Origin of the sequence: Tessaracoccus sp. ZS01 (genome assembly GCF_022342445.1) — a bacterium.
Classification (GTDB): domain Bacteria; phylum Actinomycetota; class Actinomycetes; order Propionibacteriales; family Propionibacteriaceae; genus Arachnia.
In genome coordinates this window covers 1-55,681 of record NZ_PQFE01000007.1, presented here as the reverse complement: position 1 = coordinate 55,681, position 55,681 = coordinate 1, and the positions used below count along the sequence as shown (strand labels likewise).

At 67.9% G+C, this 55,681-nt stretch carries 58 protein-coding genes, 1 tRNA gene and 1 pseudogene (1 of these 60 cut by a window edge); 33 read left to right on the top strand and 27 right to left on the bottom strand.

The window, feature by feature from the left end:
- Together C3E87_RS08685 and C3E87_RS08680 are read left to right on the top strand one after the other, a co-directional pair.
- Positions 1-722, top strand: the 3' portion of a protein-coding gene (locus C3E87_RS08685) for a cation-translocating P-type ATPase (protein ID WP_076061721.1). Its footprint begins 1,261 nt before the window's first position; the window shows 722 of its 1,983 coding nt (coding positions 1,262-1,983); its start codon lies beyond the left edge, outside the window; its stop codon occupies positions 720-722.
- Positions 719-1,633, top strand: a complete 915-nt coding sequence (locus C3E87_RS08680) for a cation diffusion facilitator family transporter (protein ID WP_076061719.1) — start codon at positions 719-721, stop codon at positions 1,631-1,633. Before C3E87_RS08685 ends, C3E87_RS08680 begins: the two co-directional genes overlap by 4 nt.
- Before the next feature lie 178 nt (positions 1,634-1,811).
- Here C3E87_RS08680 and C3E87_RS08675 read toward each other — a convergent pair whose 3' ends face one another.
- The 3 genes from C3E87_RS08675 to C3E87_RS08665 form a co-directional block, all read right to left on the bottom strand.
- Positions 1,812-2,432 carry a DUF305 domain-containing protein gene (locus tag C3E87_RS08675; RefSeq protein ID WP_076061717.1) on the bottom strand — a complete coding sequence of 207 codons (621 nt, stop codon included), beginning with the start codon at positions 2,430-2,432 and terminating at the stop codon, positions 1,812-1,814.
- Positions 2,433-2,526: 94 nt separating this feature from the next.
- Positions 2,527-3,654, bottom strand: a complete 1,128-nt coding sequence (locus C3E87_RS08670; RefSeq protein WP_076061715.1) for a cell wall metabolism sensor histidine kinase WalK — start codon at positions 3,652-3,654, stop codon at positions 2,527-2,529.
- Positions 3,654-4,358, bottom strand: coding sequence for a response regulator transcription factor (locus tag C3E87_RS08665; protein WP_076061713.1), 705 nt, complete (start codon positions 4,356-4,358; stop codon positions 3,654-3,656). Before C3E87_RS08665 ends, C3E87_RS08670 begins: the two co-directional genes overlap by 1 nt.
- Before the next feature lie 121 nt (positions 4,359-4,479).
- On the opposite strand from C3E87_RS08665, the gene C3E87_RS08660 reads away from it, so the two are divergent.
- Genes C3E87_RS08660 through C3E87_RS08650 form a run of 3 tightly spaced genes read left to right on the top strand, consistent with a single transcriptional unit; the run spans position 4,480 to position 6,399 of the window.
- Positions 4,480-4,785, top strand: a complete 306-nt coding sequence (locus C3E87_RS08660) for a glutaredoxin (protein WP_198928259.1) — start codon at positions 4,480-4,482, stop codon at positions 4,783-4,785.
- Position 4,786: 1 nt separating this feature from the next.
- Positions 4,787-5,764: a cytochrome c biogenesis CcdA family protein gene (locus C3E87_RS08655; protein WP_076061711.1), complete on the top strand. Its 978-nt coding sequence runs from the start codon at positions 4,787-4,789 to the stop codon at positions 5,762-5,764.
- Positions 5,761-6,399: a peroxiredoxin gene (locus tag C3E87_RS08650; protein WP_076061709.1), complete on the top strand. Its 639-nt coding sequence runs from the start codon at positions 5,761-5,763 to the stop codon at positions 6,397-6,399. Before C3E87_RS08655 ends, C3E87_RS08650 begins: the two co-directional genes overlap by 4 nt.
- Before the next feature lie 156 nt (positions 6,400-6,555).
- Here the strand turns inward: C3E87_RS08650 and C3E87_RS08645 are convergent, their stop codons facing one another.
- The 7 genes from C3E87_RS08645 to C3E87_RS08615 form a co-directional block, all read right to left on the bottom strand.
- Positions 6,556-7,155, bottom strand: a complete 600-nt coding sequence (locus C3E87_RS08645) for a DUF305 domain-containing protein (protein WP_076061707.1) — start codon at positions 7,153-7,155, stop codon at positions 6,556-6,558.
- A 201-nt stretch (positions 7,156-7,356) separates the two neighbouring features.
- Complete coding sequence (locus C3E87_RS08640) at positions 7,357-7,617, bottom strand: hypothetical protein (RefSeq protein ID WP_076061705.1); 261 nt, start codon at positions 7,615-7,617, stop codon at positions 7,357-7,359.
- A 726-nt stretch (positions 7,618-8,343) separates the two neighbouring features.
- Positions 8,344-9,267: a DMT family transporter gene (locus C3E87_RS08635; RefSeq protein WP_233120765.1), complete on the bottom strand. Its 924-nt coding sequence runs from the start codon at positions 9,265-9,267 to the stop codon at positions 8,344-8,346.
- A 10-nt stretch (positions 9,268-9,277) separates the two neighbouring features.
- Complete coding sequence (locus C3E87_RS08630) at positions 9,278-11,746, bottom strand: cation-translocating P-type ATPase (RefSeq protein WP_076061700.1); 2,469 nt, start codon at positions 11,744-11,746, stop codon at positions 9,278-9,280.
- Positions 11,743-12,852: a type II glyceraldehyde-3-phosphate dehydrogenase gene (locus C3E87_RS08625; protein ID WP_076061697.1), complete on the bottom strand. Its 1,110-nt coding sequence runs from the start codon at positions 12,850-12,852 to the stop codon at positions 11,743-11,745. The genes C3E87_RS08630 and C3E87_RS08625 overlap by 4 nt, the downstream gene beginning before the upstream one ends.
- 150 nt (positions 12,853-13,002) lie before the next feature.
- Positions 13,003-13,299 carry a metal-sensitive transcriptional regulator gene (locus C3E87_RS08620; RefSeq protein WP_233120764.1) on the bottom strand — a complete coding sequence of 99 codons (297 nt, stop codon included), beginning with the start codon at positions 13,297-13,299 and terminating at the stop codon, positions 13,003-13,005.
- Positions 13,300-13,321: 22 nt separating this feature from the next.
- A complete protein-coding gene (locus tag C3E87_RS08615) occupies positions 13,322-16,111 on the bottom strand; it encodes a heavy metal translocating P-type ATPase (RefSeq protein WP_076061692.1) in 2,790 nt (929 codons plus the stop codon).
- A 212-nt stretch (positions 16,112-16,323) separates the two neighbouring features.
- Between C3E87_RS08615 and C3E87_RS08610 the strand changes: the two genes are divergently transcribed.
- The 3 genes from C3E87_RS08610 (at position 16,324) to C3E87_RS08600 (ending at position 17,943) form a co-directional block, all read left to right on the top strand.
- Positions 16,324-17,175: a prolipoprotein diacylglyceryl transferase gene (locus tag C3E87_RS08610; protein ID WP_198928258.1), complete on the top strand. Its 852-nt coding sequence runs from the start codon at positions 16,324-16,326 to the stop codon at positions 17,173-17,175.
- Positions 17,176-17,289: 114 nt separating this feature from the next.
- Complete coding sequence (locus tag C3E87_RS08605; protein WP_076061689.1) at positions 17,290-17,502, top strand: hypothetical protein; 213 nt, start codon at positions 17,290-17,292, stop codon at positions 17,500-17,502.
- Positions 17,503-17,511: 9 nt separating this feature from the next.
- The gene (locus tag C3E87_RS08600; protein WP_076061686.1) at positions 17,512-17,943 is read left to right on the top strand and encodes a hypothetical protein; all 432 of its coding nucleotides are present in this window, start codon (positions 17,512-17,514) and stop codon (positions 17,941-17,943) included.
- A 99-nt stretch (positions 17,944-18,042) separates the two neighbouring features.
- Here the strand turns inward: C3E87_RS08600 and C3E87_RS08595 are convergent, their stop codons facing one another.
- Together C3E87_RS08595 and C3E87_RS08590 are read right to left on the bottom strand one after the other, a co-directional pair.
- The gene (locus C3E87_RS08595; protein WP_198928257.1) at positions 18,043-18,339 is read right to left on the bottom strand and encodes a YncE family protein; all 297 of its coding nucleotides are present in this window, start codon (positions 18,337-18,339) and stop codon (positions 18,043-18,045) included.
- Complete coding sequence (locus tag C3E87_RS08590) at positions 18,336-19,235, bottom strand: beta-propeller fold lactonase family protein (protein WP_198928256.1); 900 nt, start codon at positions 19,233-19,235, stop codon at positions 18,336-18,338. The genes C3E87_RS08595 and C3E87_RS08590 overlap by 4 nt, the downstream gene beginning before the upstream one ends.
- A 181-nt stretch (positions 19,236-19,416) precedes the next feature.
- Here C3E87_RS08590 and C3E87_RS08585 point away from each other — a divergent pair, with 181 nt between their 5' ends.
- Positions 19,417-20,904 carry a multicopper oxidase family protein gene (locus tag C3E87_RS08585; protein ID WP_076061683.1) on the top strand — a complete coding sequence of 496 codons (1,488 nt, stop codon included), beginning with the start codon at positions 19,417-19,419 and terminating at the stop codon, positions 20,902-20,904.
- 88 nt (positions 20,905-20,992) lie between these two features.
- Here C3E87_RS08585 and xerC read toward each other — a convergent pair whose 3' ends face one another.
- The 3 genes from xerC to C3E87_RS08570 all read right to left on the bottom strand — a co-directional run bounded on the left by xerC (position 20,993) and on the right by C3E87_RS08570 (position 24,354).
- A complete protein-coding gene (gene xerC, locus C3E87_RS08580) occupies positions 20,993-22,162 on the bottom strand; it encodes a tyrosine recombinase XerC (protein WP_076061681.1) in 1,170 nt (389 codons plus the stop codon).
- Positions 22,163-22,368: 206 nt separating this feature from the next.
- Positions 22,369-22,441, bottom strand: a tRNA-Ala gene (locus C3E87_RS08575).
- A 203-nt stretch (positions 22,442-22,644) separates the two neighbouring features.
- Positions 22,645-24,354, bottom strand: coding sequence for a glycerol-3-phosphate dehydrogenase/oxidase (locus tag C3E87_RS08570; protein ID WP_076061679.1), 1,710 nt, complete (start codon positions 24,352-24,354; stop codon positions 22,645-22,647).
- 142 nt (positions 24,355-24,496) lie between these two features.
- Between C3E87_RS08570 and C3E87_RS08565 the strand changes: the two genes are divergently transcribed.
- Both C3E87_RS08565 and C3E87_RS08560 read left to right on the top strand, forming a co-directional pair.
- Complete coding sequence (locus C3E87_RS08565) at positions 24,497-25,471, top strand: sugar-binding transcriptional regulator (protein WP_076061677.1); 975 nt, start codon at positions 24,497-24,499, stop codon at positions 25,469-25,471.
- A gap of 69 nt (positions 25,472-25,540) precedes the next feature.
- Positions 25,541-26,476, top strand: coding sequence for an enoyl-CoA hydratase/isomerase family protein (locus C3E87_RS08560; protein WP_076061675.1), 936 nt, complete (start codon positions 25,541-25,543; stop codon positions 26,474-26,476).
- Between the two features lie 57 nt (positions 26,477-26,533).
- Here the strand turns inward: C3E87_RS08560 and C3E87_RS08555 are convergent, their stop codons facing one another.
- Positions 26,534-26,875 carry a hypothetical protein gene (locus tag C3E87_RS08555; RefSeq protein ID WP_076061672.1) on the bottom strand — a complete coding sequence of 114 codons (342 nt, stop codon included), beginning with the start codon at positions 26,873-26,875 and terminating at the stop codon, positions 26,534-26,536.
- 156 nt (positions 26,876-27,031) lie between these two features.
- Here C3E87_RS08555 and trxB point away from each other — a divergent pair, with 156 nt between their 5' ends.
- The 6 genes from trxB to C3E87_RS08525 all read left to right on the top strand — a co-directional run bounded on the left by trxB (position 27,032) and on the right by C3E87_RS08525 (position 31,899).
- Entirely contained in the window at positions 27,032-27,976 is a 945-nt protein-coding gene (gene trxB / locus C3E87_RS08550; RefSeq protein WP_076061670.1) for a thioredoxin-disulfide reductase, read from the top strand.
- Positions 27,977-28,066: 90 nt separating this feature from the next.
- Positions 28,067-28,384, top strand: coding sequence for a thioredoxin (trxA, locus tag C3E87_RS08545; RefSeq protein WP_076061668.1), 318 nt, complete (start codon positions 28,067-28,069; stop codon positions 28,382-28,384).
- Between the two features lie 80 nt (positions 28,385-28,464).
- Positions 28,465-28,971 (top strand): hypothetical protein, encoded by a 507-nt coding sequence (locus tag C3E87_RS08540; RefSeq protein ID WP_076061666.1) that lies wholly within the window; start codon positions 28,465-28,467, stop codon positions 28,969-28,971.
- Complete coding sequence (locus C3E87_RS08535; RefSeq protein ID WP_076061664.1) at positions 28,968-30,272, top strand: PLP-dependent aminotransferase family protein; 1,305 nt, start codon at positions 28,968-28,970, stop codon at positions 30,270-30,272. The genes C3E87_RS08540 and C3E87_RS08535 overlap by 4 nt, the downstream gene beginning before the upstream one ends.
- 14 nt (positions 30,273-30,286) lie before the next feature.
- Positions 30,287-31,219 carry a D-alanine--D-alanine ligase gene (locus C3E87_RS08530; protein WP_198928255.1) on the top strand — a complete coding sequence of 311 codons (933 nt, stop codon included), beginning with the start codon at positions 30,287-30,289 and terminating at the stop codon, positions 31,217-31,219.
- The gene (locus C3E87_RS08525; RefSeq protein WP_076061662.1) at positions 31,216-31,899 is read left to right on the top strand and encodes an SURF1 family protein; all 684 of its coding nucleotides are present in this window, start codon (positions 31,216-31,218) and stop codon (positions 31,897-31,899) included. Before C3E87_RS08530 ends, C3E87_RS08525 begins: the two co-directional genes overlap by 4 nt.
- A gap of 19 nt (positions 31,900-31,918) precedes the next feature.
- Here the strand turns inward: C3E87_RS08525 and C3E87_RS08520 are convergent, their stop codons facing one another.
- From C3E87_RS08520 to rpmH, 9 genes and pseudogenes are all read right to left on the bottom strand, one after another.
- The gene (locus tag C3E87_RS08520) at positions 31,919-32,308 is read right to left on the bottom strand and encodes a DUF3817 domain-containing protein (protein ID WP_076061660.1); all 390 of its coding nucleotides are present in this window, start codon (positions 32,306-32,308) and stop codon (positions 31,919-31,921) included.
- Between the two features lie 54 nt (positions 32,309-32,362).
- Entirely contained in the window at positions 32,363-33,250 is an 888-nt protein-coding gene (locus C3E87_RS08515; RefSeq protein ID WP_076061658.1) for a ParB/RepB/Spo0J family partition protein, read from the bottom strand.
- Positions 33,250-34,233, bottom strand: coding sequence for a ParA family protein (locus C3E87_RS08510; RefSeq protein WP_076061656.1), 984 nt, complete (start codon positions 34,231-34,233; stop codon positions 33,250-33,252). The genes C3E87_RS08515 and C3E87_RS08510 overlap by 1 nt, the downstream gene beginning before the upstream one ends.
- 156 nt (positions 34,234-34,389) lie before the next feature.
- A complete protein-coding gene (rsmG, locus tag C3E87_RS08505) occupies positions 34,390-35,034 on the bottom strand; it encodes a 16S rRNA (guanine(527)-N(7))-methyltransferase RsmG (RefSeq protein ID WP_076061816.1) in 645 nt (214 codons plus the stop codon).
- 92 nt (positions 35,035-35,126) lie between these two features.
- Entirely contained in the window at positions 35,127-35,600 is a 474-nt protein-coding gene (locus C3E87_RS08500; RefSeq protein ID WP_076061654.1) for a R3H domain-containing nucleic acid-binding protein, read from the bottom strand.
- Positions 35,601-35,673: 73 nt separating this feature from the next.
- Positions 35,674-36,783, bottom strand: a complete 1,110-nt coding sequence (yidC, locus tag C3E87_RS08495) for a membrane protein insertase YidC (protein WP_076061652.1) — start codon at positions 36,781-36,783, stop codon at positions 35,674-35,676.
- 41 nt (positions 36,784-36,824) lie between these two features.
- Positions 36,825-37,067: pseudogene (gene yidD, locus C3E87_RS08490) on the bottom strand (membrane protein insertion efficiency factor YidD); the annotation flags it as partial.
- Positions 37,068-37,072: 5 nt separating this feature from the next.
- Positions 37,073-37,420: a ribonuclease P protein component gene (gene rnpA, locus C3E87_RS08485; RefSeq protein WP_076061648.1), complete on the bottom strand. Its 348-nt coding sequence runs from the start codon at positions 37,418-37,420 to the stop codon at positions 37,073-37,075.
- A 4-nt stretch (positions 37,421-37,424) separates the two neighbouring features.
- Positions 37,425-37,562, bottom strand: coding sequence for a 50S ribosomal protein L34 (gene rpmH / locus C3E87_RS08480; protein WP_076061646.1), 138 nt, complete (start codon positions 37,560-37,562; stop codon positions 37,425-37,427).
- 354 nt (positions 37,563-37,916) lie between these two features.
- Between rpmH and dnaA the strand changes: the two genes are divergently transcribed.
- Both dnaA and C3E87_RS08470 read left to right on the top strand, forming a co-directional pair.
- The gene (gene dnaA, locus C3E87_RS08475) at positions 37,917-39,272 is read left to right on the top strand and encodes a chromosomal replication initiator protein DnaA (protein ID WP_369819261.1); all 1,356 of its coding nucleotides are present in this window, start codon (positions 37,917-37,919) and stop codon (positions 39,270-39,272) included.
- Between the two features lie 56 nt (positions 39,273-39,328).
- Positions 39,329-39,586, top strand: coding sequence for a metal-sensitive transcriptional regulator (locus C3E87_RS08470; RefSeq protein ID WP_076061641.1), 258 nt, complete (start codon positions 39,329-39,331; stop codon positions 39,584-39,586).
- A 60-nt stretch (positions 39,587-39,646) separates the two neighbouring features.
- Here C3E87_RS08470 and C3E87_RS08465 read toward each other — a convergent pair whose 3' ends face one another.
- A complete protein-coding gene (locus C3E87_RS08465) occupies positions 39,647-41,266 on the bottom strand; it encodes an FAD-dependent oxidoreductase (protein ID WP_076061813.1) in 1,620 nt (539 codons plus the stop codon).
- Positions 41,267-41,380: 114 nt separating this feature from the next.
- Here C3E87_RS08465 and C3E87_RS08460 point away from each other — a divergent pair, with 114 nt between their 5' ends.
- From C3E87_RS08460 to C3E87_RS08405, 12 genes are all read left to right on the top strand, one after another.
- Positions 41,381-41,545, top strand: coding sequence for a hypothetical protein (locus C3E87_RS08460; protein WP_182763093.1), 165 nt, complete (start codon positions 41,381-41,383; stop codon positions 41,543-41,545).
- A gap of 329 nt (positions 41,546-41,874) precedes the next feature.
- Entirely contained in the window at positions 41,875-42,225 is a 351-nt protein-coding gene (locus C3E87_RS08455; protein ID WP_076061639.1) for a hypothetical protein, read from the top strand.
- A complete protein-coding gene (locus C3E87_RS08450; protein ID WP_076061636.1) occupies positions 42,222-43,388 on the top strand; it encodes a glycosyltransferase family 4 protein in 1,167 nt (388 codons plus the stop codon). The genes C3E87_RS08455 and C3E87_RS08450 overlap by 4 nt, the downstream gene beginning before the upstream one ends.
- Positions 43,385-44,458 carry a hypothetical protein gene (locus C3E87_RS08445; protein ID WP_076061634.1) on the top strand — a complete coding sequence of 358 codons (1,074 nt, stop codon included), beginning with the start codon at positions 43,385-43,387 and terminating at the stop codon, positions 44,456-44,458. The genes C3E87_RS08450 and C3E87_RS08445 overlap by 4 nt, the downstream gene beginning before the upstream one ends.
- A gap of 6 nt (positions 44,459-44,464) precedes the next feature.
- Positions 44,465-45,331, top strand: coding sequence for an ABC transporter ATP-binding protein (locus C3E87_RS08440; RefSeq protein ID WP_083665506.1), 867 nt, complete (start codon positions 44,465-44,467; stop codon positions 45,329-45,331).
- A 3-nt stretch (positions 45,332-45,334) separates the two neighbouring features.
- The gene (locus tag C3E87_RS08435; RefSeq protein ID WP_076061631.1) at positions 45,335-47,899 is read left to right on the top strand and encodes an ABC transporter permease; all 2,565 of its coding nucleotides are present in this window, start codon (positions 45,335-45,337) and stop codon (positions 47,897-47,899) included.
- A gap of 73 nt (positions 47,900-47,972) precedes the next feature.
- Entirely contained in the window at positions 47,973-49,133 is a 1,161-nt protein-coding gene (gene dnaN / locus C3E87_RS08430; RefSeq protein ID WP_076061629.1) for a DNA polymerase III subunit beta, read from the top strand.
- Position 49,134: 1 nt separating this feature from the next.
- Positions 49,135-50,328 (top strand): DNA replication/repair protein RecF, encoded by a 1,194-nt coding sequence (gene recF / locus C3E87_RS08425; RefSeq protein ID WP_076061627.1) that lies wholly within the window; start codon positions 49,135-49,137, stop codon positions 50,326-50,328.
- Between the two features lie 63 nt (positions 50,329-50,391).
- Positions 50,392-50,844: a YhcH/YjgK/YiaL family protein gene (locus C3E87_RS08420; RefSeq protein WP_076061624.1), complete on the top strand. Its 453-nt coding sequence runs from the start codon at positions 50,392-50,394 to the stop codon at positions 50,842-50,844.
- Between the two features lie 60 nt (positions 50,845-50,904).
- Positions 50,905-51,156, top strand: coding sequence for a hypothetical protein (locus C3E87_RS08415; RefSeq protein WP_143570953.1), 252 nt, complete (start codon positions 50,905-50,907; stop codon positions 51,154-51,156).
- 31 nt (positions 51,157-51,187) lie between these two features.
- The gene (locus C3E87_RS08410; RefSeq protein ID WP_076061622.1) at positions 51,188-52,588 is read left to right on the top strand and encodes a serine hydrolase; all 1,401 of its coding nucleotides are present in this window, start codon (positions 51,188-51,190) and stop codon (positions 52,586-52,588) included.
- Between the two features lie 41 nt (positions 52,589-52,629).
- The gene (locus tag C3E87_RS08405) at positions 52,630-53,154 is read left to right on the top strand and encodes a DUF721 domain-containing protein (RefSeq protein WP_076061619.1); all 525 of its coding nucleotides are present in this window, start codon (positions 52,630-52,632) and stop codon (positions 53,152-53,154) included.
- On the opposite strand, the gene C3E87_RS08400 is transcribed toward C3E87_RS08405, so the two are convergent.
- Positions 53,145-53,672, bottom strand: a complete 528-nt coding sequence (locus C3E87_RS08400; RefSeq protein ID WP_076061617.1) for a metallophosphoesterase — start codon at positions 53,670-53,672, stop codon at positions 53,145-53,147. The two genes, C3E87_RS08405 and C3E87_RS08400, sit on opposite strands and share 10 nt — an antisense overlap.
- Positions 53,673-53,718: 46 nt before the next feature.
- On the opposite strand from C3E87_RS08400, the gene C3E87_RS08395 reads away from it, so the two are divergent.
- Entirely contained in the window at positions 53,719-54,342 is a 624-nt protein-coding gene (locus C3E87_RS08395; RefSeq protein WP_076061614.1) for an SIMPL domain-containing protein, read from the top strand.
- A 160-nt stretch (positions 54,343-54,502) separates the two neighbouring features.
- Positions 54,503-55,681: M23 family metallopeptidase (locus C3E87_RS08390; RefSeq protein ID WP_076061612.1), on the top strand; the 1,179-nt coding region annotated here is incomplete at its 3' end.

The following is a 55,681-nucleotide window of genomic DNA, read 5'->3' as shown; positions in this document are numbered from 1 at the left end:
TGCGCTTGGGTCGCCCCGGTTGGATTGATCCCGAGCCGGTGGCCGAGGACGTGGCGCGGATGCAGCAGGCGGGAGCGACGGCCGTACTGGTCGAGGTGGAGGGACGCGTGGTGGGGGCGATCGCCGTGCGTGATGAGTTGCGACCTGAGGCGCCCGAGGTGGTGACGCAGTTGCGATCCGCTGGATACACGGTTGTGATGCTCACCGGTGACAACGAACTCACCGCCCGTGCGCTGGCCCACGAGGCGGGAATCGGGCTGGTGCATGCCGAGCTGCGGCCCGAGGACAAGTCGGCCGCCATCGAGCGTCTCCGCCGCTCGGGTCAGGCCACAGCAATGGTCGGCGATGGCGTCAACGACGCCCCCGCGTTGGCCACGGCCGATCTCGGGGTGGCGATGGGAGCGATGGGCACCGACGTGGCCATCGAGACCGCGGACGTCGCCCTCATGGGCGATGACCTGCGGCTCCTCCCGCAAGCCTTCGATCACGCTCGTCGAACCCGCCAGATCATGCTGCAAAACGTCATCCTGTCGATCGCGCTGATCACCATCCTCATCCCCTTCGCATTGTTCGGGGTCCTCGGTCTGGCGGCCGTCGTCCTCGTCCACGAACTGGCGGAGGTCATCGTCATCGGCAACGGCATGCGCGCCAGCCGCGGCACCGCTTTCCCACCGCTCGCAGCCCCACGCCGAACTCCTGCGACAGAGTCGGTTTCGGTATGAGCGGGAACCATGACCACAGCCATAACCTCGGACCGGATCACAGGAAGCCACTGGCCGTAGTCCTCGGGATCACTGTCACGGTGATGCTGGTGGAAGTCGTCGGGGCGGCCGTCACGGGGAGCTTGGCCCTGCTCGCCGATGCCGGCCACATGCTGACCGACGTGGCCGGGCTCACGATGGCGCTGGTGGCGGCAGCCCTGAGCCGTCGCCCACCCACGCCGAGCCGAACGTGGGGGTTTCTGCGGGTGGAGATTCTCAGCGCGGCAGCCCAAGCCTTGCTGCTATTCGGCGTGGGGATATTCATCCTCATCGAGGCGGTACGTCGCCTGCTCGAACCTCCGGGAGTGGCGACGACCGGAATGATCGTCTTCGGGTTGATCGGACTCGGCGGCAACATCATCGGGATGCTGATCCTGTACCGATCGCGGCAGACGAACCTGAATATGCGAGCCGCCTTCCTCGAGGTCGTCAACGATGCACTCGGATCCGTTGCCGTCCTGGCAGCCGCGGTCGTGATAGCCGCGACAGGCTTCGAGCGCGCTGACGCCATCGCCTCGCTGATCGTGGTTGCGCTGATCGTTCCCCGGACCGTCCGCATCGGCCGCGATGCACTCCATGTGCTGCTGGAATCGACCCCGCCAGGGGTGGACCTGGCTGCGGTACGAACCAGCATCCAAGGCCTGGCCCACGTGCATGACGTGCACGACCTGCACGCCACCCAGATCGCCACAGGGGTTCCCGTGCTCACCGCGCACGTGGTAGTCGACGACTCCTGCTTCCACGACGGCCACCTCATGCAGATGCTCGACCAAGTCCAAACCGAACTTCGAGAAGCCTTCGCCATCGAGCACACCACCATCCAATTCGAGGCCGTGACCCACTCCGCGCACGAGTACGCAACCCACGGCTGACGCCACTATCGCGCCGCGAACCCAGGGGGGTCTGCTGCGCACGCAGGTGACAGCCGAATGTATGGACCGTTTGTTCCCGTTGGAAGTTACGGGCGGGGTCGACTTGGATTGCGGGACCTCTTTAGTGCGGTCCTTCGAAGTCTCGCGTTCGTAGAGACCAGCCCCTCTGGCGGGACCGTCAGCCGGCGAGCATCTCCTTCATCTCGGTGATCTCGGCCTCCTGATCGGAGATGATCTTCTCGGCGAGGGCGAGAGCTTCGGGATTCTCACCGTCGGCGAGTTCGGCCTCGGCCATCTCCACCGCGCCTTGGTGGTGGGCGATCATGCCCTCGAGGAAGGCGGCGTCGAACTCCTCGCCGGAAAGGCCCTCGAGATGCGTCATCATCTCCTCCTGGCTCATGCCGTTCATGTCCATGCCATCCATGTCCATGCCACCGTGATCCATCGGTTCAACGTCCTCGCCCCACACCTCCAGCCAGGCGGTCATCTTCTCGATCTCGGGGCCCTGCGCCTGCGCGATCCGCTCGGCGAGCTCGACGACGTCGGGGTTCTCGGCCTTGTCGATGGCCAGTTCGGCCATTTCGATGGCGCCCTCGTGGTGAACGATCATCATCTGGGCGAAGGTGGTGTCGGCGTCGTTGTGGGCCTCGGAGGCTTGCGCATCGGTGGTGGCGGGCGCCGTGGCCGCCGGGGTCGCCGACGCGGTGGTGGGTTCGGTCTCCGATTCCGCGCAGCCTGCGAGGGAAGCGGCCGCGAGCAGCGCGCCGAGCGTCGTGGCGAGGAGCTTTTTGCGTGACATGGTCGATCTCCGTTTCCGCGGGGCTGGGAAACCCGCGATGTCCAAGGTAGGAAGGTGCGGGCGAAGGAACCGTTCAGAAATGGTCAAGAAACGGTCAAGACAGCGGCCGGTCCGGTCCGGCCGTGGCGGGCAGGACGAGCGTGAATGTGGTTCCTCCTCCGGGCCCGGGGCTTGTGACGGTGAGCGAACCCCGGTGCGCTCGGGCCAGGCTGCGGGAGATGGTGAGGCCGATGCCGGAGCCGCCGGCGTCCCAGGCTCGGGACGTGTCGGTGCGGTAGAACCTGTCGAATACCTGGTCGCGTTGATCGGCCGTCAGTCCGTCCCCCGTGTCCGTGACCGTGATCCGGGTCTCGGCGCGCACCGTCTGCGCGTCGACCGCGACGCGCCCCCCGGCGGGGGTATGTCGCAGCGCGTTCTCGAGGAGGTTGCCGAGTATCTGGCCAACGCGTTGGGTGTCGGCGACGACGATGCCGCCGTCGGCCGTGCCCGCGAGTTCCACATCCTTCGCCGTGTAGCGGGGCCGGAACGTGGCGACCGCCTGCTCGACGAGCAGCGCTACGGGCACGGGATGCCGGTCGAGCTCGAACCGGCCTTCCTCGGCGCGGGAGACGTCGTTGAGGTCGTTGGCGATCCGCTGCAGCCGTGCCGCTTGTTGGGCCAACAGTTCGTGGCCCTCGCGGTCCCAGGGGACGAGTCCGTCACCGATGGCCTCGAGTTCGGCGGTCAGGGTCGACAGTGGTGTGCGCAGTTCGTGGGCGACGTCGGACAGCAGTCTTCTTCGGCTCTCTTCGGTTGCGTCGAGCCGCTGCGCCATGCCGTTGAAGGCTTCCGCGACGGCGTCGAATTCGGGACTTCCCGTGCCCACCGGCACCCTCGCGACGTAATCGCCGGACTCCAGACGTCTGGCTGCCGAGTTCAGTTCGTCGAGGGGCCGCCGGAGCCGTCGTGTCTCCCACCAGGCGAGCAGCGTCGCCAGACCGAGCGCGACGACGAGTCCCGCGCCCAGCGAGCGGACGCCCGCATCGAGGAACGCCTGTTCGACGTGCGCCATCTCGGCCGAGCCGCCGGTATGGCCGAGTTCCAGCAGGTGCTCGTGGAAGAGCGGCGGGCCGACGACGAGCGCGACGATCCCCGCAGACAGCACACTGGCGGCGACGACCAGCGCGAACGCTAGGAAGGTTCGCGTTCCCCACGCGATGCCGCGACGCTCCGCGGCGGCCATCAGCCCTGTCCCATCCGGTAGCCCACACCACGCACGGTGAGGATGAAGCGCGGCTCGGCCGGGGGATCGTCGAGCTTCTTGCGGAGGTTGGCGACGTGGACATCGACGACGTGCTCGTCGCCCACCCAGCCCGGTCCCCACACCTCGTCGATGATCTGGCGACGGCTGAGCGCGAGGTTGGGGCTGGCGGACAGCGCGTCGAGGATGTCGAACTCTGTGCGCGTGAGGACGACCGGTTCGTCGCCCAGCCACGCATCACGGCCGCCGGCGTCGATGCGCAGCAGCCCGACCTCGCGCGCGGCGTGCACCGCGGGGGGATGCGTCCGGCGACGGGGACGGCGCAACATCGCCTGCACCCGCGCGACCAGTTCCCGCGGGCTGAAGGGTTTGGTGATGTAGTCGTCGGCGCCAACGGACAGGCCGATCACTTTGTCCATCTCATCCACGCGCGCGGTCAGCATAATGATGTAGCAGTCGGAGAAGGTCCTGATCCGGCGACAGACCTCGACGCCGTCCATGCCGGGCAGCCCGAGGTCGAGGATCACCACCTCCGGGTCCAGTTCCTCGGCGAGGCGCACCCCGTCGGGCCCGGCGTAGGCCTCGGCCGTCTGGAACTGCGCCTGTCGGAGGTAGGACGCGACGATGCCCGCCAGGGGGCGTTCGTCGTCGATGATCAGGGCCTTCGCCGGTGCGGTGTCTGTCATGCGGCCAGTATTGCCGCACGTCGTAGTCGTACCGGACACTGGTGGTGCGGTAGCGGAATTCTTGGCCGAATCTTGACCGGTGTTGGATCTCGTCTGAACACAAGGGCGAGAGTCTGGCAACGTGAACGAGACCCTCCAGACTGCCCTCGTCGGCAGCCCGACGACGACCCGACCACGGATGACCCTGGTCACCGCGCCCGCCTGCCACTTCTGTGAGGACGCCCACGAACGACTCGGCGTACTTGAGAGCCGCGGCCTCCTCACCCTCACGCTCGTCGCGGCGGAGTCCTCCGACGGGCAGGCGCTCATCGGGAAACACCGCCCTGGCATGTTCCCCCTCATGATTTTGGACGGCAACTACTTCCACGACGGGCGGCTGCCGCGCGGCAAGCTGGCCCGACTCGTCCAGCAGTTGGAAGCCTCCTGATATGGGTGCCGACCTGCTGAGCGCCGGTGGCGTGCTCGCGGCTTTCCTCGCTGGCGGCGTGGCGTTGTTCGCGCCGTGCTGCATCGTGTTCCTTGCCCCCAGCTACCTTGCGGCCGCCGCCAAGAACCGTCGCTGGCGGCTGCTGCCGCTGACGTTCGTGTTTGCCGCGGGTCTCGCGCTCGTCCTCGTCCCGATCACGATGGGCGTGAGCTTGATCGCCGGCGCGATCGCGAAGTACCACGTCGTTCTCTACTGGGCCGGCGGACTTCTGATGATCGGGCTCGGGCTGCTGGCGCTGTCGGGGGCGATGTGGTCCATGCCGTCGTTCCTCAGGGCGCCGGACACCGCGCGTAACGACACCGCAACGTTCTTCAGCCTCGGCGTGTTCTCGGGTATCGCGTCGAGTTGCTGCGCGCCGGTGCTCGTCGGCGTGATGACGCTGTCCGCGCTCTCCGGCTCCGCGATCGGCGGTCTCGTCCTCGGCCTCGCCTACGTCTTCGGCATGGTCATCCCGCTGTTCGTGATGGCGCTGCTGTGGGACAAGCGGCCCGAGGGGATGCGCGGAGCCCTCCGGGCCAGACCCGTCCGGTTCCGACTTGGCCGCTTCACCCTCGCGACGAACACCGTCAACCTGCTCGTCGCCGTCGGCTTCGTCATCATGGGCATCGCGGTCATCGCGCAGGCCGGCGCGACCGAGATGACCGGTGCCGACGCCCCGCTCGTCGGCATGGGCGCCTGGCTGGGCGAGGTCTTCGCCTGGCTGCTCGTCGTTACTGCCCCGATCCCCGAATTCGTACTCGGCATCGCCCTGCTCGCCATGGTCGCGGTCTTCGTCCTGGTGACGCTCCGGGACAAGACTCCTGGCCCCAAGGCGGTCACTTCCACTGGTGAAGGTGGCAACGAATGCTGCAGCACCGACTCCGATGGCCACCACACCGAGGTGCCCGCCGGCACCGCGACCCCGAAAGAACCGAAATGACGCAGACGAAACATCGCCCAGATGGCCTCTCCGCACGGGCGCGCGTGCGCGCTGAGCAGCAACAGGACCAGGTGCGGGCCAAACGCAACCGGACGATCCGACGCGCCCTTGGCGCACTGGTGCTCGTGGTGATCCTCGGTGTCACCGGCTATGGACTCTGGTCCGCGCGACCCGTGGAAAACGCCACCGACGTGGTGGCACCGGACTTCACCCTCCCAACAACCGACGGCCAAACCGTCAGCCTGAGCGCATTGCGGGGTGGGCCGGTCATCCTCTACTTCAACGAAGGCGCCGGCTGCGCGTCGTGCACCGCGCAGATGCGGGAAATCGAGAAGTTTGCCGGGATCGAAGAGGCCGGCATCACGGTGCTGCCGATCGTCATGAATACCGCCGAACAGATCCGCCCGGATCTGGAGTACTTCGGCGTCACCACACCGTATCTGCTCGACGACGGCACCGTCTCGGCTGCCTATGACGTGCTCGGTAAGGGCATGCACGAGGGTCTACCGGGACACGGGTTCGTCCTCATCGATCCGGAAGGAGTGCAGCGTTGGTCGGGCGATTATCCGTCGATGTGGCTCGAGCCGAGTGCGCTCCTGGATGAGGCGGAGCGGCGTCTCAACCTCCTCAAATGAAGACACCTATCGTTGCACGGAGACCGCCAGCAAAGCGTCGAGAGGCCGGTCCCGCCTCAACCTCGCCCTGGTCTCGCGCTCACAGACGCACCAGAGGCCCTGTGCGGCCACCGACAGGAGAATCATTGGGGCAGCGACGCGGTCAGGCCGCCGCGCTCAGCCCTCTGGACATCTCCGTTGTGCTGGCTCCTCGTACCCCGGCACGGGGCGAGCGGCGGCCTCCTCGACGGTGGCGGCGATGCCGTTCTCCTCGATGTCCTTGATCAGCCAGTCCATCTCGAAGATCTCGCGACGTTGCGCCTCGCTGATCTCGACGGCGAGCTCGCAGACCCGGGCATCTTCGATCCCGGCCCGCTCCGACCGTGTGATCGCGAGCGAGTGGTGGGGAATCATGCCGCGCATGAAGGCCTGGTCGTCGACTGTCATCTGACTGCGGTCGAGGATGGCACCGCCTCCGAGCAGCAGCAGGCTCACCACCACGATGATGATGTTCGCCTTGGCGTTCTTGTACATGTTGAGCATCCAGGCGAGCATGACCAACCCCATCGCGCCGCCCATGGTGAGTGCCATGAAGATGCGGCTCTGGCTGAACCTGATGTGGCTCCACTCCCACGAGCCGACGAACATGGTGAAGTACATCACCACCATGCCGGTCAGGATCATGGCCCCGAACCGGAGATACATCTTCTTCTCGTGGTGGGATTTCGAATCGTGGTTGACGTCGTTGTTCTGTCGTTCGTCGCGTTTGGGGGACATGCTGAGCGATCCTTCCCGTCGTCTCGCTCAGCACTCTAGACCTGGAAAGGTTCGGTCGGGATCCTGCCGCTAAGTGGCGGCCCGGTGGGGGAGCATCCCAGTTGCTAGTCCGTCGAACTGAGGGGGGAGGCCAAGGCGTCCGGGCGATGTGTCAGGGGTGCTCTCGGAGCGGTGATTGCTGAACCCCTTCCGTTTGACGGTTCAGTGGCGGTGGCGGGAGCCGGGCATGCGATGCATGAACAGCATCATGCCCATGCAGACCAGGCCCACGATCAGGGTGCCGCCGCCCGCACCGCGGGTCAGTGACCACAGGCCCAGTGCCACCAAGGGGAGGCACATCAGGAGCATGTGCCAGTGGTGCCCGCGGTGGCGCGATGGGGATTGGCCGGGCTCGGCGTCGCTGCCGGTCGGATGAGGATGCTGACCGGCGGTGTCGGTGTGCGGGTAGCCATGGTGTGTCATGGGGTGGGTCCTTTCATGGAAGGTTCAGGGGTAGAATCGCAGTTGCGCTCCGGTGCGCACTCGAGGACTTCGTCGGGCGGGAGGGGGCTGCGCAGGGTGCCTCATTGTGAGTTCGAAGCCCACGTTCCCCAGCCGCGCGCGCAGCTCTGAACCGGTCGCGGCGTCAGCCGGCGTGACGGTAAGGAGTGATTCGCCGGATGGGATGAGACTCATCTTGACGCGCCGGATGCCGGGCAAGGCCCGGACGGCCTCGAGCGCACTTACCAGGCAGCGGTTGCAGGTGAGTCCGCGTACCCCGTAGGTGGTCTGGTTCCTGTTCGTCATGTCCACACTCCAACTCGTCTGCTAGTTCCCATGATCAACCGGCGGTGTTGAGACTTGGTATGGCTGGGATCAAGTTCGCGACAAGACTGGCGCTCGCTGCGCCTGCTGGCTCGTTCTCCCTTCCCGCCGCGCCTGCCCACTTGGCGGGTCGGCCGCGTTGTGCCCCTCCGTTGGGGGTGAGCCGGTGCCGTCGGCAGCCGGTGCAGCGTTCGGGCACGGCGGGACGGGCGATACGGGGTGTTCCGGGAGTGTTGTTACCGCGTCACAGCGACGAGACGCGGCCGGCCGTCCTCCCTAACATCGGTCGACGTGGTGGAGTCGGTCACCACCCAGTCCATGGTTGAAGGATCCGCTTCGGCGCGGACCGCCGTGGTGGTGGGGGTTCCGGGAGGCGAGGCGCCTTCAGAGGGCGCTGTGCGGCTCGGTGGTGGTGGGGTGTGGTGGTCGTAGGGTGATCCACATCGCCGCCAGCACGGCGAGGAGCCCGAGCGCGGTCCACCCGCGCGGGCGTTCACCGAGCAGGGCGGCGGCCAGGACGATGCCCAGGATGGGGGTGAGGAAGGTCCAAGTGGTCAGGGTGTCCAGGCGGCTGTGGCGGGCCTCGGCGAACCACGCCACCGTGGTCGCCGCGGTGCCCACCAGCGCGAGGAACGCCAGCGACAGGACGAAGCGGGGGGTCCAGGCGATCACCGGTGCGCCCTCCGCGGCCGCTGCCAACACCACCAGCCCGGCTCCGCCGATCAGTAGGTGCCACGCGGTTGCCGTGACCAGGTCCAGCCCGGCCAGGCGGCGGGACAGCAGGGTGCCGGCGGTCACGGCCGCCGCCGAGAGCAGCGATAAGGTCGCGCCGCTACCCCCGCCGCCGGGTACCGCGACCAGGACGAGTCCGGCGAAGCCGACGACGAGGGCGGCCGTCGTCCGGGTGGAGAGCCGCTCGCCGTAGAGCCGCCAGGCCGGTAGGAGGATCAGGAGGGGCTGGGCGTTGGCGAGCACCGCGGCGGTGCCGGTCGCGCCACCAGCGACCCCGGCGAACATGGTGGCGAAGGCGAGGGTGACGTTGACCAGCCCGAGGACCGTGACCAGGCCCCAGGCACGTGCGCCGCGCGGGGGCCGGCGGTGCTGGATGGAGCCCAGGGCCAGCAGGGCGAGGCCGGCCACGAGGGCACGCAGTGCGGCGTACCACAGCAGCGGGGCGTCGCGCAGCCCCCATTCGATCACGACGAAGCACGCCCCCCAGGCGGCGGTGATCCACAGCATCCGCAACGGCTTCGGTCCCCGGGCCACCGCTCCGGCCGGCGCAGCGGTGGTGCCAACAGGGACGTCCACGCCAACCCCGTCAGCGGGTCCCGGCCGGGACCGGTATGATCGGCTCTTGGACCGCGCGCTGGGGCGCGCCCGGGGTTTGTTGCGCGGGCAACCTGAGCCGCTTGAGCAGCAGGGCGTTGAGCGTGACTATGACCGTGGAACCCGACATCGTCAGGGCCGCGATCTCCGGACGCAGCATTAGGCCGAAGGCGGGGTAGAACACCCCTGCAGCGATGGGCAGCGCGATGGCGTTGTACCCGATCGCCCAGGCCAGGTTCTGGCGTTCCTTCCGTACGGTGCCCTTGCCGATGCGCAGCGCGATGGGGACGTCCAAAGGATCGGAGCGCATCAGGACGAGGTCGGCGGTCTCGATCGCCACATCCGTGCCGGCTCCGATCGCGATGCCGATGTCGGCCTTGGCCAGCGCCGGGGCATCGTTGACGCCGTCACCCACCATCGCCACCGACTTCCCTGCCTGCTGGAGCTCGGCGATCTTGTCGGCCTTGTCCCCGGGCAGGACCTCAGCGATGACGGTGTCGATGCCGAGCTGCTCGGCGATGCGCAGTGCGGTGGCCTCGTTGTCGCCGGTGAGCATGACGACTTCGATCCCGGTCTCGTGCAGGGCCGCGACGGCCGCGGCGGCTGTGTCTCGAGCCGCGTCGGCCAGCGCGATGACACCCACCGCGCGCCCGCCCACCGCCGCCAGCACCGCGGTGCGCCCGGACGCGGCCAACTCGTTCCGCCGCTCGGCCAGGTGCCCCAGGTCGACGTTCTCCGCGATCATGAGGCGCAGGTTTCCCACCAGGACTCGGCGCCCGTCAACCGTGGCCGTGGCACCGTGGCCCGGGACGTTGAGAAACTCGCTTGCGGCCAGTTCGGGCACGCCGCGCTCGGCGGCGTAGTTGTCGATCGCACGGGCGAGTGGGTGTTCAGACTCGCGTTCGACGGCGGCGACGAGGGCCAGCATCTCCTGCTCGCTCATGCCGGCGGTGATGATTTCGGTGACCTCCGGCTCGCCCTTGGTCAGGGTGCCGGTCTTGTCCATCACCACCGTGTCGATCCTCGCCGTGCCCTCCAGCGCGGTGGCGTTCTTGAACAGCACCCCCCGCTTGGCGCCGAGCCCTGTGCCGACCATGATCGCCATCGGTGTGGCCAGCCCCAGCGCGTCGGGGCAGGTGACCACCACGACGGTGATCGCGAACAGCATCGCGACAGGGACCCCGGCCCCGGCGAGCATCCACACGGTGAAGGTCACGGTGCCGCCGATGAGGGCGACGAACACCAACCAGAACGCGGCCCGGTCGGCGAGGCGTTGCCCGGGGGCCTTGGAGTTCTGTGCCTCTTGGACCATCTTCACGATCTGCGCTAGCGCAGTGTCCGCGCCGACCTTCGTGGCCCGTGCCCGCAAGGTGCCTGTGGTGTTGATCGAGGCGCCGATCACCTCCGCTCCGGGCGCCTTCTCGACCGGCATGGACTCTCCGGTCACCATCGACTCATCGACCTCGGACTCGCCCTCCTCCACGACTGCGTCGGTGGGGATCTTCGAGCCTGGCCGTACCAGCAGCAGATCGCCGACGACGACCTCGGCGGTGGGGACCTCCACGGGTTGGCCGTCACGAATCACCACGGCTTGGGAGGGGGCCAGCTGCAGCAGCGTGCGCACTGCGTCGTTCGCGCCGCCCCGGGCTCGCATCTCCAGCCAGTGCCCCAGCAGCACGAACGTCGTCAACACGGTGGCCGCCTCGTAGAAGACCTCACCACCGCCAGTGAGGGTGACCACCAGGCTGTAGAGCCAACCGGCCCCCACGGCGACCGCTACCAGGACCATCATGTCCAACGTCCTGGCCCGTAGCGCCCGGAAGGCGCCGTCGAAGAAGATCCACGCCGAGTAGAACACCACCGGCAGCGACAGGATCAAGGTGAAGACGTCGTCGCGCAGCCCGAACGCCAGCGGCGGGTTCAACCCCAGCACGTCACGCCCGAGCGGGGACCAGATAGTGATGGGGATCGCCAGGATCAAGGCAACCAAGAACCGGTTGCGCATGTCCCTGGCCATGTCCTCCATCGAGCCGCCACCATGGTGCCCGCCGTGGCCCATCACCGCCTGCGCGGAGCGGTCAACCTCATCCGCACCGCCACCGGGACCGGTGTGGCGGGCGTGGTCGTCATCATGCCCCGGCGGGCCTGGATGCGTGTCGGCCTGCCGTGCGTGGGCACCGTGCCCGGCGTGGCCGTCGGTCGGGGCGGGTTCGGCCATCGGGTGGCACATGTGCTCGGGCACCGACTGCCCAGTGCAGTGGTAGCCGCAGTCGTTGACCCAGCCGACCAGCTGGGCCACCGAGGTCGCGTCCGGGTCGTAGGTGACGGTCGCTGTCTGGGAGGCGGCGCTGGCCTCGACGGCCAGCACGCCGGGCAGTCCGCGTAACGCCTTCTCGATCACCGATTCGGAGGTGGCCCAGTGCAGGCCGCCGACCTCCAGGACCGTGGTCTGATTCTTCATGATCGGTCTTCCGTTCCAGTTTCGTGGCCAATAGTCGTGCGTCGACGGGTCGGCGATGCCTGCTCCCAGACTGGGGCGGGAAGGAACTCCCGGCGCATCCCCAGTGCGTCGTCTGTCATTTCGATCGAGGTGGCGCCCTCGGTAACGGTGCCGGCCAGCGCGCGGATGGCGTCGATGGTCTCGGGGACGACGATGGCCTCGTTGAAGACCTGGTAGGTCAGGAAGGCTTCATCCCCCTCGACCGTCAGGACGTCTTCCCACATGGCGACCTCCCACATGTCCCCGCGGGGCCGGCCGATGTCGCGCATGAGCTCGACGGTGGTGTTCAGGGCTGTGAGGCCGTCGGCCAAGCGGATGAACGCGATTCTGGGGGCCGCACGCAGGGCATCAAGGACCTCCCCGCGGCTGGCGGGCCGGGTCAGCTGGAGGGTCCAGTAATGGTTGTGGGTCTGGGTGTGCGCCGCCTTCGCGGCCATGGTGACCACGTCCAGGTCGGGCAGCACTGTGCGGGCGTCCGGGCCCTGGTGGGACGGGATGGCGCCCTCGGGGACCATGGTGTTCATGATGCCGCCCTGATGGGACTCGCCCGGGTCGGTGGCCCGACGGATGAGCACCCCTCGGGCGCGGGCGAGGAGGTCTGCGTCCCGCAACGCGCCGAGGACGCGCACGATGCTGGTGGTGTTGCACGACACCACCCGCGTGGTGTCCCGGCCGAGTGCGGTGGCGTAGTTGGCTTGGGCGACGAAGGAGTGCCCGGTGGTCGCGTGGGACTCCCCACCCTGAAAGACCGCCTTGACCCCAGCCGTGCGGTAGATCGGCACGTTGGTGGCGGCGATCTTCTTCGGGGTGGTATCAACGACCACGTCCACCCGTTCGAGCAGATCGGACAGGGTGCCCGCCAGGGGCACACCGGCCGGCTGCATCGCGGTGCGCGCATCTTCGTTGGCGGCGAACACGTCGAGTCCGAGCCCTACGGCAGTGCGCACGTGCCAGTCCGTGGCGACGTCGGCCACCCCGACGAGGACCATGTCCGGCATGGCCCGGACGGCGTCCGCGACCCTCTTTCCGATCACTCCGTAGCCGTTGACGGCAACCTTTATCTCCATATCAGTCTCCAGTGCTTGTTTCGTATCGTGTGTTTCTCTGAATCTGTGGCGCTCGTCGGTCGGTTCGATCGGCGGGTTGCTCCGCGTGCTCTTCTTTGGGCTCTCCGCCTGCCGCCGAGGACTGGGGCGAAGCGGAGGGTGGCGGTCTCCTCAGCTGCGCAGGAGGCGCCCGATCGCTGCGGACGCCTCCTGGACTTTGGCGTCTTGCAGCTCTTGGTCGCCGGACTCGACCGCCTCGGCGAGGCAGTGCTGCAGGTGGTTCTGGATGAGTACCAGTGCCAGCGACCGTAGCGCGCTGGAGGCGGCCGAGATCTGCGTGAGGGTCTGTATGCAGTACGTATCCTGATCGACCATGCGGGAGATGCCACGGATCTGGCCCTCGATCCGGCTGAGCCGGTTGATGAGCGCGTTCTTGTCGTCGGTGCTGGCCATGTCGATCGATCCCATCTCCCGCATGCTCTGCGCTCGGCTAGTGGTCGTGGTGGCCGGAGTGCGGGCCGTGGGGGGCCGTTTCGGGTTCCGGGTGTCCGTAGCGGTGGGGGTCCGCGTCGAACGTCGCTGCGCAGTGCGTGGAGCAGAAGTAGAACGTGTTGCCGTCGTGCTCGCGGGTGGCGGCGGCCTTCGCGGGCTGTACCTTCATCCCGCAGACGGGGTCGATGTGGGTGGGGGTCTTCTTCTTGCCGAACATGGTGGTGTCCTTTTCTGTGGTGGTGGTGGTGGCGGATACGGTGCCGCCGATTTCCACGACGGGCGTCGTGGCGTGCCCGGTCGGGCCGGGCTCCGGGATGGGGCGGGGCGTCCAGCCTCGCAGGCGGTTGGCGTTGGCGACGACGGAAAGGGACGAGAGCGCCATGGCGCCGGCGGCGATCATCGGGCTGAGCAGGATCCCGAAGAACGGGTACAGCAGGCCGGCCGCGATGGGGATGCCGAGGGTGTTGTAGAGGAACGCGAACACGAGGTTCTGTTTGATGTTGCGCATCGTGGCGCGGGACAGGTCCACCGCCGTGACGACACCCGAGAGGGCGCCGGAGATGAGGGTGATGTCGGAGGATTCGATGGCCACGTCAGTGCCGGTGCCGATCGCGGAGCCGACGTCGGCTTGCGCCAGTGCGGGGGCGTCGTTGATGCCGTCGCCGACCATGCCCACGACCTTGCCCTCCTCCTGGAGGCGGCGGACCTCGGCGGCCTTGTGTTCGGGCATCACCTCGGCGACGACGCGGCGGATCCCGACCTGGGCGGCGATCGCGGCCGCCGTGGCCCTGTTGTCGCCGGTCATCATGATCACTTCGATGCCGCGGGCTTGGAGGGCCGCGACCGCGGCGGGGGATCCTTCCTTGATGGTGTCGGCGACGGCTACCACCCCGGCGGCGCGGCCGTCGACCGCGACCAGCATCGGGGTCTTGCCGTCGGCGGCGAGCGCGTCGTGCAGGGGGAGCAGTGCCTCGTCGATCACTCCGCCTGCGGCGAGCAACCGGCGGTTGCCGACGAGGATGTCGTGTCCGTCGACCCGGCCGCGCACGCCTTGCCCGGTGATCGAGTCGAAGTCGTCGGTGTCGAGCACCGTGATGCCGCGCTCGACGGCGCCGGCGACGATCGCTGCGGCGAGTGGGTGCTCGGAGCTCTTCTCCACGGCGGCGACCCAGCCGAGCAGCTGGTTTTCGTCGTGGCCACCGGCAGCGGCGACGTCGGTGAGGATGGGAATGCCCTTGGTGATGGTGCCGGTCTTGTCGAGGATGATGGCGTCGAGCTTGTGCGCGGTTTCAAGTGCCTCGGCGGATCGGATCAGGATGCCGTGCTCGGCGCCCTTGCCGGTGCCGACAGTGATCGACATCGGAGTTGCCAGGCCGAGCGCGCAGGGGCAGGCGATGATCAGCACCGAGACCGCGGCGACGAGCGCGAACACGAACGCGGGCGGGGGGCCGACCAGGAGCCAGATCGCCAGCGTCCAGACGGCGATGATGATGACGACGGGGACGAAGTAGCTGGAGACCTTGTCCACCAGCCGCTGGATGGGGGCCTTCGAACCCTGTGCCTCGCGGACCAGCTTGATGATCTGGGCGAGCATCGTGTCGGCCCCGACGCGGGTGGCCTGGTAGCGCAGCGCGCCGGTGGAGTTGATCGTCGCGCCGATCACCGGATCGCCCACGGTCTTGGTCACCGGGATCGACTCCCCGGTCACCATGGACTCGTCGACGGCCGACGTCCCGGAGATCACCTCGCCGTCGACGGGGATCTTCTCGCCGGGCCGAATGAGCACCACATCGCCGACCTCAACCTCCTCGATCGGGATCTCCACCTCAGTGCCGAGGCGCAGGACCCGGGCGGTGCGCGGCTGGAGACCGATGAGCTTGCGGATCGCCTCGCCCGTGCCCGCCTTCGCCTTCGTCTCCAGCAGGCGGCCCAGCAGGATGAGGGTGATGATCACGCCGACGGCCTCGTAGTACACCTGCTGCAACTCCGGAGGGAGGATCTGCGGCGCGAACGTCACCACCAGGCTGTAGCCGAATGCCGCCACCGTGCCGAGTGTGATCAGCGAGTTCATGTCGGCGGTGCGGTGCGACAGCGCCCGCCACCCGACGCGGTGGATCGGCCAACCGGACCACAACATCACCGGCGCGATCAGCGCCAGCTGCAGCCAAGGGTTCATCAGGAACTCCGGAACCCAGGTCACTCCGAACAGTTCGACACCCATCACCGCGACGAGGACGGGTAGAGTGAGCAACGCGCCGATGGAGACGCGCCGGGTCAAATCCCGGATCTCGGCGGCCCGCTCCGACTCCTCATCGTCATCGTCGGCGACGAGCGGCGACGCGTTCGCCACGGTGCCCGGCGTGGCCGCTTCCGATGCCGCTGCGTCGGGCTGTGCGAGGGCAGGTGGAGTCTCCGGCACAGCACCGGCGACCCGGATGAGGCCCGAGACCATGTTCATCCCACAGGCGAACCGGTATTCGCCGGCAGCCTCCGGGGTAAACTCCACCGCCGTGGTCCGGAATGCCGGCAGGCTAGCGTTGATCTTGAAGTCGGGCATCACCACCCGCGATGTGCACTCACCCCCCTCCTTGCGGTCGAACAGGATCCGCACCGGCATGCCGGGACGGACCCCCTCGATCACGCCGGGACTGTAGCCACCATCGACGGTGACCTCCACCACCTGCACCCCGTCCTCGACGCGCACGCTCCCAGCCTTCTTGGGACCGAAGAAGAACCACACAAGCAATGCAGTCAGCACTACCGCGCCGACCAGAACAACCCAAACCATCACGCCACCTCACTCGAGAATCCATACCCTAGGGGGGTACGGGTATGGACCGAGACTATGGCTGGAGTATGCGAATCGCAACGGCATCCGATCAAGGTTCGATCAAGATCCGTGCACTGGGTCCGGAGGGTTCAGGCCGCGCAGGTCGATCTTGACGGAATCTTTGCCGATTCCGGGCAGGCGCTTGACGCCGGTCGGACAGCGTGGAGTCGATGGCGCAGCTGTGCGCCCTCGTGATTCGACGACGGGAGTCGACTGTGTGGCCTGAGCTGTTTTCGGTGTTCGGTGTGGGGGTCCAGTCCTATGGACTCAGCAAGGCGCTCGCGCTCCTGGTGGGCGCGTACCTTCTGGGCCGTTCTTTCCAGCGGGTCGGCTACGACAAAGAGGTGGGCCACTCGATCGCGCTGTGGGCCACTCTCTGGGGCTTCGTCGGCGCCAAGGTGTACTTCCTCATCGCCAATTTCCAGCACCTGTCCTGGCACATGCTCGGCGGTTCCGGCTTCGTCTGGTACGGCGGCCTGATCGGCGGGACGATCGCGGTGGTCGTCATGACCCGGCGACACCAGCTGTCGCTGCCGAAGGTCGCCGGGGCGATGGCGGCACCGTTGTCGGCGGCCTACGGCATCGGCCGGATCGGCTGTTTCCTTGCGGGCGACGGCACCTACGGCAAACCTACGGACCTCCCGTGGGGGATGGCCTTCCCCAACGGCGCGGTCCCGGTCGACGTCCCGGTCCACCCCGCCCAGCTGTATGAGGCGGTCGGGGCGTTCTTGATCGCGGGCATCTTGTGGGCGTTGGGACGCCGCGTCGGCCCGCTCACCGTGTTCGGCGCCTACCTCGTCCTGAGTGGAGCGGCGAGGCTTATTGTCGAGATCGTCCGGATCAACAACCCCATCCTGCTTGGCCTCACCGAGGCGCAAGTGTTCGGCATCGTCAGCATCCTCGTCGGCACCGCTTTGATCGTTCGGGAGGCCAGGCACGGGCACACCCCACCGCACGAGGAGCCGGCGCAGGCCGCGCCCGACGAGCCTGTCGTCGCCGCGTCCACGACACCCCGGGCTTGACGCGCCGCCGATCCTTGACGGAAGCCGGGTCGAGGCTTCACCGAATCTATACCTGCCGGCGGGAAAGTGGTCGTGGTGGCTCTTGTGCCGCCGCCCGACAAAAGGAGACCCCACATGACCCCCACGAAGAGGATCGCCGCCCTCGTCGCAGCGGCTGCCGCACTGCTCGCCGTGACCGCTGTGCCGGCGGGCGCCGGGGAGCCCAGCGGGCGCCACTTCGCCGAGCACGTCCGGATGCACGCCTCCGAGACGGGCTTCAGCGGCACCCACAACCCTGGCGTCATGCATCAGGGGTTCGCGGGCTGGGACGCCCACCACAACAGCTAGGACACACCCATGATGGTCGAAACCGCCGTGGAAGTGATGGCTCCGGCTGAGCCCGCAGGTGGTGGCGCGCGCAGTCTCCTCGGCACGATCTGGGCCGGAGCCCGCGCCACCGTCGGCGCGCTCATGGGGCTCGCTCCCCACGTGTTGCACCACGTCGGGTTCCTGGCCGGTGCAGCGATCCTGACGGGGTTCCTGGGCAACGCGGTGTTGTACGTGGCGGGGTTGCTGTTGAGCATTCCCCTCCTCCGCCGCATCCACCGACGCTTCGCCACCTGGAAGGCGCCCGCGATCGGTGTCGTGATCTTCTCGACGTTGTTCCTCTTCTCCACGCTCGTCCTCGGCCCCCTGTTCAACCCTGACCCCGGGAGCGGGGATGAGCCTGACGCCCCGGCACCTGCAGCGACGCCAGCAGAGGAGGAACACGACGGTCACCACGAGTGATCAGCCCTTCGGGCACTCCAACACAAGCGAACCGCACCCCCGGCGAATGGCTGGGGGTGCGGTCCACGTTGCCCGAGCTAACGCGCGATCGGGGATCCGTCAGTGCTCGTCGTGGCCGCCTCCGGTCGCGGTAGCGTATTCCGGCACGCTGATCTCGACGGTGCCCGGCCCGGGGGCCGGCGGCAGCGGGCTGTAGCTGATCCCGTTGGGCTTGTCGCCCACGGTCACCGTCGCCATGGTGGCCTTCGCGGTGAGGTCGATGACCGAGACCGTGTCGTCGTAGAGGTTGGTGACCCAGGCTCGCTGCCCCGTGGGCTCGATGACGACACCGTGCGGCCCGGACCCGGCTTGCACGGTGGACTCGACGGTCATGGACTCGGGGTCGATCTCGGTCACGGTGGTGCCGGGAGTGTCGTCGGTACCTTGGTCCGCCGAGAGCAGCCGCGTCCCGTCGGCAGTGAGGTAAAGCTGCACCGGGGGGCCGGGACCGCAACCGATCCGATGACCTGTTGTTCCGCGAGGTCGACCTTCACCACCGAGCTGGACCCGATGAGGGTCACGTAGACATATCTTCCGTCGGCGCTGACCGCCACCTGAGGTGGCGAGTCGCCCACGGGGATACTGGCGGCCACCGCGTTCGTAGCAGTATCGACGACGTCGATCGCGCCGGCCGTGGTGTTGGCGACGACCACGGTTGACCCGTCGGGACTGGCCCGCAGCCCGTGCGGGCCGGCGCTCAGGTCGATGGTGGCACGCAACTCGAGCGAGTCCGCCTCGTAGACGCTCATTGTGTCGTCGCCGGCGTTGGTGACATACACAGTCTCGCCGTCCGGTGTGACGATCACGTGTGCGGGACTCGTGCCGGTGGGTGCCGTCCCCCGCAGTTCGTAGGTCTCCGCATCCAGGGCCACGAGTGCGTTGTTGTGTCCGCTGATGGCCCAAACGGTGCTGCCATCGGGGCTCACCTGCACGTTGTGCGGGCTCTCGATTCCTGTCACGGTCGTGACGACCTCGCCGGTGGCGGCGTCCAGCGCGCTGAGCGAGTCCCCGTCCTCGTTGGCGACCCATACGGTGCCGTCGACGGACGCGATCTCCGGCGTCGACCCCGAGGCGGTTGCATCCTCAGTCGCCACGGTTGCGCCATCGTCTGTCGCCGCTCGCCCCGGTGTTGTCGTGCCGGGGTTCGGGTCGGTGCCCTCGCCTTGGCCGCAGGCGCTCAACGCCAGGGCCACAGTGGCGAGGACGGTGAGGGTCGCTGGTCTGCGCCAGCTCCGTTTGGTGGTGCGAATCACTGACTTTCTCCTTGTTCTTCGTGAAAACTCCCGCGATCACTGTGCGCGCACCGGATCTGGCCCGGGTGCGGATTCGGTGAAGATCCCGTCAAGATCCTGGCATGTCCCTACCCACGGAACCTTGACCGTTCCTGAACATTCCAGGCTTGGATCAGGACGATACCCAGGGGAGTATTGACTCATGACCGCTTTGAACCGCCGCCACCTGCTCCTCGGCGCCACGGGTATCGCCGGGGCGGGACTCCTGTCCGCCTGCACGAGCCCCTCGAACAAGCCCGGCACTCCAGCGCCCGGCTCCGGTGCCTCTCGCTCGTACCCGGCCCCTTCGCTCGCTCCGGCGCCGGGGCGTTCCGTCGTACAGCAGACGTTGGCGCCGCGGCCGGTCACGCTCGACCTCGGCGGCCTGACGGCGAAGACTTGGGCGTACGACGATTCGAGCATGGGTGTGCTGCGCGGCACGGCTGGAGACCTGTTCAGGATCACGGTCGACAACCAGTTGCCCGCATCGACCAGCGTGCACTGGCACGGCGTCCGGCTGCACCACGCCGCCGACGGTGTGCCGGGGGTGACGCAGGACCCCATCGAGCCCGGCACGAGCTTCACCTACGAGTTCGTGGCACCGGACCCCGGGACCTTCTTCTTCCATTCGCACTCCGGCGTTCAACTCGACCGTGCCCTGTATGCACCCCTGATCATCGACGACCCCGACGAACCGGGGGCCTATGACGACGAGTGGATCGTGGTCCTCGACGATTGGACCGACGGCGTGGGCCGGGGCCCGGACGAGATCTTCGAGGAGTTCGCCGCGGAGAACGGCGCGGTCTCGATGGGCATGGGCCACGGGAACATGCGCGACATGGGGCACGGGGCATCCTCGCCCCTGGGGGATGCCGGGGACGTGGAATACCCGCACTACCTCATCAACGGACGCGTACCTGAAGCCCCCGCAACCTTCGAAGCCAAGCCGGGACAGCGCATCCGCATCAGGATCATCAACGCCGCCTCGGACACCATCTTCAAGCTGGCGTTGGGGGGCCACACCATGACCGTCACACACTCCGACGGATTCCCCGTCGAACCCGTCGATACCGCAGCCCTGTACATCGCAATGGGAGAGCGCTACGACGTGACGGTCACCCTGCGCGACGGGACCTTCCCGCTCGCGGCACGGCCCGAGGGCAAGACCGGGACCGCCCGCGCAGTCGTTCGGACGGCCTCGGGCGACGCGCCCTCGACGGATGCCCCGGTCCCGGAGCTCGACGGCGACGCCCTGCTCGGTACGCAACTACGCGCCGCAGCGCAGGCGCGCCTGCCCGACGGCGAGCCCGACGACACCTTCGATGTGGAACTCAACGGTCAGATGGACCCCTACGGTTGGGGCATCAACGGCCGCAAGTTCGGCGACCACGAACCACTCGAGGTGAGCCCCGACCGGCGCGTCCGGATGCGAATGACCAACATGACCATGATGGCCCACCCCATGCACATCCACGGCCACACCTGGGGACTCCCGGGCAGCGGAGGCCTCCGCAAAGACACCGTGCTCCTGACCCCCATGCAGGCCATCGAACTCGACCTCATCACCGACAACCCCGGCGAGTGGATGCTGCACTGCCACAACATCTACCACGCGGAAGTCGGGATGATGACGACGATGCGCTACGCCTGACGATCGATCAACCGCGCATCTCCGCGGCCCGTAGTAGGCAGGAAAGCTGAATCAGAAGCCCGTGAGCGTAGGAGCTCGCGCAGAGGAATCAGCCGCCACTGGGGAGCCGGGCTTGATGCCCACGTGACTGGAGCAGAGAATCGATCATGGCAGCACCCGACTTGTCTCGCTCAAGCTCGGGTACTTGGTACAGGTTAGCCATTGCCGCCGTTGTGTGACCAAAGCGGCGTTGCACCTCACGGTCAGTCATGCCTGCTTGCTTTGCGAGAGTGGCAGCGGTTGCCCGGAGATTGTGCAGGGTGAGCGTCGGACGGCCGATCTGCCTGGCAGCGCGCCGGTGCGCTGCTGCCAGCACCGTCTCGTTCATGATCTTGCCTGTACGGCGGGCCGGGAAGAGCAGCTCGTCGGGTGCGAAATTGTGGTTCTGGACCCAAGGCCGGAGGTAGTCCAGCACTGCGGCGGGTAGGTAGATGACGCGCTTCCCAGCCGGAGTCTTGGTGTCTGTGTAGTCGCGCTTGTACTCGCCCTCGGCCACCTGTTCCCGTCGGATGGCCCCGGCGACTCGGATGAAGCCCTGTTCCACGTCGAGATCGCGCCGACGCAGGCCACGTACCTCCCCAGATCGGAGGCCACCCAGGACGGCCACTGCCAGGGCTGGGCGGTAATATTCCTCCACCGCTTCGAGGTACGGCCCAATATCGCTTGCGCTGAGCGCCTCAGCTGCCCCCTTGGCTCGTGGTTTGCCGGCTCCGACGATGCGGCACGGGTTGGCCGCGATCAGCTCGTCGTTGACGGCGTCGTTCATGAGGTGCTTGAGGAGATCGTAGGCCTTCCCGTTCATGGTCGGTGTGTCCGGGAGAGCCTCGTGCCACTTGCGCACGATCGCGGCAGTGACGAGTGTGAGGGGTGTGTCCCCGAGCCAGCCGTCGATCCGGAGACGCAGGCACCGTCGGTAATCCTCGACGGTGCTGCCGACGATGGGCGACCTCGATCGGGTGGACCATGCCGCGATGCGCTGCTCGGCCCACTCGCCCACGGTGAGCGCTGCAGAGTCCTGTCGGCGCTGACGTACCTCCGGCGGTGTCCAGCCGTCTTGATCGATGAGTCGCTGCTCGGACGCCTGCCAATACCTCGCGTCCTGCAGGTGGGTGAAGGTCTTGGAATACCGCTTCCCGTCGGGGCCGAGGTAGCGAACCCGGTAGTTCCCGCTCGGAAGGAGCAGGATTCCGGGCGGAAGTCTGCGGGGTGCACGCGCCATGTTCGGGCTCCCTCCCCCGGTTCTCCGGGTCCAATCCGTGTCCAATCTGGGGCCAATCGGTACCCATTATGGCCTATTTCGTGACCAATTTGGGGCCACAGAGTGGTGCACGGTGGCGGAGGGTGGCGCAGCTTGGCGGAGTCGGAATCCCGCCTCACTACGTGTTTTGCATCCGTTTTGGCTTGTGCCAGGCGGTTCTCGAGTTGTGGAGCATAGGGGACTCGAACCCCTAACTTCCACCTTGCAAAGGTGGCACTCTACCAATTGAGTTAATGCCCCGAAGTGCGCGTGGCAAGTATAGGGGCACTTCCGGCCGACAACCAAAGCTGCGACGGGCGGGGCCACCGGCTGGTGGAGAGGCCACCCCACCCCGGCCACGCCGGATCCAGATCTGAGGTGGCGGACGGCCCCAAATCTAGATTTGGGGCCACCTAGATTTGAGGCCACCCCGGCCTCAGGAGCCAGGACTCAGGGGAGAAGCGTCAGACGATGTCCTCGGCCTTCTCCCGCTCCGCGGATGCTGCCTCGTCGGTGCTCTGCTCTTCCGCAGCGAGCTCCGCCGCGATCCGCGCCCGGTAGTTCGCTTTCTCGGCCTCGGTCTTCTCGGCGTCCCAGCCCAGAGCTGCAGCCGCGACCTCGGCGACCTCGTCGACGGCCGCGCCACCGCGGTCACGCGCCTCGGAGTTGAGCCGCACCCGGGCGATGAAGATGTCCTCCAGGTGCAGGGCGCCCTCGACGGTGCAGGCGCGGTGCACCTCGGCGCGCAAGAACTGCGGTGCCGCCGCGAGGGGCTCACCCAAGGTGGGGTCGTCGTCGATGGTGGCCAGGAGTTCCGGCAGTTCAGAGCCGTAGCGCGACAAGAGGTGCTGCATCCGGTCCGCGTCGAACCCGTACTTGGCGCCCAGGCGACCCGCCTGGTTGCGCACGGCGTCGAGACCGTCGGCACCCAGCAGCGGCAGGTCGAACGTCACCGACCGACGTGTCTTGGCGTCGGACTCCCCCAGCGCGAAGTCCACGGCGTCCTCAGCCATCACGCGGTAGGTGGTCAACTTGCCGCCGGCGATGGCGACCATGCCCGGGATGACCTCGGTGACGGTGTGTTCGCGGGAGACCTTCGTCGACTTCGACTCGTCCAGCACCTTCGGCTGCAGCAACGGCCGGAGGCCGGCGTAGGTGCCGATGATGTCGTCGCGGGTCAGCGGGCGGGCCAACACCTCATTGGCGTGGGCCAGCACGTAGTCGATGTCGGCCGAGGTCGGCACCGGGTGCTTCAACTGCTCGTGCCAGGCGGTGTCGGTGGTGCCGATCACCCAGTATTGCTGCCACGGGATGATGAACAGCACAGACTTCTCGGTGCGCAGGAACATGCCGGCCTTCGCCTTGATCCGCTCACGCGGGATCACGATGTGGATGCCCTTGGACGCCAGCACCTTCAGGCCGCCGGTGCCTCCGGCCATGTCCTGGGTCTCTTCGGTCCACACGCCGGTGGCGTTGATGATGCGCTTGGCCTTGATGGTCAGCTCGTCGCCGTTCTCCAGGTCCACCGCCTTCACACCGCTGGCGTGGCCGCGGTCATCCTTGAGGATGTCGGTGACCCGGACGCGGCTTGCAGCCTCGGCGCCGAACTTGGCGGCGGTACGGATCAGCGTGATGACCAGGCGCGCGTCGTCGACTCGAGCGTCATAGAACTCGATGGCGCCGGTGAGCGCCGACGGCTTGATGTCGGGGAAGTGGCGCATGGCGCCCTTCTTGGAGAGGTGCTTCTGCAGCGGCACGGTCTTCTTGAACCCGGCACCGATGACGGCCAGCGCGTCATACATCCCCACGCCGACGGCGGAGTAGGCCCGCTCGATCACCGGCGTCTTCAACGGCCACAGGAACGGCTGGGCCTCGACGAGGTGCGGAGCGATCACCGTCAACAGTCGGCCGCGCTCCTTCAGCGCCTCCGCCACCAGCTTGAAGTCCAGGTTGTAGAGGTAGCGCAGTCCGCCGTGCACCAACCGCGACGACCGCGATGACGTGCCCGAGGCCCAGTCCTGTCCCTCGATGACGGCGGTGCGCAGGCCTCGCGCGGCTGCGTCCAGCGCGATACCTGCACCCGTCACACCGCCGCCGATCACAAGGACGTCGAAGGTTTCTGACGACATGGCCGACAACGAGGCGGCACGCTGTTGGAGGGTCAAGACGGTCATGAGGGGCTCCTTTGCTCCTGCCCAGCTTCACCCCGCTGCACGATGTTTGCAACATCCGTGCACGTTTGTGCACGCAACGCCCTAGGATGAGGGAGGGGTTGCACCACTGACGTCGGCAAACCCCGCTGAGAAGGGGGAATGCATGGCGGAGGCAACAACCGAGACATTGCTCAAGGTGGCCCAGATGTACTACGTCCAATCAGAGACGATGGACGCCATCGCCCACCTGATGGGCGTGTCACGCTCCACCGTCTCACGGCTCCTGAAGGAGGCCCGCGACCGTGGCCTGGTTCGCATCTCCATCACGGATCCCAACCGCCCGCTGAGCCGGATCGCAGACCTGTTCCGCAAGCACTTCAACGTCGACGCCCACCTGGTGCAGGTCCGTCCCGGGGCGAGCAACATCTTCCGCCTCGACCAGGTCGCCCGGCTGGCCGCCAGCGTCGTCAGCGATGCGGTGACCAACGGCGACATCGTCGGCGTGGCCTGGGGCACCACCACCTCGGCCATCGCGGCCCACCTGAAGCCCCGCGAAGTGAGCGGCGTCACCGTGATCGGGCTCAACGGCGGCGCCAACTCTCAGACCACCGGGCTGCCTTACGTCGGCAACATCCTCCACCGCTTCGCCAACGCGTTCCGTGGGCAGGAGCAACTCATGGCCCTCCCAGCGTTCTTCGACGACCCGCGCACCCGTGAGGCGATGTGGCGGGAGCGCTCCACCCGCCACATCCTCGCCGTCCGCGCCGAGTGCAACGTCGCGCTTTTCGGCGTCGGCGGCCTCGACGCTGAACTGCAGAGCCACGTCTACGCCTCCAACTACCTCAGCCGGGAGGACCTCGACTCCCTAGTGCGCGACGGGGTGGTCGGCGACATCTGCACCGTCATGCTGCGTGAGGACGGGTCCTACCGTGACCTGGAGATCAACCGTCGCGCCACCGGCATGACCCCCGTTGAACTGCAGCGCATTCCCCGTCGGATCTGTGTCGTCAGTGGCCTGGCGAAGGCGGCCCCCGTGCTGGGGGCGTTGCGCGCCGGCGTGGCCACGGACCTGGTGATCGATGAGGACACCGCCCGGGCCGTACTGCACAGGATGAACCCCTCGCTCAGGCTGACATGAACAGGACATGAGCGGTTTGAAACCCTCCGCTTTTCTTCTGCATGCCACGACGGCGTTACCCTGTGCAGCATGTCCGATTTCATCCTCACCGACGTGACCGATGGCATCGCCCGCATCACCCTGAACCGTCCGAAGGCGATCAACGCCCTGACGGCCGACATGATGACGGCGATGTACGAGGCGCTCACGCAGTGGCACCACGACGACGACGTGACCGCCGTCGAGATCGCCGGGGCCGGCGAACGCGGCTTCTGCGCCGGCGCTGACGTGCGCGCACTGTCCACCGTCGTGGCCGAGGGCGGGTCCTTCCTGACCTTCCTCGAGACCGAGTACGCCCTCGATATGCTCATCGCGAACTACCCCAAGCCGGTGACCAGCTTCATGCGCGGCATCACCATGGGTGGCGGGCTCGGCCTCGGCGGTCACGCGGACCGTCGCATCGTCTACGCGGACACGGTCATGGCCATGCCGGAAACCAAGATCGGCTTCTTCCCCGACGTCGGCATGATGCTGCACCTGGCGCGCGCACGGGCGGTGGGTCGCCACGTCGCTCTCACAGCCGCCACGTTCACCGGCGGCGACGCTCTCCTGCTGAACCTGGCCGACGAATCGGCCGACGGCCCGCTGCCCGCCCCGTTGTTCGACGCCGCGTGGATCCAGGAGTGCTACGAATCCGACGATCCGGTGGAGATCGCGCGCATGCTGGAGTCGCATCCAGACGAGGCCGCCCAGCAGGCCGCACGTGAACTGCGCGCCCGCTCCCCCTTCGCCGTGCACGTGGCCATGCGGGCGCTGCTCCGCGCCGAGCGGCTCGGGCTGAGCGAGGTCCTCGACCAGGATCTCCGTCTGGCCGAGTCGGTGCTCACCGTCGACTTCGTCGAGGGTGTCCGTGCGCTGCTGATCGACAAGGACAACAACCCGCAGTGGCGCTGGAAGACTCTCGAAGAGGTGCCCCAGGAGGCGGTCGACGACGTCTTCGCGTACCGCTCCAGCTGGAACTACTGACCCTCTGACAAAGAAACGGCCCGTCGCGTGACGGGCCGTTTCTCTCGCATTTTTCGGTCAGGGGCGCGGCCTGCGGAGGGCCATGGCGACATTGACGAGCACGATGCCCGTCCACACGAGCAGCATGCCGAGGAAGCCCGACATGGATCCTGAGATTGCAGTCAGCGGAATGGCCATGACAAGCGACACGATGCCCACGGCGATCCGTCCGCTCTGACCTGCCCTGGCAGCTTCGGCCTCCTGCCGGCTGGCCACCATCTCCGCTTGGAAGCGCCGCTCCACGGTGGCCTCGATCTTGCGGGCCAGCGAATCCACGAGGGCCGGCTCGATGTCGGCCCCCATCTCCTTGCGGACCCCGAGCGCGGCGTGCAGGTCTTCGCGAGACAGTTCTTCAGACATGCTCCGACCCTAGTCCTGCGGCGACAGGCTGGGTATAGGGCGCAACCCTTACCGCGCCCTTATCCCAGGGGGCATCGCAACGCCCCTGAACGGAAGCGGCGATCTTGGCGGCAGCGCCTAGGATGGGGCCGATCCCTCCACCTCCAGGAAGTGTGCATGTCCGAGATCCACGACGTCATCATCATCGGTTCCGGCCCCGCTGGTTACACCGCCGCCATCTACGCGGCCCGCGCCAACCTCAAGCCGGTCATCTTCGAAGGCGCGCTGGATTCCGGCGGCGCACTGATGAACACCACCGAGGTGGAGAACTACCCGGGATTCGCGGAGGGCATCGACGGCCCGGACCTGATGATCGAGATGAGGAAGCAGGCCGAGCGCTTCGGCGCCCAGCTGATCACCGACGACGTGACCGCCGTCGACCTGACCGGTGAGATCAAGATCGTCAAGGACTCCGACGACACCGAGTACCGGGCGAAGACCGTCATCCTGGCCATGGGGTCGGGCTACCGTCGTCTCGGGCTGCCGGACGAGGACCGCCTCTCCGGCCGGGGCGTGTCCTGGTGCGCCACCTGCGACGGCGCCTTCTTCCGCGACAAGCCCATCGCCGTCATCGGCGGCGGCGACTCCGCCATGGAGGAGGCCACCTTCCTGTCGCGCTTCGGCTCCAGCGTCGTCGTCGTCCACCGCCGCGACGAGCTGCGCGCCTCGAAGATCATGGCCGAACGCGCCATGCGCGACCCGAAGATCTCCTTCGCGTGGAACAGCCACATCAAGTCCATCAACGGCGACACCTCCGTGCAGTCGATCACCCTCACGGACAAGAACACCGGCGTGGACCGCGACCTCCAGGTCAACGGCGTCTTCATCGCCATCGGCCACGACCCGCGCTCCCAGCTGGTCAACGGCCAGGTGCACCTCGACGCCGAGGGCTACGTCCTCGTCGAGGGTCGCGGCACGGCCACCAACCTGCCCGGCGTCTTCGCGTGCGGAGACCTGGTGGACCACACGTACCGTCAGGCGATCACCGCCGCCGGCTCCGGATGCGCCGCCGCCCTCGACGCGGAGCGCTACCTCCAGGAACTCGCAGACGCTCAGGCGTAAGCTGCACTGCAGCCTGCTCTGTAGAATGACGGGGTTTTCGACTCCGCCGGCAGAGCAGGCGGCGCTCAACCAACGTGCAAGGAGAATTCCGTGGCAGTGACCGACGTGACGGAGAATACGTTCGCCGACGAGGTGCTGATGGCTGACAGCCTGGTGATCGTCGACTACTGGGCCGACTGGTGTGCGCCCTGCAAGCAGATGTCGCCCATCCTCGACGAACTGGCCGCGCAGTACACCGACGTGAAGTTCGTGAAGGTCGACACCAACACGAACCCCAACCTCGCCGCGCAGCAGGGCGTGCTGTCCCTGCCCACGCTGCAGTTCTTCCAGAAGGGCCGCGTCGTCAACTCGCTCTCGGGCGCCAAGACGAAGAAGGCACTCACGAAGGCCATCGACGAGCTGCTCTGATGAGCTCCGGCGGTCACCCTGGACCCACCGAAAGCTGGACGGCGGTATCGCCTGAGCCTCCGGTGGGTTCGAGGCCGCCCATGCCCGCCTGGGTCAAGCCGGCGCTCGCCGGTGGGGTGGGTGTGCTCCTGCTCGCCGGTGGGCTGATCGGCGGCAGTCTCGCGGATCGCCCCGGGCAGACACCTTCCCCCTCAGCGAGCCCCTCGCCCGCGTTCCCCCTGGACACCCCACTGATGGTGGATGATCTGGTGCGCGGCGAGTCGAGCGAAAGCACCGGTCCCGGACCGGCCAACCAGCGCATCGTGCAGGCCGACTACACCGACGGTGAGAACACCGTCGTGTTCATCCTGTCGTGGCCGGAGCCGGATGTCGCGGAGTTCGTGGCCAACGCGGGCATCGAGATCGATGCTCAGACCCCATCCCCCACCGGAGGCTCTCGATACTGTGGGGTCTCCGAGGACACCGGCGAATCGGCGTGCGGTGAGGTGATCGACGAAGTGGGCGTGCTGCTCGTGTCAGTCACCGAACAGAGCGAAACCGCGGTCGCCGAAACCCTGGACCGCTTCAAGGAGGCGATCGGCCAGTGACCGACAACACCCGTCACGACACCCGGCTGGACCGGTTTGTCGACAACTACGCAGAGCGCACCAACGGCATGCGCGTCTCAGCCGTGCGTGCGCTGTTCGCCGTCGCCAACCGGCCGGAAATCGTCTCGCTCGCCGGTGGCATGCCCAACATCGCCGACCTCCCGCTGCTCGACATCGCGGATTCGATGGCGGAGATGGTGCGCACCCGCGGCATGCAGATCATGCAGTACGGCTCCGGCCAGGGTGAGCCGGAGTTCCGCGAGCAGATCCTGGACGTCATGGCACTCGAGGGCATCACGGCCCATCCGGACGACATCGCCATCACCGCCGGTTCGCAGCAGGGCCTTGACCTGGTCACGCGCATCTTCTGCAACCCCGGCGACGTCGTGCTGGCGGAGTCGCCGTCGTACGTGGGTGCCCTGGGTACCTTCCTCAGCTACCAGGCCGAGGTGGTGCACGTCCCGTGTGACGACGAGGGGCTCAACCCGACGGCGCTGCGGGAGACCATCGCGCGCCTCACCGCCGAGGGCAAGCGCATCAAGTTCCTCTACACCATCCCCAACTTCAACAACCCCTCCGGCGTGACGCAGCCGCTGGCCCGCCGTCGCGAGATCCTCGAAGTCTGCCGCTCGGGTGGGGTGCTGGTGGTCGAGGACAACCCCTACGGGCTGCTGTCGCTGGACGCTGATCCCATCCCGGCCATGCGCTCCATCGACGAGGACGTCATCTACCTGGGCTCCTTCTCCAAGACCTTCGCCCCCGGCTTCCGGGTGGGGTGGGTGCTGGCCCCGCACGCGGTGCGGGAGAAGTTGGTGCTGGCCCAGGAGTCGGCGACGCTGTGCCCGCCCGTGTTCAGCCAGTTCGCCATCGGCAACTACCTGAAGAACCACGACTGGCAGCGCCAGGTGGTGGTGTTCCGCGACATGTACCGCGACCGTCGCGACGCCATGCTCAGCACGCTCCACGAGACGATGCCCACAGGCACCTCCTGGACCCAGCCCGCCGGTGGCTTCTTCGTGTGGGTGACCCTGCCCGAGGGCCTCGACTCGCAGGCCATGCTGCCCCGCGGTGTGAACGCGCGGGTGGCGTTCGTCCCCGGCTCCGCCTTCTACGCCGACGGTCAGGGCGCGCGCAACGCCCGCCTCTCCTTCTGCTTCCCGCCGGCCGAGCGCATCCAGCTGGGCGTCAAGCGATTCGCCGACGTCGTGCGGCGCGAACTCGAGGTGATGGCCACGTTCGGCGTGCACACCTCCCCCGTCGAACGACGCATGCCCGCCGGGCCAGCGCCAGACCTGAGCTGACAAGGAGTGATGTTGTGACCGTCATCGTGATTGCAGGGGGCCTCAGCCATGAGCGGGACGTGTCGCTGCGGTCCGGCCGACGCGTGGCGCAGGCTTTGCGCGACGCAGGCCGGGTCGTCGTGGAGACCGACGTCAACGCCGATCTGGTGGAACTCATGCGCCGCAACGAGGACGCCGTCGTGGTGCCCATGCTGCACGGCGGCCTGGGCGAGGACGGCGCGCTGCGCGAGGTGCTGGAGGTGCTGGGCGTACCGTTCGTCGGCCCCACGGGCGCCGCTTCCCGGTTGACCTTCGACAAATCTGTGGCCACCTCCGTCGTGAGGGCGGCCGGGCTCGCTGCCCCGCGCCAGATCGCGCTGCCCCACGACATCTTCCGCGAACTCGGCGCCCCGGCCCTCATGGCGGCCATCGGGCAGCAGCTCGGCTACCCGCTCATGGTGAAGCCCGCGCGGTCGGGCTCTGCGCTGGGAGTGACGAAGGTCGACGACGCGGCTGCGCTGCCGTCGGCTCTGGTGGCTGCCTACGCCTACGGGGCCGTTGCGGTCATCGAGCAGTACCTCAGCGGCACGGAGGTCGCCGTGACCGTCCTGGACGAGGGCAACGGCCCCGTCGCTCTCCCCCCGGTGGAGATCCGGCCAGAGTCCGGCGTCTATGACTACGAGTCCCGCTACACCGCCGGTGCCACCCGCTTCGTGACCCCGGCCCAGCTCGACGACGACGTGCTCACCGCTGCGCAGGAGCTGGCAGTCGCCGTCCACCGGGCGCTCGGGCTGCGTCACCTGTCGCGCGTCGACATGATGGTCACCGCTGAGGGGCCCGTGTTCTTCGAGGGCAACGTGGCACCCGGTATGACCGAGACGTCGCTGGCGCCGCTGGCGTTCGAGGCAGCAGGCCGTGAACTGGGAGAAGTCTTCGCCTCGCTGGTGGATCAGGCGACGCTGCGGTGAGCACTCGCCTGAAGCAGGCCCTCGCCATCGTGGCAGGCATCGTCGTGGCGCTCGTCATGATGTGGCTGGGGGTCTGGCAGATGGCGTCCTACCAGGAATCCACCCGCGACGTCTCGGCCGAGCGAGCCGCGGAGCCCCCCACACCTTTGTCCGAGGCGGTTGCCCCCGACGGTGTGGTGCAGGACATCTACGGCAAGCGGGTCACGTTCACGGGGGTCTACCTGCCGGAGTACGAGGCGACCGTCGGCACCGGGTCGCCCTGGCGGGTCCTGACGCTCATGGAGACGGCCGACAGCAGGTACATCGCCGTCGTTCGGGGCTCGGTGGACGCCGCCGACGCCAGCGAGGGTATTCCGGCACCTCCTGAGGGCACGCAGAGCGTCGAGGGCATCTTCCTCGCCCCGGATTTTCCCGAGGCCGGCGGTAGCGTACAGGCGGACTATCCTTCGGTCCGCATCCAGGAGCTCGCCCAGGAGTGGCCGTCCCCGTTGATCGCCGGCTACGTCACCCTGCCGGAGACCGAGTCCGAGGCCCAGGGGCTCGAGGAGGCCCGTCTGGTGCTCCCCACGGCCGACGGCTCCCCTACGCACCGCGGCTACGCGTTGCAGTGGTGGGTGTTCGCCGCGGGGGCCATCGTCTTCGGGCTCTACTCGGCCCGCCAGCTCGGCAAAGCCAGCTGAACCCAGGCGGCCCGAGCTATCAGGGCCGTTCAGAGGCGCGCAGGGTCGCCCTCACGTTCTTCGTGGCGAAGTGCTCCGCCACGAAGCTCAGGAAGGGCACGGTGCCCGCCGCCATGATGGCGAGGAACCACTTGATCGACCACTTCACCCTGCGCCCCAGGTCGTACGCGGTGATGAGGAGCACGGCGTACAGCCAGCCGTGCGGGATGCCCGTCCAGCGGACCACCCTGTCGTCGTCCCAGATGTACTTCAGCGGCATCCCCACGCACACCAGGACGACGAGCAGGATTCCCACCACCCAGGCCATGACCCGGTAGCGGGTCAGCGCGCTCTTCACTCCCTGCACGTCTTCGGCGTCGAGGACGAACCTCCGGGAGTTGTGGGACGCGCTCTGCTCATTGACCGTCATACGGGTTTCCATCCTTATCGTTTTGTCGATATAACGCTATAACGTCTTCACGCTTTATATCTTTCGTCCGTCCATGATCGCCATGATTCGGTCGAGATCCTCCCCCGAGGCGAACTCGATGGTGATGCGGCCCTTGTTCCGCCCGATGTTGACCTTCACCCGCGTGTCGAAGTGGTCGCTGAGATGGCCCGAGATCTGGCGCTCGCGTTCGCTCGGCAGCTGCGGCCCGCGAGGGGTCGACTGCCGCGGGGTGGCTCTGTTGCGCCCCAGGGCAACGATCTCTTCTGTGGACCGTACCGACAGACCCTCGGCGATGATCCGCTCAGCGAGGCGCTCCTGCGCCTCCGCGTCAGCCAGGCCGAGCAGCGCCCGAGCGTGGCCTGCGGAGATGGTCCCCGCCGCCACCTTCAGCTGCACTCGTTCCGGCAGGCCCAGCAGGCGAAGCGTGTTGGAGATCTGCGGCCGGCTACGGTGGATGCGCTGCGAAAGCTCTTCCTGGGTGCAGTCGAAGTCATCGAGGAGCTGCCCGTAGGCGCGCGCCTCCTCGATCGGATTCAGATTGGCGCGGTGGAGGTTCTCCAGCAGCGCGTCTCGCAGGAGCGCCTGGTCGTCAGTGCCGCGGATGATGGCTGGGATGGTCTTGCGCTTGGCCAGCTTGCTCGCGCGGAGGCGCCGCTCCCCCATGATCAACTCGAAGCCGTCCCCGACTCGACGCACGACGACGGGCTGAAGCACACCGAACTCGCGGATGGATGCAGCCAGTTCCGCCAGGTCGTCCTCGTCGAACACTGTGCGGGGCTGCTGGGGGTTCGGCCCGATCTTCTGAAGCGGGATCTCCTCGTAGACGGAACCGTCCTTGAGTTGCTCCGGTGCAGATTCACCATCCGTGCGTGCGAACAGGTCCCCGAGGCCCCTACCGAGCCCCGTGTTCTTAACTGCCATCAGGCGTCAGCCCTTTCTGCGCGGTTGGCGATTTCTTCGGCCGCTTCCTGGTAGGCGAGGGCGCCCACGTTCTTCGGCTGGTACGTCATGACTGTCTGACCGAAACTCGGCGCTTCCGCGATCTTCACCGAACGCGGAATCTCCACCTCGAGCGTCTCGTTGGGGAAGTGGCGCCGCACCTCCTCCGCGACGTCGCGCGAGAGGTTGGTGCGCGGGTCGTACATGGTCAACAGGATGGTGCTGAGCTGCAGGTCGTCGTTCAGGTTTCCCTTGACGCGATTGATGGTGTGCATCAGGTGCGAGACGCCCTCGAGCGCGTAGTACTCCGTCTGGATAGGCACCAGGATCTCGGTGGCGGCCACGAGCGCGTTCAACGTGAGGAGGCCCAGCGACGGGGGGCAGTCGAAGAAGATGTAGTCGACGCCGGATTCGTCGATGTAGGTACGGATCGCGTCACGCATCCGCATCTCGCGGCCGCGTTCGTTCACCAGCTCCAGCTCGGCCATGGCCAGATCGATGGCGGCCGGCAGAACGTGCAGGTTGGGGGAGTGCGGGGACGGCTGAGCGTGCTCGATGATGCCGATCTGCTCGGTCAACACCTCGTAGGTGCCCTTCGTGCCGGACTTGTGATCCACGCCCAGCGCGGTTGACGCGTTGCCCTGGGGGTCGATGTCGATGACCAGGACGTTGAGGCCGCCGAGGGCGAGCGCCATTGCGACGTTGACCGTCGTGGTGGTCTTGCCCACCCCGCCCTTCTGGTTCGCCACGACGAACACGCGGGGCTCAGCGGGGCGGGGGAGTGTGGGCGTCGGCGCCGCATACTCGACCATCTCATCCCCGTACTCTTCCTCCAGGGTGGCCTTCGCGGCGTTGCTCAGCGCCCGGCGGGGTTGTGGGGGTGTTTCACGTGAAACATTGCTGTGGTCCTTCCACAACTCGTTCTCGTCCGTCACCTGCTTGCGCTTGCGGAAGAACAACGCCATTGAGTGGCCTCCTTGGGGATTCGTGAGAACTCTACCCAAGCGGCTGGTCGAACACGATTCGGCGAGGCCGTTTCACGTGAAACATTCAGTTTCGATGCCTGCATCCCTCCGTAAGCTGGCTCCCGCCGGCGGGAGTGGTCGAGAGGGGCCCCGGCATCAGGCGCCAGCGCGCGTCACGCGGATGGCGCGCGTCCCCTCCACACCGGGAGCCGCCTGCAACTCGAGGACGTCCGCCCTCAGCCGGTTGTTCTTCAGCAGGTTCGCGGCATTGCGGATCTCCTCTTCAGCCGAGGCGCCCTTGAGCGCCAGCAACATGCCGTCAGGGGAGAACAGGGGTGTGGTCCAGCGCAGGAGCTTTTCCAAGGGAGCGACGGCCCGACAGGTGACCACGTCGAAGCGCGCCTTGACCTCCTCAGCCCGGCCGCGACGCACCTCCACGCGGTCACCGAGCCCCAGCTCTTGGACCGCGAGCTCCAGGAATTCACACCGCCGCTGGAGTGACTCGATCAGCGTGATGCGGAGGTCCGGACGGACGATGGCGAGCGGAATCCCAGGCAGCCCGGCTCCGCTCCCGATATCAGCGACATCAAGCCCGTGCGGGATGGCGTCCACGATCGCGAGCGAGTTGGCGACGTGTCGCTGCCATAGTTTGTCGCCCTCGCGCGGGCCCATGAGTCCCCACTCCATGCCGCGCGACGCCAATATATCGACATATTGCCTTAGCTGTTTCTCGCTTTGCGGGTACGTACCGAACAAGCGCACAGCGATCGTCTGCTCGAGTTCCGAGGGGTCGTGTTCCATGGGCTCCATATGCCTAACAATGCCAAAAACGAATCGACGGCGGACCCGGCACTCAGCCGAGCCCGCCGTCGAACCAGGACGGGAAGGTCTGGTCAGGCCTTCTGGACCACGACGCGACGGTTGGGGGCTTCGCCCTCAGACTCGCTCACGAGGCCGGCGGCTGCCACCTCGTCGTGGACGATCTTGCGCTCGTACGCGTTCATGGGCGCGAGACGCGCGGACTCGCCGGTCTCCTGCACCGCAGCGATCGCGTCCTTCGCCAGCACGATGAGTTCGGCGCGGCGGCGGGCGCGGAACCCGGCCACATCGACCATCAGGCGGGACCGGTTGCCGGTTTCGGTCATGACCACCAGGCGCGCCAACTCCTGGAGGGCTTCGAGGACCTCGCCGTCCTTGCCCACGAGCTGCTCGGAATCGGTGTCGATGGCCACGTAGGCGCGGCCCTCCTGCACCGAGTTCTCGATGTCGCCATCCAGGTCTGCGATGTCGAGGAGCTCTTCGAGGTAATCGGCGACCAGGTCGCCCTCGGCCATCAGATCGGTGTCTTTGTCGGACATTGCGTCCATCCTTATCTCTCAGGTCGGAGGCCCCGCGTCGGCCGTGGCGTACACAGCCTCGGGCGACGGGGGTCCGGAGGGTCTACTTCTTCTTGCGGTTGGAGCGGGCCTGCTGCCGCGGCTGCTGCCGCTGCACGACCCGGCGGCCGTCATCGGAGGTGCGCACCGTCTGACGCGTGACCTGCTGGCGCGACACCTTCGGCGCGTCCTCGGCCACCGAGCCGTCGGCGGAGGCGTCATCTGCCGGCCTGCCAACCACACGGGACGTCGAGACAGGCTTGGTCTTGCGCCGCTTGTCAGCACGCTGACGCATAACCTCGTCGGGATCAAGGCCCTTGGCCTTCATGCGGTCTTCCCAGTCGATGTAGGCCGGGGTGTTGGGCGCGGGGTTGTTACGGATGAGGATGGCCTGCTGGACCATCGTCCAGAGGTTGGACGTCAGCCAGTAGACGAGCACGCCGATGGGGATGAACGTGGCCGACATGGCGTACACGACGGGGAAGAAGTACAGCATCATCTTCTGCATCTGCGCGGCCTGGCCGGTCTGCGACTCCGGCGGCATGTTCTTGCGCATCAGCTGGAGCTGCGTGACGAAGAAGACCGCCACCATGGCCACCACGAGGAAGATGCCGATGACCTGCGTGGCGCCGAAGTTCTCGATGGGGAAGATGCGCTCGGCCAGCCCGGCACCCCAGATATTCGACTGCTGCAGCGAATCCACCAGATCCGGCCGGCTGGTGAACCAGTAGCCGCGCGGGGTGTCGTCGGCCACACCCTGCAGCACGCGGAACAGCGCCAGGAAGATCGGCATCTGCAGCAGGAGCGGGAGGCAGGACGCCATGGGATTGACGCCCTCCTCCTTGTAGAGCTTCATCGTCTCCTGGCCGAGTCGCTCACGATCGTGGCCGAACTTCTTCTGCAGTTCGGCCACCTTGGGCTGCATCAGCTGCATGTTGCGGGCAGAGTTGATCTGCTTGACGAACAGCGGGATGAGAAGCGTGCGGATCAGCACGGTGAGCATCACGATGGCAAGGGTCCACGTGACGCCGGAGTTGGCACCGAACACGGGGCTCAGCACCTGGTGGAAGAACACCACGATGCCGGACACCGCCCAGTACAGCGGCTGCATCATCGCCGAGAGCAGACCGTAGAAACTGTCCCAGATGTTCAGCGAGACGAACAGATCGAGCATTAAGCCACCTCAGCTATATGTGACGCCTGATCAGGCGTCGTGCTACGCGAATTCTCTTGTTCCCAGGCAGCAGCCTGCGGCGTGCCGGGAACGTAGTCGACCCCGCCCTGCGACCACGGGTGGCAGCGGGCGATCCGACCGATGGTCAGCACGGAACCCTTGAGGGCACCGTGGTTCTCCAACGCGGTCAGCCCGTAGGCCGAACACGTGGGATGAAACTTGCAGACATCTCCGTACATGGGGGAGATGAACCGGCGCCAGCCCTTGACGAACCAGATGAGCGGGTACTTCAGCATGTACCGGCCTTCCGGAACGCGCGGCGCCAGGCGTCGGCGAAATCAGAGCCGAGCCGTGCCTCGTCGACGGCGGCCCCGGGCAGCGCCCGAACCACGACGTCTGTGGGGAACGGGCTTGTCAGCTCCGTGGCAAGGTGCCGGAGGCGCCGCTTGACGCGGTTACGCGTCACGGCGTTGCCCACCTTCTTGGAGACAACAAAACCCACCCGGGTGCATTCGGGTGGATTCTGCTGAGGGTGCCTCACGTGCACCACTACTGTCGGCGTTGCCGCTCTCGAGCCGTGCCTGACGGTGATGCCAAAGTCGCCGGGCCTCTTCAGGCGCTGCGATTTCGGCAGCACAGAGTCAGGCCGACAGCTCGATGCGACCCTTACGACGACGGGCGCTCAGGATGGCGCGGCCGGCGCGGGTACGCATGCGGGCGCGGAAACCGTGGTTGCGGCTCCGACGACGGTTGCTCGGCTGGAACGTGCGCTTAGTCATGGGATTACTCCCTCAAGATCGAAGGTTGAACGCTGCCCGTGGCCCGGGCAGGGGGAAGTGGCCGCCGAGATGGCGACTGGTCAACGATACGTGGACAACCCCTCGTTAGCCAAACCGGCGCAGTTCAGCCAGTCAACTAATCAAACTACATGATTGTAGTCCAGGCGACACTCCGGCAACACGCCGATTCTCCTTGCAGGATCGTTCTACGGGGACTAGTTTCATAAGTCTGTCTCCGGTTATCCACAGGCGGGGCAGCATTGGGTTTAGCTCGGGATCAGTTATACCCTCTTGTGGACAACTCTGTGGACGAGTGCGATGTGAGGCGGAAGAACCGCCCGGGAAGTGGGTGAGGTGACTCAATCACCGACGCCAGACCTGGCGGTGCTGTGGGAGGACGTGATCACGTCCGCGGATTTCCCCACTCGCGCCTGGCTACGCCGTACCCGGCCCGTGGACATGCACGGCTCGACGCTGATGCTCGCCGTCGGTGACGAACCCACCCGCGAACGCCTGGAGACGAAACTCCGCCCACAGATTGAGGACCGGCTGAGCGAACTTTTCGGCCAGCCCACCCACCTCGCGGTGATGATCAGCCCCGAACTGGTGCCCGACGAGCCGGCTCCGGCCCCGCCGATGCCGGAGGAGCTGCCGCCGCAACCCATGCTCCCCCGCTCGAAGCCCCAGGAGGTGCGGCTCAACCCCCGCTACACCTTCGAGTCCTTCGTCGCCGGCTCGTCGAACCGCTTCGCGCACGCCGCGGCCGCCGCCGTCGCGGAGACCCCCGGCAAGTCGTACAACCCGCTGATGATCTACGGCCCCTCGGGCCTGGGCAAAACGCACCTGTTGCACGCCATCGGCCACTACGTCACCAGCTACTACGAGAACCTCCGCGTGAAGTACGTCTCCACGGAGGAGCTCACCAACGACTTCATCAACGCCATCTCCAACAACCGCACCGCCGAGTTCCGCTCGTCGTACCGCGACGTGGACGTGCTGCTCGTCGACGACATCCAGTTCCTGGAGTCGAAGATCCAGACGCAGGAGGAGTTCTTCCACACGTTCAACACCCTGCACAACGCCCAGAAGCAGATCGTGATGACGTCGGACCGGCCGCCGAAGCTGCTGGAGGCGCTGGAACCCCGGCTGCGCTCGCGCTTCGAGTGGGGTCTCATGACCGACATCCAGCCGCCGGACCTCGAGACCCGCATCGCCATCCTCCGCAAGAAGGTCGCGCAACAGCGGTTGACTGCGGGCACGCAGGTGCTGGAACTCATCGCCTCGCGCATCCCCACCAACATCCGCGAGCTCGAAGGCGCCCTCACCCGCGTCGCCGCCCTGGCCAGCCTGAACGCGCAGGAGATCACCGAGGACCTCACGCAGCAGGTGCTCAACGACCTCATGCCCGAGGACGCGGCCCCGGTGGACGCGCAGACGATCATGGCGGCAACGGCGGGCTACTACGGCATCAGCCACGACGACCTCACAGGCGCCAGCCGGGTGGCCACCATCGCGTCGGCCCGTCAGGTGGCGATGTACCTCTGCCGGGAGATGACTGAGTTGTCGCTGCCGAAGATCGGCTCGAAGTTCGGCGGCCGGGACCACTCGACGGTGCTGCATGCCGTGCGGAAGATCACCGAGAAGATCGGCGTGGACAGGGACCTCTACAATCAGGTCACCGAGCTCACGAACCAGATCAAGCAGGCGTGACGGCTGGTCCCGTATACCTCTAGGGGTATAGTGGCAGTGTGAACCAGGAGGCCCCCATGCAGTTGAACCCCGGAGAGATGGAATCCGTCGTCCGCAGACTCAAGCGCGCCCAGGGCCAGCTGGGCGGCATCATCAAGATGATCGAGGAAGGCCGCGACTGTGACGACATCGTCACGCAACTGGCCGCCGTGTCCAAGGCCGTCGACAGGGCCGGCTTCTCGACGATCGCGGTCGGCCTGAAGCAGTGCCTCGAGCACCCCGACCAGGGGATGGACCAGGCGAAGATGGAAAAGCTCTTCCTCTCGCTGGCCTGACGGCCCAGCTTGTTGCTGAGCGGCCGCCCCGCCCAAGGGGCGGCCGCTGAGCAAACGCTTTCAGACTCGGGCCGCGGTTCCGGCCTTCCACGTCGTGTACCCGCCGTCGAGGTTCAGCACCCGCCGATCCCCGAGGATGAAGACCGCGGCATGGCTGCGGATACCCACCCCACAGTGCACGATGAGGTCACCGTCGGGGATCTCATCCATCCGGGCCCGCAGCTCGTCCAGGGGCAGATTCACCGCGCCGGCGATGGCGCCGCGCTCGAATTCGCTCGGTGTCCGCACGTCGACGACCGTGGCGCCGGCCTCCTGCGCAGCCTCCACCTCGTGCCACTGGATCGAGTTCTCCAGCCCGCTGAGGCGGTTCTCCGCCACGTACCCCAACATGTTGACCGCATCCTTGGCCGAACCGAACTGCGGCGCGTAGGCCAGCTCGAGTTCCGCCAACTCCGGGGCCTTCAGGCCGCCGGCCATCGCGGTCGCGATCACATCGATGCGCTTGTCGACGCCGGATTCACCCACGCCCTGGGCGCCCAGGATCCGTCCGTCGGCGGGATCCACCAGCAGCTTGAGCGCCATCGTCGCCGCGCCGGGGTAGTAGGTGGCGTGCGAGGCGGGGTGCGTGTGGATGACGAGGTGCTCCTTGCCCACGGCCCTGAGCCGCTTCTCGCTCCAGCCGACGGAGGCCACCTGCAGGCCGAGGAGCCCGACGATCGCCGTGCCCATGACGGGCCTGGCGGGCACACCGCGGCCCGCGATGTCGTCGGCCACGCGCCTGCCCTGGAGGTTGGCCGTGTTGGCAAGCGGCACCAGCACCGCGTCGTCGTTCAGTGCGTCGTCCTTCTGGACGGCGTCACCCACGGCGTAGATCGACGGATCCGACGTCAGGTTGCGGGAGTCGACGACGATGCCGCCGAGCGAACCGACGTGCAGCCCGGCGGCGCGTGCGAGTTCGACGTCGGGGCGCACGCCGATGGCGGCCACGACGATGTCGGCAGGCAGGGTCGACCCGTCGGCCAGGGTGACGTCGGTCTCACCGATCGCGGTCACCGCGGAGCCGAGCCGTAGGTCCACGCCGTGTTCACGCAACCGGTCGTGCACCGGCGCCACCATCTCCGGGTCGAGCGGGGCCATCACCTGGTCCAACGCCTCCACCAGCGCGACCTTCATGCCGCGGTGCAACAGGTTCTCCGTGACCTCCAGGCCGATGAAGCCGCCGCCGATGACGACCGCGGTTCGCGCGCCCTGCACCGCAGCCACCATGGCGTCGGTGTCCTCGACGTTGCGCAGCGTCAACGCGCGGCCGATGCCCGGGATGGGCGGCTGCACGGGGCGGGCGCCGGGGGAGAGCACGAGCTTGTCATAGCCGAGGTCGGACTCCTCTCCGGTGGCCACGTCACGCACGATGACCACCTTGCGCGCCCTGTCGATCCGCACGGCCTCCGTCCCGACACGCACGTCGATCCGGAACCTCTCCCACAGCGATTCCGGCGTCTGCAGCAGCAGGGCCGACCGCTCCTCGATGATGCCGCTCACGTGGTACGGCAGCCCGCAATTCGCAAAAGACACATACCCACTCCGCTCGAGGACCACGATCTCCATGTCCTCGTCGAGTCGTCGCAACCTTGTCGCCGCGCTCATTCCGCCGGCGACTCCTCCAACCATCACTGTTCTCACGGGGGACACTATACCCCCCGGGGTAGATACCCCCGGGGGTATCATGCTATCGTTCAGGTGTAGTGATCGTCTGCGCCTGGCAGACGCTCAGAATTCGTCGAAAGGACCTCCTCCATGTGCCGACCTGTCAACTGCAAAGTTTGCGGCAAGACCACCTGGGCCGGCTGCGGCCAGCACATCTCCGACGTCAAGCGCGGGGTGCCCTCTGCCCAGTGGTGCGACGGGCAGCATCCCGGTGAACAGAAGGTCGGCCTCCTGGGCCGCTTCCTCGGCCGCTGATCTGCCCTGTTCCCGGGTCCGTGCGGCCTGGGGACAACATGTTGACGGCACGCTGTCCCAAGCTGTGGATGGGGGTGTGGATAACTCCACACCCCCATTTTCATCCCCAGATACTCCACGTGTAGTTTGCATCTGCCCACACACCGTCCACATGCTCCGAACTGGCAGGACAAGGGGCGATGCGCGTTATCCCCAGAGTCCACAGGCGCTATGAGTACATCTGGAATGTAACTACAGAAAGATCATCAAAGCACCGGGTGTGGACAGAGGCACAGACGAGTACGCCGAACGCCACAAACCAACCGGCACCCACAGTTACACTCACCTGCGTGACCGACGACGACCGTAGCCGCATTGACGACCACCTCCAGCGGGGCATGGAGGCCGAACTGGCCAGCACCCGCGAAGAGCTGACGAAGGCTGCCGCGCACGCTGCCCGCATGGAGGGCGAACTCTTCGCCGTCGCCCAGCGCCTCACGGCCAAGGAGGCCGAACACGAGGCGGCCCTCAAGGCCCTGGCCAAGATGCGCGACGAACTGTTCGAGGCCCGCTCCAAGGTGGAGGAGGCCGAAGGGGAGATCGTCGAACTGAAGAACCGACTCGCCGCAAGCCCTGCGTCGCCGAAGCCGAATCTCGCCGAGCGCGCCGTCCGCAAGGTCGTGCGCACGGTGAAGCGATGACCGAGCTCGAGGGCCAGCTCGCCTCGGCCGACTACGTGCTGCTCACACCGTCGTACCCCAGGCCGTGGCGCAGTGGCCGCGAATTCGTCCGGACGCGGGCCAAGGCCTACCAGGCGGCCGGGCTCAGCGGTGTCGTCGTGGATTCATCGCTGCGCGCGGGCAGCACCCCCGAGGCCGGCACGGACGGCGAACTGCCGGTGTTGTCGGTCCCCCCGGAGGAGCTCACACGCGTCCTCGACGCCGCTGCGGAGGCCGAGCGGCCCGTGCTCGCGCACTCCCCGGAACCGAGCACCATCCACGCGCTACTCGACCGTGTCCCCGCGCAACGCCTGGCCGTCTGGTTCCACGGCTACGAGGTGCGCGACTACCGCCGGCTCGCCGGAAACCACGACAGCCGCGAGCTCGCCTCCATCCGCACCGCCCGGGACGAGCTGAACCGCGCCCGGTTCGAGGCGGCCGCCAGGCTCTTCACCGACGCTGCGGCCACCGTCGTGTTCGTCTCGGATTTCCAGCGCCAACTGGCCGCCCAGGACGTCGGCGTCGCGGCCGGCAACGCCCAGGTGATCCCCAACCACATCGACGGCGACACCTTCGTGGCCCGGGTGCGTCAGCCGGAAGAGGCCGCCCAGCTGCTTGTGCTGCGCAGCTTCGCGGAACGCAACTACGGCAACGACATCGCCCTGCGCGCCCTCGAGGTGCTGGCGGAGGAACCCGGCTTCGCCGAGCTCACCGTCACGGTGCGCGGCTTCGGCCGCCACTTCCGCGACGAGACCGCCGGCCTGCGTCGTCACCGCAACGTGACCGTGGAGGAGCGCTACTCCTCGCCCATCGAGATGGCCGCCGCGCACCAACGGCACGGGGTGTTCCTGTGCCCGACGCGCTTCGACACCCAGGGCGTGATGCTCGGCGAGGCGATGGCCAGCGGCATGGTCACCATCACCAACCCGGTGGCCGCCATCCCCGAATTCACCGACGACGCCTCGAGCCTGCTGCCCCGCGCGGAGGACCCCTGGGCCTTCGCCGATGCGATCCGCCACCTGCTGGCCAACCGCCAGCTGATGCCCGAACTGTCGGTGGCCGCGGCCGAACGGGTCCGCGCCCAGTGCGGCCGCGCCGCCACCATTGACCGCGAAATCGACCTCATCGGAGGCCTGTCCGCATGACGCACCGCACCCCGGTCCTGATCTCCGACGACCCGGTCGCCGCCCACATCGCCGGCGCCCGTGGCTGGAAGGTGCTGAAGCGCGACGGGCAGCTCCTGCGCTTCGCCGGCCTGGACCCGGCCCAGACGCTGGCCCTGCCGCCGCTGCCGTTCAGCGTCCACGACGGATCCCTCGACGCAGCCACCGTCGGTGGGTGGGACAACCTGCTCAACTGGCTCCAGAAGCACATCCACGAGCCGATGCCCGTCGTCGCGCCGGACGAATGGGCCGCTGAGCTTGCGCTGTGGGCGGCCGCCTCCCGCGGTTGGCCGTTCGGCGTCTGGATCGACGGGGCACCGCCGCTGCACACCCCCACTGCCGCAGCCTGCATGTTGGCCAGCGAGGGGCTGTTCGCGCCCAAACCGGAGGCGCTCACGGACCTGGCGAACAGGTGGAAGGAGCCGTTCTCGGAACTGCCCGCCACGCCGCTCATCGACGTGGACGAGAAGCCCACCCCGCGCGAGGAGCTGCGTGATCTCGGGGTCACGCGCGTGCTGGTGGTCAGCCACCACGACGAACCCACGCTGCCGGCGACGCCCGGCCTCGCCGTCGACCTCGTCACCGCCGTGCGTCGCCCGGGGGCCGGGGAACGCACCCACTACGTGCCGGACCTCGGCGCCCCCGGCCTGACGAACTCGCCCGGCCCGCTGCCGGCGTGGGCGGCCATCGCGTTGGCCGGCGACCGTGAGCGGCCCGTTGCCGCCTCAGACCACATCGGTGGCTACTGGCGCTGGCAGTTGGAGAAGTACTTCGACGCCCGGGCGGACCACTACGACGTGGTCTACCTCACCGGCGAGCAGTACGTGGCGGCGGATTTCGCGCTGTACGCCAAGCGGCGTTGGTACGCCCGGATCATCGACGGCACCACCGCCACCCAGCGGTACTCGTCGGAGGCCGAGCAGGAGCAGGTCGGCTACGACTCCGCCGGCTGGGCGATGCAGGTCGACGCGGTGCTGGGCGGGGAGGAGTCGCCCGAGGAGATCGCAGCCCTGGCGTTCAGCCTCGGTGAGCACGTTTTCCCGACCCGCTAGTCTCGAATGGTGAGCATCGCAGCGCGGGCCGAAGGCCTCACCAAGATCTACGGAACCGGCTCTGCCGTCGTGACGGCACTGTCCTCCGTGGATTTCGAGATCCGCGCGGGCGAATTCACCGCCATCATGGGCCCGTCGGGGTCCGGCAAATCCACCCTGATGCACCTGATGGCCGCTCTGGATACGCCCACCGCGGGCGAGGTCTGGATCGGCGACACCGCCGTCGGGCCGCTCGGCGACACCCCGCTGACGGAGTTGCGCCGCGACCGCATCGGCTTCATCTTCCAGGCGTTCAACTTGGTGCCCACGCTCACGGCCCGCGAGAACATCACGCTGCCGCTGGCGATCGCCGGCAAGAAGGTCGATGCGGAGTGGTTCGACCGCATCGTCGACGTACTGGGCCTGGCGGACCGGCTCACCCACAAGCCCTCGGAGCTCTCCGGCGGCCAGCAACAGCGGGTGGCGTGCGCCCGGGCCCTGATGAACCGCCCGGACATCGTGTTCGGCGATGAGCCCACCGGCAACCTGGATTCCACGTCGGCCGCGGAGGTGCTCGGCTTCCTCAGGCGCTCCGTGGACGAGTTCGGCCAGACGGTGGTCATGGTCACCCACGACGCCCACGCCGCCAGCTACGCAGACCGCACCGTGTTCCTCTCCGACGGCCGCATCGTCCACGAGATGCGCGGCGCCACGCAGGATCAGCTGCTCAGCGCGATGGCCACGCTGTACCCCCGCCACGACCAGCCCGCCGCGGCGGGCCCCGTGGTGTACCGGGACGGAACGGCCGCCTCCATGAACGCTCCGGTCGGTGACGAGGTCGAGGAAGAATCCACCGTCGAACGCTCCATCGCCCGCCGCGCCCTGCTGGACTGACCCATGTTGCGGGCCACGCTGAAATCCGTCTGGGCGCGCAAGGTGCGCCTCATCATGAGCGCCCTGTCGATCGTGCTCGGGGTGGCGTTCGTCGCCGGTTCGCTGATGTTCACCAACATGTTGTCGTCCAGCTTCGACTCGCTGGTCAAGGGGTCGCTGGCAGACGTCAACGTTTCCTCCGAGGCCACCGGCATCTCGGGGTTCGAGAACAACGCCGGCGTCCCGCCCGCGTTGTTGACGGACGAGGATGTCGCCGCCGTCGAGGCGATCGACGGGGTGGTGCGCGTCGAGCCCATGGTGTCGAACACGCAGGTGTACCCGCTCGACGACGATGGCCGCGTGCTGGCTTTCTCGGGTGCTCCCGGCCTGGGCATGAACTGGCAGGACGCCACGTCCTCCGACGGTGTGGCGGGCGCCCGGATCATCGACGGCCGTGCCCCCACCGCCGACGACGAGGTGGTCCTCGACCCCGCCACCGCCGCACGCGGGGGGTACGTGATCGGCGAGACACTGGATGTCGCCACCCCGCGCACCGGGATCCGCTCCTACACGCTGGTCGGCACCGGCACGTACGGCGCGGGCAGCACCGTCGGCGCGAGCTACCTGTTCTTCACCCTCCCCGAGATCCAGGCGATCGCACAGGACGGGCGCCCCGGTTCGTACGCCATGTGGGTCCAGACCACCCCGCAGGCCGATGCCGCCGCGGTGGCACAGGCGGTCCAGGAGGTGCTCCCCGACGGGTTCGTCGCGGAGACGGGGGATGAGCTGGCCGAGGGCATCGAGGAGCAACTCAACGTCGGCCTGGGCTTCGTCAACATCTTCCTGCTGGTCTTCGCGGGGATCGCCCTCCTCGTGGCCGCACTGCTGATCCTCAACACGTTCTCGATCCTGGTGGCGCAGCGGGCGCGCGAGCTCGCCCTGTACCGCGCCATCGGCGCCACCCGCCGCCAGGTGAGCGGGACGGTGCTGATCGAGGCGCTGTTCATCGGCCTGATCGGCGCCACCCTGGGCCTGGCCGTCGGCTACGGCCTCGCCTGGGGCATCCTCGGCCTGATGCGCGCCTTCGGCATCGACCCCGGGGACATCACGCCGACGGTCACCTCCTCGGCCATCATCGCGTCCTACGCCATCGGCGTCGTCATCACGCTCATCGCCGCCTACCTGCCCGCCCGCCGCGCGTCGCAGACCCGCCCAGTGGAGGCCATGACCAGCGCCGCCCAGTCCGGGCCCGAGCGCCTCGGCGGCCTCCCACTGTTCGGGGTGGCGCTGATCGAGCTGGGCGTGGCCGCCATGGTGATCGCCCTGTGGCTCGACGTGCCGCAGCCGCTCATCTGGTTCGGCGCGGGGGCCGCCGCGCTGCTGATCGGCATGGTGATCGCCGCGGCGGTCATCGGGGCGCCGCTGATCTGGCTGTTCGGCAGGGGGTTCCGTCTGCTGTTCGGCGAGGTGGGCAAGTTGGCGCAGCTGAACTCCGTGCGCCAGCCCCGCCGCACCGCGGCCACGGCCGCGACGCTGATGATCGGCCTCGCGCTGGTGTCCACCGTCGCCATCCTGGCCGCGAGCACCACCACGTCGCTGCGCAACCAGCTCACCGAGGACCAGCGCGGCGACTTCGTCATCGCGCCGCTGGCCTACCAGCCCTTCGACGCGAAGCTCTTCGAGGCCGCCAGGAAGGTCGACGGCGTGTCCGAGGTGTACGCCGGGTACCGCGGTGCGGCTCAGGTGGAGGGGATCGACGAGCCCACCAGCCTGTTCGGCCTGACACCTGAGGGCCTGGAGCGGGGCACCAGCCTCGACGTCACCGTCGGGTCGCTGAGCGAGCAGGGCGGGGAGCCGCCCGTCGTGCTGTCGGCGGACTACGCCAACGAGCACGGCTTCACGCTCGGCGAGGTCATCGACCTGGTCGGCCCCAAGGGCACCGCCGCCGTGCTCGTCACCGGCCTGCACGAGGAGGGCGCCGCCCTCCCCATCGGCGACATCGTGGTGACCCCGGACACGTTCGCGGAGGTCGCCGATGCGTCGATGGTCCAGCAACTGGTGGTCTTCATCGACGACGACGCGGACCCGGCCGCGGTCAGGGCCGGGCTCGAGGAGGTCACCGAGGAGGTGCCCACCGTCGTGGTGTCCGACGTGCAGGAGTTCGTGGAGAGCCGCGTGGCGCAGTTCGACCAGATCTTCGCCACCTTGTACGCGCTGCTCGCGCTCGCCGTCGTGATCTCGGTGCTGGGGATCGTCAACACCCTCGGCCTGTCCGTCATGGAACGGGTGCGCGAGGTGGGGCTCCTCAGGGCCGTCGGCATGACCAGGCCGCAGGTGCGGCGGATGGTCACGCTCGAGGCCGTGCTCGTCGCAACGCTGGGCGCCGTCCTGGGGGTTGTCCTGGGGGTGGCGTTCGGCGCGGCGCTCGTGACGCTCCTGCGCGACCAGGGCATCGGCACGCTGGTCATCCCCTGGGTCCAGTTGCTGGTCTTCGTGGTGGTCGCCGCCGCCGTGGGTGTCCTGGCCGCGATCGCCCCCGCCCGCCGGGCCAGCAGGCTGGCGATCCTCGACTCCATCGCCGTCGACTGACGACGCGTTCAACCAACGTCTGGGTATGATGCTGGCGACGAGCTTTTTGGGTAGAACGACAAAGGTGTGACACGTGAAGATTCGAGTTGAACGCGAGGCGCTTGCCGACGCCGTGGCCTGGGTGGCGCGCAGCCTGCCCAACCGCCCCACCGCTCCCATCCTGGCAGGCATGCTGCTGGAGGCGGACGGCGACGGCCTGACGCTGAGCAGTTTTGACTCCACCACGTCGGCCAAGGTCACGCTTCCGGCCCAGGTGAGCGACGAGGGCCAGGTGCTGGTCTCCGGCCGCCTGCTCTCGGACATTGCGCGTTCGTTGCCGAACAAGCCGGTGGACCTCAACGCAGACCACACCAAGGTGGAGCTGACCTGCGGTTCCGCGCGCTTCACGCTGCAGACGCTGCCCGTCGACGAGTACCCCACCCTGCCGGACATGCCCACGCAGACCGGCACCGTGGACGCGGCTGTGTTCGAGAAGGCCGTCGGCCAGGTGTTCGTGGCGGCGGGCCGCGACGAGCTCCTCAACGTGTTCACTGGCGTGAAGATGGAGATCAACGGCGAGAACCTGTCGCTGCTCGCCACAGACCGCTACCGCATGGCGCTGAAGGAACTCACCTGGCACCCCACCAGCCCGGGCCTCGAGGGCAACGTGCTGGTGCCGGGCAAGGTGCTCGCTGACACCGCCAAGTCCATGACTTCGGGGGACACCGTCACCATCTCGCTGTCCACTACCGAGGCCGAGGGCGAAGGCCTCGCCGGCTTCGTCGGCGAGGGCTCGAAGGGTTCGCGTCAGGCCACCACGCGCCTGCTCAGCCAGGCGTTCCCCAAGGTGCGCCACCTCATGGACGTCTCCGCCACCGTCAGCGTCCGCATCGACACCGCAGACCTGCTGGCCGCGGTCAAGCGCGTCGCCCTCGTCGCGGAACGCAACACGCCGCTGCGCATGCGCATCAACGAGGACCACATCACGCTCGAGGCCGCCACGGGGGACCAGGCGCAGGCCGTCGAGGCCATCGACGCGCAGATCGAGGTCGTCGGCGACGAGCAGTCCATCACGGATGCGGGCTTCAACCCGCACTACCTGCTGGACGCGCTCACCGCGCTCGACGCCCCCTTCGCGCACTTCTCGTTCACACTGCCCGGCAAGCCCTGCCTGATCATGGGCCTGCCCAGCATCGACGCGGACCCGTTGGGCGATTACCGCCACGTCATCATGCTGATGCGCCTGCCAAGCTGACGTGTTCGTCACTGAGCTCGCGCTTGCTGATTTCCGGAACTACCACGAGGCCCACCTCGAGCTGACCTCCGGCGTCACGGTCTTCGTCGGCGCCAACGGCCAGGGTAAGACCAACCTGGTCGAAGCCATCGAGTACCTGTCCACCATGTCGTCGCACCGCGTGTCGACGACGGCCCCGCTGATCCGCGCCGGCGCGTCGTCGGCGATCATCAGGGCGAGGGTTCAGGCCGCCCGCGACGACGACCGGTTGATCTGGCTCGAGCTCGAAGTGGTGCCCGGCAAATCGAACGTGGCCCGGCTCAACCGGGCGCCGTTGCAGCGCCCGCGCGAGTTGGTGGGGGCGCTGCGCACCGTCGTGTTCTCCCCGATGGACATCGCCATCGTGCGGGGAGACCCGTCAGACCGTCGCGGGTGGCTCGACTCGCTCGTCGTGACCCGGTGGCCGCGCATGGCTGGGGTGAAGCAGGATTTCGACAGGGTGCTGCGGCAACGCAACGCGCTGCTGAAGTCCATGTCCGGTCGCTCCCAGGTGTCGCAGGGCGGGGACGAGGACATCACGCTCGCCGTGTGGAACGAGCAGCTCGCGGCGCTGGGCGCCGAACTCCTGCACGCCCGGCTCGACACGCTCGCCGACGTGCTGCCGTACGCCCAGCGCGCGTACGAAACCATCGCCCCGAAGAACAACCAGATCGACGCGGTCTACAAGAGCGGTCTCGACCTGGCCGATGTCGCCGCGGCCGAGGACGTGCGTGCGGAGCTGCAGCGCAGGCTGCTCGAGGCCATGGACCGCCTGCGCGGCGATGAACTGCACCGCGGCATGACGCTGGTGGGCCCGCAGCGCGACGACGTGGAGCTGTCCATCGGAGAACTACCGGCGAAGGGGTACGCGTCGCACGGCGAATCCTGGTCGCTCGCCCTGTCCCTGCGGCTGGGGGGCTTCTCCCTGGTGCGCGACGACGGCACGGAGCCGGTCCTGGTGCTCGACGACGTGTTCGCCGAACTCGACGTGGCCCGACGCGAACGGCTGGGCGCCGCCATCGCCGACGCCGAGCAGGTGCTGATCACCGCCGCCGTCGGCGCCGACGTGCCGGACTTCCCGGCCGAGCGCCGGTTCACGGTGAACGCCGGCACCGTCGCCCCGTCCCAGGATGCGCAGTCCGGATTGTCCGATCACCCTGAGGAATCGCGGGGCTGAAAGGGCCGGGGGTACCGTGATCTGGTTGACGCTGGGCAGGGGCCCGGCGGGAAGGTACCCGGCATGATCATCGACACCCTCGACCACAGGTCGCGCTACGCGGACATTCCCGGATTGGCGGAGATCCTCGACACCATCATGGGCCTCGGCACCGATGTCGAGCCCGGCACCATCGAGCTCGCGGAGGAGATCGGCGCGGTCAACATCTTCTCGTACGACGCTGCCGACCCCGAGGTGAAGACCCAGTTCGAGGCGCACCGTCGCTTCGCCGACGTGCACGTGGTCCTCGAGGGCGAGGAGACCATCAAGCTCGCGGCGCTCGACGCGCTGACCCCGGCCACCGAGTTCGACGAGGAGACCGATTTCGGACTCCACAAGGGCCCGACCACCGTCACCGTCAACCTGCAGCCGGGCTGGTTCGTCGTCGCGTTCCCCAACGACGCGCACCTCCCCGGTGTCTGGACCGACGGCCCCAGCCGCGTGCTGAAGGCCGTGGGCAAACTCCGCGTCGCCTGACCCCCCAAAGCGGCACCCTCCGTCCTGCCGGGGACTAACCTGGCAGGTAGGAGGCGTGACATGGCGAAGAAGCGTGACATGGCGAAGAAGAAGTTCGAGGATCTCCCTGGTTGGGTGCGGGCGCTGATGGGGCTCGGCGGAACGGCCGACGTGGTGCTGCGCATCGCGGCCATGATCGATGTCGCCAGGCGCGACAAGGACGAGGTCAACGGCCCCAAGGCTGTCTGGCTGCCCGCGCTGGGCGCCGTCAGCTCCATGGGGCTGCTGCCGCTGGCGTACTTCCGCTGGGGTCGCCGGGGGCCCGCGAAGTAGCAGGGCGGAAGGGCATGGTATTCATGTCCCCATGCGTCACTCCCGCCTCGCCCTCGCCGCCGTCGTCGCGCTTGCCCTGAGCGCCTGTTCCGGCGCGACGGAACCTCCAGCGCCGGAACCCACCACCGCCTCCACAGAGGCCTCGACCACCGCGTCGCCCACCCCGGAGGCCGTGCCGGTGGAGCTGCCGGACACCCCCGTCGGTGAGGCCGCGCAGTGGGTGCTGGACAGGCTGGCGGCCGACGCCGGGCCCACCGCCGAGGAGGCGGAGGAGCGGCTGGGCGACGAGTTCCTCGGCCAGGTGCCCGCAGACCAGGTCGGGCAGGTGTTCGCGCAGCTCCGCGAGGAGGGCCCCTTCACGCTGGTCAGCTGGGACGGCACCGACACCCAGGGCACGGCAGAACTCGATTCGCCGGCCACGCCCGTGCTGATGATGATCGCGCTCAAGGACGGCAAGATCGACGGTCTCATGTTCGTGCCCAACGAGAAGGCGCCGGAGATCCAGGAGCCCGCGGAGGCGTCCCAGTTGCTGCTCGACAAGGCGCCCACCTCGTCGTTCCTGCTCGCGGAGGTGACCCGCACCGGCGATACCCCGGAGTGCACACCCATCGAACAGCGCGACGCCGACAAGGTGTTGCCGATCGCCTCGATGTTCAAGCTCTACGTGCTGGGCGCCGTGGCCACCGCCGTCGAGGACGGCACGTTGACGTGGGAACAGGAGTTGACGCTCACCGAAGGCCTCAAGTCGCTGCCCACCGGCAACCTGCGCAACGAACCGGCCGGCACGAAGGTCACCGTCGAGAAGGCCGCGCTGGAGATGATCTCCACCAGCGACAACACCGCCGCGGACCTCCTCATCGACGCCGTGGGGCGCGAGGCCGTGGAGGCCGAGCTGGAGAAGATGGGGCACCACGCGCCGGAGCTCAACCGGCCGTTCCTCACCACCCGCGAGGCCTTCCAGATGGGCGGCGACCAGGGCATCCGCGCCAAGTGGGCGGCCGCCTCCAACGGCTACGACGACGCCACCGTGGCGGTCTCCGAGGCCCAACGCGCGGTCCTCTCCGGCCTGCCGGAGTGGGACCTCACCTACGACGAGACCACCATGGGCAGCCCGTTCTGGGACGAGGGGATCGACTGGTACGCCACCGCCGCGGACCTCTGCGCGGCCCACGTCAACCTCCAGCAGCGCGCCGCCACGGAGCCGGGCAAGCCCGTGCGCGGCATCCTGGCCGCCTATCCCGGCATCGAGGTGCCCGGCGCGGTCTACATCGGCTTCAAGGGAGGGTCGGTGCCCGGCGCGCTCGGCCTGTCGTTCTACGTGGAGGGGCCGGAGAAGATCCGGGTCCTGGTGCTGCAGAGCGCCGGCGACACCCCGGAATCGGTGCCCCAGCCGAATTGGATGGCCAGCCTCGCCGAGAACACCCTGGGATAGGTCCCGCCCGGGAACGTCGCTGCGGAGACTAGGCTGGACCCATGTCCGAGCCGCACGATCCCACGGGGCTCGAGTTGGCGTCGGAGATCGCCCGCGCCACCGTCGAGGCCTCTGAATACGGCGTCGTGCTGCCCGAACCCGCCCCGCCGCGCACCCCGCGGCGCACGAGGCGGGTGTTCGAGCAGGAGCGCAGCGGTGCGCATCCGGACGACCGCGACCCCAAGCTCGTCGGCGATGTGCTGAACGAGGTGGTGCGCAAGCGCGGCTGGAAACGCCGGATCAACCTGTCGACGGTGTTGCGCCGCTGGCCCGAGCTGGTGGGCGAGTCGAACGCCGCGCACTCCAAGCCGGTGAACTATGACGCGGGGGTGCTGATCGTCGACTGCGACTCGACGGCGTGGGCCACCGCCATGCGGTACGCCGCGTCCCAGTTGGTGGCCAAGCTCAACGCGGCGCTGGGCGAGCAGACCGTCCTGCGCGTCGAGTTCCGCGGCCCGAAAGCCCCCAACTGGAAGAAGGGGCTGCGGTCCGTCCAGGGCCGGGGCCCCCGCGACACCTACGGCTGAGGCGCCGTCCGCCACGCCGGGTCGACGGCGACGAGGGTCACGTCGGAGAGCCTGCCCGCATCGACGGTGGCGGTCATGAAGGTGCCCACCGGCTGTCGGCGACGGTCGGTGGGGGAGCCGGGGTTCAGCAGCCGCATCCCCGCCGGTGTCACGGTGTCCCAGGGGATGTGGGAGTGGCCGAAGACCAGGACGTCGGTGTCCGGGAAGGCGGCGTCCATCCGTTTCTCGCGCCCGGCCGCCGGCCCCGTCTCGTGGACGACGGCGAAGCGCACCCCGCCGATGACCGTCCTGGCGACTTCGGGGAGTCGCTGACGCAGGACCGCGTCGTCGTTGTTGCCGTGCACGCCGACGTGACGCCCGCCGGCCCGGCGCTCCACCTCGTCGAGGAGCGCCGGCTCGACCCAGTCGCCCGCGTGGAGGACGACGTCGGTGGTCTCGATGGCTGCCCAGACTTCCGGCGGAAGGTCGCGGGCACGCTTCGGCAGGTGTGTGTCGGCAAGGATCACCAGCTTGTGCATGTCGCCATCGTAGGTGGGGTCACGGAAGCAGTGCTGTACTGGTCAGATGAAGATCACGGTCACCGGAACCAGCCGCGTCAAGGTGCGCGCCGAGTGCGCGCAGGTGTCGTTCTCCGTCGGCCGACGGGGTGCGGACCACGACGTCGTGATCGGCGAGGTCTCGGCCGTGGCCAAGCAGGTGCGGTCCCTCCTCGACGAACTGACCCCTGAGGACGACGGCGATCAGGCACACCTGTCGGGCCTGCGGACGTGGACCGACTTCTCGGGCGCGGGCGAGCCGCAGCAGGTCGCCCAGCTGGACGGCTCCGTGATCGTCTGGGAACTCGACGACCTCGGCGACTTCCTCGGACGCTTCGCCGCGGTCGACGGCGTCACCGTCGACAACGTCCAGTGGAAACTCACCCAGGACACCCGCGACGCCATCGAGCCAGAGGCAATCCGCGACGCCTTCCAGGATGCGCGGCAGCGCGCCAGGTGGATCGCCGCCGCGGCCGGGCGCCAGGCGCCGGAGCCGGTGGCGGTCACCGACGGGGGCGAGCCGCCGTCGCTGCACTACAGGCAGGCGCTCCTCCGGGCCGACGGCACCGCCGCCCTCGACCTGGATCTCGACCCCGTCGACGTGGAGATCAGCGTCGCTCTCACCGTCGAGTTCGAGGCCGCCGAGGGCTGATTCCCGGGATCGGCGGTCATTATCGTCACCTTTCCCCTCCTGGCGCTGTGATTGAGCTGAATTACACGCCGTGGATTCTCAGTTGCCCTTCCAATTGGTCCTCGAAGGTGATTCGATGGTCTGAGTAGTCATTGACGACGGCTTGGGGGCTGGGAGCAAGATGAAACTGCGAGGCACCACCTCAGTGTTGGCCGCCGCTGTTGCAGTGGGTCTGGTTGCGCTTGTCGGTGCAAGCAGCGATGAGCAGGTCATCGAAGCAGTGCCCGCCCCCGCCGCGATCATCCAGAGCCCACCGGCGCCCGCTCCGGGCATCGGCCACGCGCGCGCCAGCGTCCAGGAAGTGTTCGGCGAAGAATTCACGGATCCGCTGGGCGTCTACGCCGTCGAGGGCGGCTACCAGACCTGGCGGGTGCCCGGCGGGGAAGACCTCGGCTTCGATCCGCACAACGCGCCCACGCCTGAGGTCATCCAGCCCGACGGGGTGAAGGAACTCGATCCCGTCGTCGTGCCCCTGCCCGTTGCCCCGGCCACCATCCCCGTCACCACTGTGGAGTCCGTCGGCACCCAGAAGGCGGGCGCGCTCCTCTCTCCACCGGTGCGCGGGCGCTCGTCGTCGAAGTTCGGCATGCGGTTCCACCCCGTGCTACGCGTGTACAAGCTGCACACGGGCCACGACTGGGCGGCCCCCTGTGGCACCCCGGTGGGTGCCGCCGCTGCCGGCACCGTCGTCGGCACCGGTTGGGCCGGCGGCAACGGCGTGCAGGTCAAGATCGACCACGGCAGGCTGGGCGGCTACCGCGTCGTGACCACCTACAACCACCTCTCGTCCATCGGCGTGAAGGTGGGGCAGAAGGTCTCCGCCCTGCAGGGCGTGGGCCGCGTCGGCAGCACCGGGTACTCCACGGGTTGTCACCTGCACTTCGAGGTGATCGTGAACGGGCAGTTCACAGATCCCATCCCGTGGCTCAACGGCAAGCCCGGCGTCGTCGACCTCTCGGAGATGATGGCCGTGGCTCCCGGAGCGCCCTCGTCGAGCGCGTCGCCGTCGCCTTCACCGTCGCCTTCCCCCTCGCCGAGCCCGTCCCTGTCGCCGTCGGTGCCCGGGTCGCCCTCGGTGAGTGCCACCTCGGAGCCGCCGCCCGCGCCCGAGCCCGGCGACACGTCGGCCGCCGGGCCGAAGCCCTCCACTCCGGCACCGGGTACCACATCGAACCCGCCCAGCGCGTCTGCGCCGGGGACGACACCTGCACCCACGCCCACCACGACGTCTGCGGCACCGAAGCCCAGCCCCTCGGCCAGTGCGACGACGAAGTCGCCTGAGCCGAGCCCCGTCACCTCG

Bases quoted from the DNA above. Each gene is read 5' to 3' on its own strand.
- C3E87_RS08680 (WP_076061719.1), top strand. From the start codon at position 719: ATGAGCGGGAACCATGACCACAGCCATAACCTCGGACCGGATCACAGG.
- C3E87_RS08675 (WP_076061717.1), bottom strand. From the start codon at position 2,432: ATGTCACGCAAAAAGCTCCTCGCCACGACGCTCGGCGCGCTGCTCGCG.
- C3E87_RS08670 (WP_076061715.1), bottom strand. From the start codon at position 3,654: ATGGCCGCCGCGGAGCGTCGCGGCATCGCGTGGGGAACGCGAACCTTC.
- C3E87_RS08665 (WP_076061713.1), bottom strand. From the start codon at position 4,358: ATGACAGACACCGCACCGGCGAAGGCCCTGATCATCGACGACGAACGC.
- C3E87_RS08655 (WP_076061711.1), top strand. From the start codon at position 4,787: ATGGGTGCCGACCTGCTGAGCGCCGGTGGCGTGCTCGCGGCTTTCCTC.
- C3E87_RS08650 (WP_076061709.1), top strand. From the start codon at position 5,761: ATGACGCAGACGAAACATCGCCCAGATGGCCTCTCCGCACGGGCGCGC.
- C3E87_RS08645 (WP_076061707.1), bottom strand. From the start codon at position 7,155: ATGTCCCCCAAACGCGACGAACGACAGAACAACGACGTCAACCACGAT.
- C3E87_RS08640 (WP_076061705.1), bottom strand. From the start codon at position 7,617: ATGACACACCATGGCTACCCGCACACCGACACCGCCGGTCAGCATCCT.
- C3E87_RS08630 (WP_076061700.1), bottom strand. From the start codon at position 11,746: ATGAAGAATCAGACCACGGTCCTGGAGGTCGGCGGCCTGCACTGGGCC.
- C3E87_RS08625 (WP_076061697.1), bottom strand. From the start codon at position 12,852: ATGGAGATAAAGGTTGCCGTCAACGGCTACGGAGTGATCGGAAAGAGG.
- C3E87_RS08620 (WP_233120764.1), bottom strand. From the start codon at position 13,299: ATGGGATCGATCGACATGGCCAGCACCGACGACAAGAACGCGCTCATC.
- C3E87_RS08615 (WP_076061692.1), bottom strand. From the start codon at position 16,111: ATGGTTTGGGTTGTTCTGGTCGGCGCGGTAGTGCTGACTGCATTGCTT.
- C3E87_RS08610 (WP_198928258.1), top strand. From the start codon at position 16,324: ATGGCGCAGCTGTGCGCCCTCGTGATTCGACGACGGGAGTCGACTGTG.
- C3E87_RS08605 (WP_076061689.1), top strand. From the start codon at position 17,290: ATGACCCCCACGAAGAGGATCGCCGCCCTCGTCGCAGCGGCTGCCGCA.
- C3E87_RS08600 (WP_076061686.1), top strand. From the start codon at position 17,512: ATGATGGTCGAAACCGCCGTGGAAGTGATGGCTCCGGCTGAGCCCGCA.
- C3E87_RS08585 (WP_076061683.1), top strand. From the start codon at position 19,417: ATGACCGCTTTGAACCGCCGCCACCTGCTCCTCGGCGCCACGGGTATC.
- xerC (WP_076061681.1), bottom strand. From the start codon at position 22,162: ATGGCGCGTGCACCCCGCAGACTTCCGCCCGGAATCCTGCTCCTTCCG.
- C3E87_RS08570 (WP_076061679.1), bottom strand. From the start codon at position 24,354: ATGACCGTCTTGACCCTCCAACAGCGTGCCGCCTCGTTGTCGGCCATG.
- C3E87_RS08565 (WP_076061677.1), top strand. From the start codon at position 24,497: ATGGCGGAGGCAACAACCGAGACATTGCTCAAGGTGGCCCAGATGTAC.
- C3E87_RS08560 (WP_076061675.1), top strand. From the start codon at position 25,541: ATGTCCGATTTCATCCTCACCGACGTGACCGATGGCATCGCCCGCATC.
- C3E87_RS08555 (WP_076061672.1), bottom strand. From the start codon at position 26,875: ATGTCTGAAGAACTGTCTCGCGAAGACCTGCACGCCGCGCTCGGGGTC.
- trxB (WP_076061670.1), top strand. From the start codon at position 27,032: ATGTCCGAGATCCACGACGTCATCATCATCGGTTCCGGCCCCGCTGGT.
- C3E87_RS08540 (WP_076061666.1), top strand. From the start codon at position 28,465: ATGCCCGCCTGGGTCAAGCCGGCGCTCGCCGGTGGGGTGGGTGTGCTC.
- C3E87_RS08520 (WP_076061660.1), bottom strand. From the start codon at position 32,308: ATGACGGTCAATGAGCAGAGCGCGTCCCACAACTCCCGGAGGTTCGTC.
- C3E87_RS08515 (WP_076061658.1), bottom strand. From the start codon at position 33,250: ATGGCAGTTAAGAACACGGGGCTCGGTAGGGGCCTCGGGGACCTGTTC.
- C3E87_RS08510 (WP_076061656.1), bottom strand. From the start codon at position 34,233: ATGGCGTTGTTCTTCCGCAAGCGCAAGCAGGTGACGGACGAGAACGAG.
- rsmG (WP_076061816.1), bottom strand. From the start codon at position 35,034: ATGGAACACGACCCCTCGGAACTCGAGCAGACGATCGCTGTGCGCTTG.
- C3E87_RS08500 (WP_076061654.1), bottom strand. From the start codon at position 35,600: ATGGACGCAATGTCCGACAAAGACACCGATCTGATGGCCGAGGGCGAC.
- yidC (WP_076061652.1), bottom strand. From the start codon at position 36,783: ATGCTCGATCTGTTCGTCTCGCTGAACATCTGGGACAGTTTCTACGGT.
- rpmH (WP_076061646.1), bottom strand. From the start codon at position 37,562: ATGACTAAGCGCACGTTCCAGCCGAGCAACCGTCGTCGGAGCCGCAAC.
- C3E87_RS08470 (WP_076061641.1), top strand. From the start codon at position 39,329: ATGCAGTTGAACCCCGGAGAGATGGAATCCGTCGTCCGCAGACTCAAG.
- C3E87_RS08460 (WP_182763093.1), top strand. From the start codon at position 41,381: ATGTGCCGACCTGTCAACTGCAAAGTTTGCGGCAAGACCACCTGGGCC.
- C3E87_RS08450 (WP_076061636.1), top strand. From the start codon at position 42,222: ATGACCGAGCTCGAGGGCCAGCTCGCCTCGGCCGACTACGTGCTGCTC.
- C3E87_RS08445 (WP_076061634.1), top strand. From the start codon at position 43,385: ATGACGCACCGCACCCCGGTCCTGATCTCCGACGACCCGGTCGCCGCC.
- C3E87_RS08440 (WP_083665506.1), top strand. From the start codon at position 44,465: ATGGTGAGCATCGCAGCGCGGGCCGAAGGCCTCACCAAGATCTACGGA.
- C3E87_RS08435 (WP_076061631.1), top strand. From the start codon at position 45,335: ATGTTGCGGGCCACGCTGAAATCCGTCTGGGCGCGCAAGGTGCGCCTC.
- C3E87_RS08420 (WP_076061624.1), top strand. From the start codon at position 50,392: ATGATCATCGACACCCTCGACCACAGGTCGCGCTACGCGGACATTCCC.
- C3E87_RS08415 (WP_143570953.1), top strand. From the start codon at position 50,905: ATGGCGAAGAAGCGTGACATGGCGAAGAAGAAGTTCGAGGATCTCCCT.
- C3E87_RS08410 (WP_076061622.1), top strand. From the start codon at position 51,188: ATGCGTCACTCCCGCCTCGCCCTCGCCGCCGTCGTCGCGCTTGCCCTG.
- C3E87_RS08405 (WP_076061619.1), top strand. From the start codon at position 52,630: ATGTCCGAGCCGCACGATCCCACGGGGCTCGAGTTGGCGTCGGAGATC.
- C3E87_RS08400 (WP_076061617.1), bottom strand. From the start codon at position 53,672: ATGCACAAGCTGGTGATCCTTGCCGACACACACCTGCCGAAGCGTGCC.
- C3E87_RS08395 (WP_076061614.1), top strand. From the start codon at position 53,719: ATGAAGATCACGGTCACCGGAACCAGCCGCGTCAAGGTGCGCGCCGAG.